The organism is Actinomycetospora sp. C-140 (assembly GCF_054796175.1).
The window spans coordinates 1-56,475 of record NZ_JBTWNF010000019.1 but is presented as its reverse complement, the minus strand read 5'-3'; the positions used below and the strand labels follow the sequence as shown (position 1 = coordinate 56,475).

Sequence of the window (56,475 nt, the reverse complement as noted above, 5' to 3'; positions counted from 1 at the left end):
ATCGTGCGCTCGAAGTCGTGGAAGCGCTCCAGCTCGAGGCGCACCCCGCGGCGGATCGAGCGCCCGGCGTTGTTCACGAGCATGTCGATGCCGGTGTCGGGGCCGGCGTGGTCGTTGATCATCGTCTTGACCAGCGCCTGCACCGACTCGCCGTCGGTGATGTCGCACGAGTAGACCCAGGCCTGGCCGCCGTCGCGCTCGATCTCGGCCTTGACCTCCTCGAGCTCCTCGGTGCGCCGCGCCACGAGCAGCGGCACACCGCCGGAGCGGGCGACCTTGAACGCGGTCTCCCGGCCGATGCCCGACGACGCGCCCGTGATCACGACCCGGCGGCCCTGCAGCGGGCCGCCGGGCCGTGGGCGCCGGTGACGATTGGGGTCGAGGTGCTCGCGCCACCACTCGACGAGGACGGGCGCGTAGTCGCCGAACTCGGGGCTCGCGATGCCGGACCCGGCGAGCGCCGCGGCCGTCTTCTCGGCGGTGAAGCGCGTCGGGAAGGTGAGGTGGGGGAGCACCTCGGGCGGGATGTCGAGCTCGGCGAGGACGATGTCGCGGGCCGCGGCCAGCGCGGGGACGGTCGACGCGGCGCCGGCGGCCTTCTGCAGGAGGTCCCCGACCGCGTCCGGGATCGTGGCCTGCACCTTCGGGGCGCCGAGCGGGCCCGCGAGGGCGTTGTAGACCTCGGAGACCGGCTGCGGGCGCGGGTGCACCAGGTGGAACGCGCGGCCGTCGAGACCGGGCTGGTGCGCGAGGTGGACCATCGCGTCGGCGACGAAGTCGACCGGGACGACGTTGGTGGCGCCGAGCTCGGGGATGGCGAAGCGCAGGGCGGCGGGCAGGCGCCCGAGCAGCGAGATGGCGGTGAGCAGGTAGTACGGCCCGTCGATCTTGTCCATCTCGCCGGTCTGCGAGTCGCCGACGACGACGGCGGGGCGGTAGACGCGCCAGGGGGTGGTCGACTCCTCGCGGACGATCCGCTCGGCCTCGTACTTGGTGCGGTGGTACGGGTTGCCGAAGCGCTGCCCGACGTCGAGGTCGTCCTCGGTGAACGTGCCCTCGTACTCGCCGGCGACGGCGACCGAGGAGACGTGGTGGACGCAGCCGGCGTCGATCTTCGCGGCCAGTTCGACCACGCCGCGCGTGCCGTCGACGTTCGCTGCGTGGTTGGTGTCGTCGTCGGCGGTGATGTCGTAGATGGCGCCGAGGTGCAGGACGTGGTCGACGCGCCCGGCGAGCCCGTCGATCTCCGCGTCGTGCAGGCCCAGCCGTGGCGCGGTCAGGTCGCCGACGACCGGCACGATCTTCTCGTGGCCCTCGACGTCGGCGAACCGGCGCAGCAGCCGGTCGCGTGAGCCCTCCCGGACCAACGCGTACACCGCATCGCAGTCGTCCCGTGCGAGCAGACGGGCGAGGACCATCCGCCCGAGAAACCCGGTACCGCCGGTCACCAGATACCGCATGGCGGAGGATCGTGGCACAGCCCACCGAGGACCGCCACGCATCGGGTTACCGGCGGGTCACCTTGTCCTCACCGCTCGGGGTCGGTCATCTCGTCGACGTGCTCCTCGACGTCGTCCCCGGCCGCCTTGACCTTGTCGGTGGTCTTCTGCTCGCTGGGCTTCTCCGGGTCGAGACCCTCGACGAGCGCCTCCTCGTCGTTCTGCTCGGCGACGTAGCGCTGCTCGATGTCCGCCGCCTCGTTGCGCTGCTCGCTCATGGCGCTCGACGGTAGGTCTCCGGCTCGCGGGGCGCAGAGGCGGGCGTGTGCTTTGTCAGCCTGGGGGCCACGCTGGCGTTGGACCTCAGGAAATCCACATCCTCGAGCGCGGGGTCGGGTAGGAGGACGGCATGGCCGACGACGTGTGGGACCTCCCGCCCGAGCAGCAGCGCGCGCTGCGCCGGGCGGACGGGTCGGGGTTCCGGGCGCCGATGCTGGCGACGCTGTCGAAGGAGCACCCGCCAGGCGCCGGGTGGGTGTTCGAGCGCAAGCTCGACGGCGTGCGGGTCATCGCCACCCGCGACAAGGGCGGGACCCCGCGGCTGTGGTCGCGCAACCAGAAGTCGATGGACGGCAGCTACCCCGAGATCGTGGAGGCGCTCGCCGAGCAGGGCCCGGACCGGTTCGTCCTCGACGGGGAGATCACCGCGACCGACGGGACCTTCTCCAGCCTCCAGGCGCGCATGCACCTCCAGGACCCCAACCGGGCCCGGCGGACCGGCGTCGAGGTCGAGGCGCACCTGTTCGACGTGCTGGTGCTCGACGACGTCGACGTGACCCGGCTGCCGCAGTCGACCCGGCACCGGATCCTCGACGCGGTCGTCGCGTTCCGGAAGCCGCTGTACCGCAGCCCGGCGCTGGAAGGGGACCCGAGCGAGCTGCTCGCCGAGGCCTGCGGCGACGGCTGGGAAGGGCTGATCGCCAAGCGCAGCGACGCCCCCTACGTCCTCGGCGGGCGCAGCCGCGACTGGCTCAAGCTCAAGTGCGTCCGCGACCAGGAGTTCGTCATCGGCGGCTGGACCGACCCGAGCGGGTCGCGGCGCGGGCTCGGGGCGCTCTTGGTGGGCTACTACGACACGGCCCGGCAGCTGCGCTACGCCGGCAAGGTCGGCACCGGCTACGACGCCGCGACGCTCGCGATGCTGCGGGACCGGCTCGACGACCTCGCGGCCGACGAGGCCCCGTTCGTCGACGCCGTGCGGGAGAAGGGCCAGCACTGGGTGCGCCCGGAGCTGGTGTGCGCGGTGGGGTTCAGCGAGTGGACCGGTGACGGCCGGCTGCGCCACCCCCGCTACCAGGGGCTGCGCATCGACAAGGACCCGGCCGACGTCGTGCGGGAGCAGTGAACGACTTCCTGGGTCGCTGGTCGGCGGCGCACGGGGGGATCGAGCCGCGGGGGCTGGTGCTGGGCTGGCTGCGCCTGGTGGCGGTGGTGGCGCGGCCGTTCGCCCGCCGTGGCGTGCCGCCGACGGCGCTGACCGTCGCGTCGCTGCTGTGCGGTGCCGCGGTGCCGGTGGCGGCGCTGTTCGGACGCTGGTGGTTCCTGCTCGGCGCCGCGCTCGCGGTGGTGTGCGCGCTGCTCGACGGTCTCGACGGCGCGGTCGCCCGGCTCACCGACACCGCCACGGCGTGGGGTCGCGTGCTCGACCCGCTGGTCGACCGGATCGGTGACGTGGCGTTCCTCGTGGCCCTGGTGCTGGCCGGGGCGCCGGGATGGCTCGCGGTCGGCGTCGGCGTGCTCACGCTGCTCCAGGAGTCGGTGCGCGCGTCGGCACGCCTGCCCGACGTCGGCGTGGTCAGCGTGTGGGAGCGGCCCTCGCGGGTGATCGCGACGTCGCTGGGCCTGCTCGGCGCCGCCGTGAGCCCGACGGTGCCGGCGGCGGCGATCGCGATGGTGCTCGCCGCGGTCCTCGCGGTCGTCGGCTTCACCCAGGTCCTGGTGACGGTCTACCGCCGCCTCCGTACGTGAGCGAACTTTGGTGCTATAGCCCCGAAGTTCGCTCACGTACGAGGCGCGCGGTGATCTCCGCGGACAGGGTGACGAGGGGGAGGCCGCCGCCGGGGTGGGCGGAGCCGCCGACGAGGTAGAGGCCGTCGACGGGGGAGCGGTTGGCGGGACGCAGGAACGCCGCGAGCGCGCCGTCGGACGACGTCCCGTAGATCGCGCCGCCGGAGGAGAGGGTCTCGCGCTCGAGGTCGGCGGGGGTGCGGACCGTGCAGCTGCGGATGCGGTGGCGCACGTCGAGCCCGCGCCGCGCCATCACCTCGAGGACCCGGTCGGCGTAGCGCGCCGCGAGCCCGGGCGCGTCCCAGTCGACGCCCCGGCCGGGTGCGTGGCGGGGCGCGGTGACCAGCACGAACCACGCCTCGGCGTCGTCGTCGGGGCGCAGCGCGGGGTCGTCGGGCGCGTGCACGTAGACCGCGGGCGCCGACGCCGGGGACGCACCCCGGTACGCGTCGAACTCGGCGTCGTACGCCGCCCGCGTCGGGGAGAACAAGACCCGGTGGTGCGGGCTCGACGGGTCGCGCCCGGCGAGCCCGAGCAGCAGCACGAACCCCGAGGACGACGGCGTCGTGCGCGCCAGGCGCCGGGCCGACGGGCGGTGCGGCAGCAGCCCGCCGGGGCCGTACACGGTGGCCGCGTCGGCGTTGGCGACGACGATGTCGGCGCCCAGCCGCTCCCCGGACGCGAGGCGCACCCCCGACGCCCGCCCGCCGTCGGTCTCGATCCCGACGACGCGCTCGCCGGTGCGCAGCGCCACCCCGAGCGCCCGACAGCGATCGGCCACGGCGTCGGCGAGCCGCCGCAGGCCCCCGCGGACGTACCAGGACCCGAACTGCTGCTCGACGTACGGCACGACCGCCAGCGCGGCCGGCGCCCGGCGCGGGTCGGAGCCCGAGTACGTCGCGTACCGGTCGAGCAGCATCCCGAGGCGCTCGTCGCGCAGGTGCCGCGCGCCGACGCCGCGCAGGCTGCGCCACGGGGCGACGGTCACGAGGTCGCGCACCCGCAACGACAGCCGCGCGAGCGCCGCGGGGGAGACCGGACGCTCGAGGAACGGCTCGTGCGTCACCTCCCAGAGCCGCTCGGCGTGGCGCAGGAACGACGACCACTGCGCGCCGGCCCCGTCGCCGAGCGCGGCGTCGAGGGCCGGACCGATCTCGTCCCGACGTCCGGGGAGATCCAGCTCGGTCCCGTCGCCGAAGCGGTAGCGGGCCGCGACGTCGAGGGGCTGCAGATCGAGGACGTCGTGCAGCGTCGCCCCGGTGTCGGCGAACAGGTGCTCGAACACCGCGGGCATCGTGACCAGCGAGGGCCCGGTGTCGAAGCGGAACCCGTCGACCTCGACCGTGCCGAGCTTGCCGCCGACCCGCGCGGACGCCTCGAGGACGGTCACCCGGTGCCCGCCCGCGGCGAGGCGGGCCGCGACGGCCAGCCCGCCGAGGCCGGCGCCCACGACGACGGTCCCGGTCACGCGGCGGCGTCGACGGGTTCGACGGGCCGGCCCCGCCACCGCAGCGTCCCGGCGCGGCGGCGACGGAAGGAGTCGACGGTCAGCGCGCCGACCGCGAGCACCGACACCGGCTGCGCGAGCGCGTCGCCGACCCGGGCGCCGGTGCGCCGCGCGGCCAGCGCCCGGCTCGCCACGCCCGCGAGGTAGCCGGCCAGCCCGACCCGCGAGCCGCGCAGGGCCGCGAGCGCGGGCACGACGTGGGCGAGCAGGAGCAGACCGAGGACCCCCGCCGCGTTCCCCGGCGACCCGAACGCCGCCCACAGCGACTTGGCGTACCCCTCGCGCACCTCCGCCGCGCCGCGGTACATCCGGCACGACGCGACCGCCGTGCCGTCGGCGACCACCCCGTGCCCGCCCGCGCGCTTCACCGCCCGCAGCAGGGCGATGTCGTCGAGCACGTCGCGCGGCGGGTGGCCGCCGGCGGTCCGGTAGGCGTGCGCGTCGACGGCGAGCAGCTGCCCGTTGGCCGCCGTCAGGGACGGCCGCGGCGAGCGTTCGGCGACCCCCAGCGGCAGCGTCGAGAGCCACGACCAGGCCAGCAGCGGCTGCACCAGCCTCTCGGCGACGCCCTCGGCGTGCTGGCGCGGGTGCGGGCAGACGAGGTCGAGCCCGGAGCGGCGCAGCAGGTCGACCGTCGCCGCGAGGCCGTGCGGGGCGACGACGACGTCGGCGTCGACGAAGACGAGCACGTCGGCGTCGGTGGCGCGGGCGAGCTGGCGGCAGGCCCAGGGCTTGGCCAGCCACCCGGGCGGCGGAAGGACGCCGTCGAGCACGCGCACGCCGGCCTCGCGGGCCCGGGCGGCCGTGGCGTCGCGAGACCCGTCGTCGAGCACGAGGATCTCGGCCGGCACCGGCCACCCGTCGACGGCGGCGCGCAGCGCGCCCACGCAGTCGGCGATCCGGGAGGCCTCGTCGCGGGCGGGCACCAGCACCGCCACCCGCTCCCGCGGCGGTGCCGCACGCGGGTCGGGGACGCGCAGGCGCCGCAGGTTGTCGACGGTGAGGCCGAGCGACGCGCAGGCCAACGCGGTGCCGGCGGCGACCAGGGCCCTCACGGCCGGCGCCGGACCCGCGGGCGCAGGTCCGGTCCGTGGCGGCGCAGCACGACGATCAGGGGGACGCCGACGAGGCCCATGAGCACGCCGCCGACCAGCGCCACCGAGGGCCGCCCGAAGAACACGGCGGCGGCCATCGTCGAGGACAGGAACGTCCAGAGCCACATCACGAGCGGCAGCGCGTCGTCGACGAGGGGGCGCTCGGGCAGGAGCCGGTCCAGGACGCCGATCATCACGACGGCGACGAGCAGCCAGCCGGCGAAGTTCGACACCGGGATGCCCGGCACCCCGGGGAGGGCGGGGGTGGGGTCGAGCCACGACCAGTGCCCCGCCTCGACCATCTGCGGGTCCAGGAAGACGTCCCACGTCGCGAGCGCCCAGGCGCCGAGAAGGGTCGCCGTGACGTGCCCCCAGCGCAGCGGGAGCGCGCGGCCGAGGCGACGCCCGACGAGCAGCGCCGGGTAGGCCATCATCGTCCAGGCCACGGGCACCACCAGCGGCACGCCGAGCACCGCGGCGCCGAGCGAGCCGGAGTAGCGGTACTCGCCGAACGGCAGGCCGGTCGCGAGCCCGACGGCCTCCACGAGCAGCCCCCCGCCCCCGGCGACGACGACCAGGCCGGCCGCGGCCGCCGGGCCCCGCGTGAGCAGCGCGTGGGTCACCGACGCCAGCGCGAACAGCACGACCGACGCGACCGTCATCGCCGGCGTCCCGCCCCCGGTCAGCGGGAAGGCGATCTGGACGCCGATCACCCCGGCGCCGAGCAGCCAGGGCACGATCTCCGCGGCCTGCCCCGTGTGGCGCTGGGGCGTGCGTGGGGCCGTGAGCGTCGCCTGGTTCACCGGGCCGCCCCGGCCAGCTCCCAGGCCTGCCGCGTCTCGTGCCGGAGGCGACGGTCCAGGGCGTCGGTCGCCGCCCAGCCCACGAGCAGCAGCACGTGCAGCACGAACAGCCACAGCGCGACGGCCACGGTCGCGCCCACGACGTCCAGGCCGCCGAACGGGATGCCGAGGTCGATGGGCAGCGCGAGGAACAGCAGGAACCCCTGCAGGAAGCCGGCGAGCACCGCCGACGTCCCGAACGCCCCGACCAGCGTCGCGACCCACCCCGGCCCGCCCGGCGCGACGACGCGGAACCCCCACGCCAGCACCGCGCCGATCGCGAACCACGACAGGTGGAAGGCGACGACGACCTGGCCGGCGGTGCCCGCGAGCCCGCCGGTCGCGGCGAGGTCGGCGAGCCACGGCGCGGCGGCGAACACGCCGAGCGCGAGGACCGGGACGGCGAGCACCAGCGGCAGCAGCGCCAGCCGGGCGCGCCAGCCGGTGAAGCGGTCGCGACGGGGCGACAGGCGCAGGCACGCGCGCCGCAGGCCCTCGCCGTAGAACGTGGCGGGGAAGATCGTGACGAGCGCGCCCCAGGGGCCGAGGTCGAGCCCGGCGCGCACGAGCGTGTCGTACACCGGCCGCGCTCCCATCTCGGGCGGCACGAGCAGGCGCAGGTCGGCGAGGTGGGCGGCGACGGTCTCCGGAGAGCCGATCAGCGCCGCGCCCCACACCGCCAGCAGCAGCCACGGCACGACGCCCAGGCCGGCGAAGTAGGTCAGCCCGGCCGCGACGGCGGCGAGGTCCCGGCCCCGCAGGGTCGACGCCACGTCCCGGGCGAGGGCCACGGGCACGCGGGTCAGGCAGGCTCCGGGCACCGGCCGGGCGTACCCGGGCCCGGGCGCCCACAACCGGTCCCGGCGGGCGTCACAGCGGGTGCCCCACGTGAGCGAACTTCGGGGCTATAGCACCAAAGTTCGCTCACATGCGTTCGAAGTATCGCCGGCGCACCGATGAGTCCTGCAGTCGTACCGAGTCACCACCGAGGACAGGGCGGGGAAGAGACCCCGCCCGCTCCCGGAGGAGGACGGGTCATGACCCCGCGACAGCGCACCACGGTGCTCCTGCTCGTGTCGGTGACCTCGCTGATGTGCGCGCTGGACACGCTCGTCGTGTCCACGGCGCTGACCACCATCCGCCACGACCTCGGTGCGGGGGTCGAGTCGCTCGAGTGGACGGTGAACGCCTACAACCTCACCCTCGCCGTGCTGCTCGTGCCCGCCGCCGCGCTCGGTTACCGCTTCGGGCGCCGGCGGGTCTTCACCGCGGGGCTCGTGCTGTTCGCCGCCGCGTCGGCGGGCTGCGCCCTCGCCCCCGACGTCGGCACGCTCGTCGTCGCGCGGGCCGTCCAGGGCGCCGGGGCCGCGGCGGCCACCGCGCTCGGGATGACGATCGTGGGCGCCGCCTACCCGCCCGAGCACCGCGGCCGCGCGCTCGGGGTGCTCCAGGGCGTGACGGGACTCGCGGTGCTGGCGGGCCCCGGGCTCGGCGGCGTGGTCACCGACCTCGTGGGCTGGGAGTTCGTGTTCTGGCTCAACGTGCCGATCGGGCTCGTCGTCGTGCCGCTCGTGCTCGCGGTCGTCCCGGAGTCGCGCGGCGGCGACGCGACCATGGACGCGCCCGGCGTGGTGCTGCTCGCGGGCGCCGCGCTCGGCGTCGTCTGGGCCCTGACCCGCGGCAACGCCGCGGGCTGGGCGTCCGGCGAGGTGCTGGCGGCGCTCGCCGGCGCGGTCGCGCTCGGGGCGGCCTTCGTCCTCCGTCAGCAGCGGGCCAGGACCCCGCTGCTGCCCGTCCGCCTCGTGCGTGCGCCCGGCTTCGTCGCCGGTAACCTCGCCACCGTCGGCCTGTTCGTGTCCGTGTTCGGCGGCCTGTTCTTCTTCAGTCAGCTGCTGTCGGTGGGCCTGGGCTTCTCGCCGTTGCAGACCGGTCTCGGGCTGATGGCGTGGACGTCGTCGCTGTTCGTGCTCGGGCCGGTCGGCGGGATGCTCGCCGACCGGATCGGCAACCGCCTGCCGCTCACCCTCGGCCTCGCCCTCACGGCGCTGGGGCTGGCGTGGGTGGCGGTCGCGGCGCCGGCCTTGTCCTACGGCGACCTCGTCCCCGGCTTCGTCGTGGCCAGCATCGGCGGTTCGCTCGCCATGCCGGCCGCCGCCAACGCGGTGCTCGGCGGGCTCGGGCCGGACGACGTCGGGAAGGCCGTGGGCGTCAACAGCACGCTGCGCGAGCTCGGCGGGGTCCTCGGGCTCGCCGTGCTCGTGGCGGTGTTCGCGCCGCGCGGCGGCTACGGGAGCCCCGCGGCGTTCCTCGCCGGGTTCGTGCCGGCGATGGGGGCCTGCGCGGCGATCGTCGCGACCGGCGCGGTGGCGGGTGCGTGCGTGCCCGCCCCGGCGGCGGTGGCTCAGGGGTGCCGGGCGTAGGCGTCGACGAGGCAGTACAGCCCGTAGGCGGCGAAGCCGACACCGGCGATGACCAGGACGCAGGTGCCGAGGGTGTGGTCGGCGAGGGCGCGCAGCGCCACGTCGAGGCCGCCCACCTCGTCCGGGTCGTCGTCGACGACCGCCTCGAGCGCGAGCACCCCGATCGCCCCAAAGACCACGGCGCGGGTCAGGTTGCCGATCCCGCCGAGGAAGCGGGCGACGTGGCGCAGGCGCGGGGTGAGCTTCTCGGGGACGAGGTCGCCGAGGAACGTCGCCGCGATGCCTGTGAACGCCGTCGACACCGCGGTGACGAGGACGACCACGGCGGCGAGCAGCACGAGCAGGCGCCCGCCGGGCAGCGCGAAGGTCTCGTGGGCGACGACCTGGAGCTCGGAGGCGTTCTCGCTGGGCGAGACGGTCACCCGCACGGCGAAGTAGGCGACCCCGCCGACGCCGAGGGCCTTGGCGAACGCCCCGATGCGCTTGCGCCACCGCAGGTTCGGCTCGTCGACCCAGCGGAAGCCGACCGCGCAGGCGCGCAGCTGCCACACCGCGAACGTCACCAGGCACACGGTCGCCAGCGCGAGCAGGAACCGTCCGACGAGACCGCCGTGCGCGACGATCGCGACCGCACCGCGCTGGTCGACCGGCGATCGCTCGCCCGACATCGCGATGGCGACCGCGAGCCAGCCCAGCAGCAGGTGGACGACGCCGTAGGCGCCGAGGCCGACGCGGCCGAGCACCTCCGACCAGTGGCCGGGGGCGTCGTGCTCGTCGCGGTGCCAGTCGGGGTCGGGAGCGCCGGGAAGGCCACGTGTCGCGTCGTCCCTGACCGGGGCGGTCCCCGGCAGCAGCCTCACGGGTCCTGCCTACCCCGTGCCGGAGGTGTCGGCAGCGTGATGTGACGTGATTTCAGCGCACCGTCAGGGTGATGTCGCCCGGCGTGGTCCGCTCGACCGCCGGCCACCCGGTGTCGTGCGCGCGCTCGGCGGCCTCCGCGCGCCCGCCGCCGCGCAGCCCGAACAGCCGCTTGGCGACCAGGAGGTAGGCGACGACCGCGAGGTTGATCACCAGCGCGATCACCTTCGTCACGGTCGGGCCGTGGCTGATCTCCCAGATCTCGGGCGCGAGCAGGACCGTGGTGGCGACGAACGTCAGGTACTCCGCCCAGCGCCGGGCGTACCAGAGACCGACGGCCTCGACGGCCTCGAGCACCGCGTAGGCGAGCAGGGCCGCCGCGAGCCAGTACAGGGTGGCGCTCGCGACGTCGAAGGCGCGCTCGACCTCGACCAGCAGCGTCGGCCCGCCGTGCCCGACCGGCCCGCCGAGCGTCGCCTGCAGGATGCCGATGATCTGGCCGACGGTCGGGCCCCACGCCTCGCGGTAGGTGGCGAACGCCAGCACGGCGACGCCCAGCAGCCCGAGCCCGACGACGTGCACCGCCCGGTCGAGCGCGATGAGGCGCAGCACGAAGCGGTCGCGCAGCGGGCGACCGCGCAGCGGGACCTCGACCTCGCTGGGGCCGGGCACGGTGTCCCGGGTGGGTTCGGCGGGCGCCGGCCGCGGTTCCCAGGCGTCGCAGCGCAGGCAGCGGTACCAGCGCAGGCCGGCCGGGTTGGCGGCGTCCTCGCGGACCAGCGGCGCGTCCTGGGCACGCACGGTGGCCGCGTCGGTGCCGACGAGCGCGTGCCCGTGCAGCGCACAGCCCAGCAGCTCGTAGCGCAGCTTCACGGAGGGTGATGCTAGGCGGGAACGGCGCGGGCCGGGGAGGGGATCGCGGCGAGCACCTGGTCGGGCGTGACGGCGAGCAGGGCGGGGTCGGGGTCGTCGGCGAAGCGCTCGCCGCGCCGGGCCGTGTCGTCACCCAGGACGACGTGCGGCCCCTCGGGCGGCGGGCCCCACTGCGTCGCGGGCACCGGGCCGAAGAGGGTCACCGAGGGCGTGCCGAAGGCCGTGGCGACGTGGCTGACGCCCGTGTCGCCGGCGAGGACGAGCGAGGCGGCGGCGACGAGGTCGAGCAGCCCGGCGAGGTCGGTGCGCCCGCCGAGGTCGGCGTCGGCGGGCAGGCCGGCGCGGGCCACGACCTCGGCGGTCAGCGCGCGCTCGTCCGTGCCGCCGGTGACGACGACCGCCCGCCCCTGCCGGTGCAGCGCCGCGGCGCAGGCGGCGAAGCGTTCGGGCGGCCAGCGCTTGGACCCGTACGCGGCGCCGGGGTGCACGACCACCGGCCCGCCGGGGACGAGGCGGCGGCCGGGCAGGGCGAGGTCGTCGGCGTCGACCTCGTCGGGACCGACCAGCCCGGTGTCCACCAGCAGGTCGCACCACCGGCGGCGTTCCGGGCGGGCCGGGTCGTCGACCCACACCGGCCCGTCCCAGCCCGGTGCGGCATGGCCGATCCGGACCTCGGGCTCCAGTGCGTCCAACCGCGCGTGGCTCTCCGGCCCCTTGCCGTGGAGGTTGACGGCCGTATGTGAGCGAACTTCGGTGCTATAGCCCGGAAGTTCGCTCACATGGGAGTCGACCGCGTCGATGCGCGCCACCACCGGGGCGAGGGCGGCCGGGGCGACGAGGGTGATGTCGTGGTCGGGGAGGGCGCGGCGGAGCAGGCGCAGCGCGGGGACGGCGACGAGCAGGTCACCGAGGCCGAGGTCGCGTAGGACGACGGCTCTCACCGGGCGTCGCCGAGTCCTTCGCGCAGCTGGGCGAGGGTCTTGGCGAGCAGCCGCGACACGTGCATCTGCGAGATCCCGACCTGCTCGGCGATCTGCGACTGCGTGAGGTTCCCGAAGAAGCGCAGCTTGATGATCGTGCGTTCGCGCTGGGGGAGCTTCTCGAGCAGCGGGGCCAGCGACTGCTGGTACTCGACCTGGTCGAGCGCCGCGTCGGCCTCGCCGAGCAGGTCGGACACGGTGCCCGAGTCCGGGTCGTCGACGAGCATCTCGTCGAGCGACCCGCTGCGGTAGGCGTTCGAGGCCTCCAGCGCCTCGAGCACCTCCTCCTTCGCGATCCCGAGGTGCTCGGCGAGCTCGGCGGCGTTCGGCGCGCGGCCCAGCGTCTGCGACATCTGCGACATCGCCGAGGACAGCGTGACGTTGAGGTCCTTGAGCCGGCGCGGCACGCGCATCGACCAGGCCTGGTCGCGGAAGTGGCGCCGGACCTCGCCGGTGATCGTCGGCACCGCGTAGGACAGGAAGTCGGTGCCGCGCTCCGGGTCGTAGCGGTCGACGGCGTTGATCAGCCCGAGGGTCGCGACCTGCTCGAGGTCCTCCTCCGGCTCGCCGCGCCGGGAGAACCGGCGCGCGATGTGCTGGGCGACCGGCAGGTGTCCGCGGACCAGCTCGTCGCGCAGCCGCCGGCGCTCCGCCGTGCCCTTCTCGAGCGCGGCGTGCTCGGCGAGCATCGGCATGAGGTGGTCGTACTCGCCGCGCGAGCCGCTGCGCCGCCCGGTGCGGCCCCCGGACGTCTCGGAGGTCCCGGTGTTCTCCGTGGACCCGGTGCCCTCCGTGGACCCGCTGGTCTCGCCGTTCGTCGGGGCAGCGCCGTCGGCGGTGGGCGTACCGGTCACGCCGGCGGTGTCGGTCATGGCGTCGATCGAGCTCACATCCGGGGGATCGGCGGGTCGCGCCGGGGCGCGCGGGTCGGTGGGGTCGGGCGAGCCGGCCGGTGTCACGGAGCCGGGGCTCCGGGGCGTTCCGGGAAGGACGCGACGACGGCGAGGTCCTCGGCGTCGTCGGCGACCCCGGTGTCCCCGCGCGGCACCAGTTCCGGCCGTTCGAGCGTCATCCGCAGCGCGAGCCGGTGGGCGCCGCCCGGCTCGGTGGGGGCCTCGGCGAGAACACGGACGTCGTCGGCGAGCACGGTGAGCACCCGCCACGCGAACGTGTCGGTGGGCAGCGAGATCGGCCCGAGCGTCGAGACCGACACGGTCATCGTGATGCCGTCCTCGTCGACGCTGAACGTGCCGGTGAGCCGGGTGTCCGGCCGGGCGATGTCGGCGAGGCAGATGCACGCCTCGTCCACGGCGAGCTTGAGGTCGTCGACCGTGTCGAGCGGGAACTCGGCGCGCGCCGCGAGATCGCCGGCGACGGTGCGCACGGTGACCAGCGCCTCGGGGACCGCCAGCACCCGCACCTCGACGTCTCGCAACACCACCGGTCCCCGGTTCTCGGGGGGCAGGGGGCTGATCACGAGGGCTTCCTCCAGGTCGGTCACGCCCGCTCGGGGCCGAGGACGGACCGGCGAGGCTCCGGTCTCCCGGCGTGTACCCGGGGCCCCTGACCACAAACCGAGCCCGGTCGGCACCACACGGCGGGCACACGGCGCTGCGGAGGACCGGGACCCGTGGTGAGCTGCGCGTCCGTGAGCGCCCGACCGCGTGCCGTGCTGTTCGACCGCGACGGCACCCTCGTCGTGGACGTCCCCTACAACGGCGACCCCGCCGCCGTCCGGCCCGTCGCCGCCGCCGTCCCGGCGCTGGCCCGGCTCCGCGCCGCCGGCGTGCCCATCGGGGTGGTGAGCAACCAGTCCGGCGTCGCGCGCGGGCTGCTCACCGCCGACCAGGTGACGGCGGTCAACGCGCGCCTCGACGAGCTGCTGGGCCCGTTCGCCGTGATCCGGTGGTGCCCGCACGGCGCCGCCGACGGCTGCGCCTGCCGCAAGCCCGCCCCCGGGATGGTGCTGGACGCGGCCGCCACGCTCGGGCTGGCGCCCGGCGAGGTCGCCGTCGTCGGGGACATCGCCGCCGACGTCGGGGCCGCCGACGCGGCCGGCGCCCGGGCCGTGCTCGTGCCCACCGCCGCGACCCGCGCCGAGGAGGTCGCCGACGCCGCGGCGCGCGGGATCGTCGCCGACGACCTCCTCGCGGCGGTCGAGCTGCTGGGGTTCCGGCCGTGACCACGGGTCGAGCTCCGCAGGCTCCGTCTCCCGGGACCCGCGTCCTCGTCGTCCGCCTCGACAGCGACGGCGACGTCCTCCTGTCCGGCCCCGCCGTGCGGGCCGTGGCGGCCGGCGCCGACGAGGTGGTCGCCGTCGTCGGGCCCCGCGGGCGGCAGGCCGCAGGGCTGCTGCCCGGGGTCGACGACGTCCTGGTCTGGCGGTGCGCGTGGGTGGACCCCGAGCCGCCGCCGGTGACCCGCGGGGACACGGACGCGCTCGTCGACGCGCTCGCCGCGCTGGAGGCCGACGAGGCGGTGATCCTGACCTCGTTCCACCAGTCACCGCTGCCGACCGCGCTGGTGCTGCGCCTCGCCGGGGTCCCGCGGATCACCGCCGCGTCGGTCGACTACCCCGGCAGCCTGCTCGACGTCCGGCTGCGCCCCGGTGAGGATCTCCCGGAGGAGCTCCCCGAGCCCGAGCGCGCCCTGGCGATCGCGGACCGCGCGGGCTACGCGCTGCCGCCGGGCGACGACGGCCGCCTCGCGGTCACCGTCGACGACGCCGCGCGCCGCGAGGCCGAGCTGCTCGCCGGCACCGGCGACTACGTCGTGCTGCACCCGGGGGCGTCGGTGCCGGCGCGCGCGTGGTCGCCGCACCGCGCCGCCGAGGGCGTCGCCGCGCTCACCGCGGCCGGCCACCGGGTCGTCGTCACGGGCGCGCCGGGCGAGGCGGCGCTCACCGCCCGGGTCGCCGGGGACCACGGTGTCGATCTCGGCGGGCGCACCGGGTTCGGGTCGCTCGCGGCGGTGCTGGCCGGGGCGCGTGCGGTCGTGGTCGGCAACACAGGACCCGCCCACCTCGCCGCCGCCGTGGGTGTGCCGGTCGTCTCGTTGTTCGCCCCCGTCGTTCCCCCACAACGGTGGGCTCCTTACGCAGTGCGACGAATTCTGCTCGGCGACCAGGGCGCGCCGTGCCGCGGCACACGGGCCCGGAACTGCCCCGTCCCTGGTCATCCCTGCCTCGACACCGTGCGCGGCGACGACGTCGTCGCGGCGGTCGGCGAGATCCTCCACGGAGAGTAGTAGTTCCGGAGCGGGAGTTTATGGGCTCCGCCCGGAACCAATACCTCGCCGGTGACCTTCCCGTCCTCCGCCTCGCGGACCGCGCAGACGGCGCGCACCGTCCTGCACTGGCACGTCCACGGCTCGTGGACGACCGCCTTCGTGCAGGGCCGGCACACGTGCCTGCTGCCGGTCCTGCCCGAGGGCGGGCCCTGGGGCGGCGGCCGGCCCGCGGCGTGGGACTGGCCCGCCCGCGCCGAGGAGGCGACCCCGGAGCAGCTGCGCGACCGCGCCGACGACATCGACGCCGTCGTGCTGCAGCGGCCCGAGGAGATCGAGCTCACCGAGCGCTGGACCGGCCGGCGCCCGGGACGCGACCTGCCCGCCGTCTTCGTCGAGCACAACACCCCCAAGGGCGACGTGCCGTCGTCCCGGCACCCGCTGGCCGACCGCGACGACATCCCCGTCGTCCACGTCACGCACTTCAACGCCCTCATGTGGGACACCGGCCGCGCACCGGTCCGCGTGATCGAGCACGGCGTGCTCGACCCCGGCGAGCGCTACACCGGCGAGCTCGACCGGGCGGCGGTCGTCGTCAACGAGCCGGTGCGCCGCGGGCGCGTCACCGGCACCGACCTGCTCGCGGGGTTCGCCGACACCATCGGTCTCGACGTCTACGGGATCGGCAGCGAGCGCCTGGGCGAGGCCGTGCGCCACCCCGGCGTCGCGATCGGCGGCGATCTCCCGCAGGACCGGCTGCACACCGAGATGGCCCGGCACCGCGCCTACCTGCACCCGGTGCGGTGGACGTCGCTGGGCCTGTCGCTGATCGAGGCGATGATGCTCGGGATGCCGGTGGTCGCGTTGGCCACCACCGAGGCGGCGGTCGACGTCCCGGCCGACGCCGGCGTCGTCGCCACCGACCTGCGGGCTCTGCACGAGGGCCTGCGCACCTTCCGCGACGACCCCGGGCTCGCCCGCGCGGCGGGCAGCGCCGCCCGCGCCGCGGCGCTCGCCCGGCACGGCGTCGGCCGCTTCCTCGACGACTGGGACCGGCTGCTCGACGAGGTGGTCGAGGACCGTGCCGCCTCCGACCGGGTCCCCGCTCGCCACACGCTGACCACGGTGTCCTGACCAGCACGTCCAGCCCTGCGGCGTCCTGACCTGCGGCGCCCCCGCCTCCGGCGTTCCCGTCTCCGGCGTCCTGCCGCCGGGGCCTGACCTTCGCGGGAGACGAGGACCGGTCCAGACCACGGGCCGGGCCCGGTCCCTCCTGTCCTCATCGGCGCCCACGCGCGCCTTCGGTGATCCACGTCCCGGCCCTGTGCGGGCCGAGGGAGGAGTGCGCATGCGGATCGCGATGGTGTCCGAGCACGCCAGTCCGCTCGCGGCCTCGGCCGGGCTCGGCGGGGTCGACGCCGGCGGCCAGAACGTCGCCGTGCGCGCGCTGGCGCTGGCGCTGGCCGACGCCGGCCACGAGGTCGTCGTCCACACCCGCCGGACCGACCGGACGTCACCGCGACGGGTGCCGATCGCGCCGCGCGTGGTCGTCGACCACGTCGACGCCGGCCCGCCGCGCGAGCTGCCCAAGGACGACCTCGTCGACCACATGGACGCCTTTTCGGCGGAGCTGGCCGCCTGCTGGCGCGACGCGGTCCCCGACGTCGTGCACGCGCACTTCTGGATGTCGGGTCTCGCGGCGCTGCCCGCGGCCCGCGCGCTCGGGGTGCCGGTCGTGCAGACGTTCCACGCCCTCGGGTCGGTCAAGCGCCGCCACCAGGGCGCCGACGACACGAGCCCGCCGCGCCGCGTCGCGGTCGAGAGCGACCTCGGCGCCTCGGTCGACCGGGTGCTCGCGACGTGCCGCGACGAGGTCGACGAGCTCGTCGCGCTCGGCGTGCCCGCCGACCGGGCGACGGTCGTGCCGTGCGGTGTGGACGTCGGCCACTTCACGCCGGGCGGCGCGGTCGCCGGCGACGACTTCCGGGTGCTGACCGTCAGCAGGCTCGTCCCGCGCAAAGGCGTCGACACCGTGATCGCCGCGCTGGCGCAGCTGCCCGACGACGTCTCGCTGGTCGTCGCCGGCGGGCCGCGGCTCCCGGAGCTCGACGACGACCCCGAGGTGGCGCGGCTGCGGGACCTCGCGCGTGCGGCCGGGGTCGCCGACCGTGTCCGGTTCGCCGGCGCGGTCGGCCACGACGCGCTGCCGGAGCTGTACCGCTCCGCCGACGCCGTGGCCTGCGTACCGGTCTACGAGCCGTTCGGCCTCGTGCCGCTCGAGGCGATGGCGTGCGGGCGGCCCGTCGTCGCGGCCCGGGTCGGCGGGCTCGCCGACACCGTCGTCGACGGCGTCACCGGCCACCACGTCCGTCCCGGCGACCCGGCCGCGGTGGCCGCGGCGCTCGCGGGGCTGCGCGCCGACCCGGCGCGGGCCCGCGCGCTCGGCCGCGCCGGGCGCCGCCGCACCGAGACCGAGTACGGCTGGGACCGCGTCGCCGCGGCCACCGCCCGGGTGTACCGCGAGGTCGCGGCCACCGTTCCCGCGCTGAGGACCGCGCTGACCACCGGGAGCCCCGCATGAGCGTCGAGATCGTCCACCAGCACCTCGGCGGTCTGCGCGCCACGCTCGACGGGCTCGCCGGCGAGTCCGGGCGCATCGAGCGGTGGGGCGGCGAGATCGCCGACCGCCTGCGCCGCGGCGCGCGCCTGCTCGCGGCGGGCAACGGCGGCAGCGCCGCCGAGGCCCAGCACCTCACCGCCGAGCTCGTCGGGCGCTACCGCGGCGAGCGCGAGCCGCTCTCGGCGATCGCGCTGCACGCCGACACGTCGACGGTCACCGCGCTGGGCAACGACTACGGCTACGAGGAGGTGTTCGCCCGCCAGGTCCGTGCGCACGGGCGGCCGGGCGATCTCCTCGTCCTGCTCTCGACCAGCGGGTCGAGCCCCAACCTCGTCGCGGCCGCCGAGGCCGCCCGCGCGCTCGGGCTGACCGTCTGGGCGCTGACCGGACCGGGCCCCAATCCGCTCGCCGCCGCCGCGACCGAGGCGCTCTGCCTGCCCGGCGCGACACCCTCGGTGCAGGAGGCGCACCTCGTCACGGTGCACCTGCTGTGCGAGATGGTCGACAAGGCGCTGACCCGCGCGCCGCGGGCCGCCGCCGAGGAGCTCGTCCCGTGAGCCCGCGGACCCGCGGCTCGATCGTGGTGGTCGGCGACTGCCTGCGCGACGTCGACGTGGTCGGCGCCGTGGAGAAGCTCTGCCCCGACGCGCCCGCCCCGGTGCTCGGCGCCGCGGAGCGTCGCGAACGGCCCGGCGGCGCCGGGCTCACGGCGCTGCTCGCGGCGCGCAGCACCGACCGGCCGGTGCGGCTGGTGACGGTGCTGGGGCCGGGGGATCCCGTCGGTGCCCTGCTGCCCGGCGTCGACGTCGTGGCGGCGGTCGCCGAGGGCACGGTCCCGACCAAGACCCGGATGATCGCCGACGACCGCGTGCTCCTCCGGGTCGACGACGGCGGGCTGGGATCGTTCGCGGTGTCGCCGGCGATGGTCGACGCCATCGCCGGCGCGGGCGTCGTGCTGGTGTCGGACTACGGGCGCGGGATGACCGCCGACCCGGCGGTCCGCGCGGCGCTGTCCGAGGCCGCGGCGCGCGTCCCCGTCGTCTGGGACCCGCACCCCCACGGCGCCCCGCCCGTCCCCGGCGCCACCCTCGTCTCCCCGAACCTGGCCGAGGCGCGTGGCTACGTGAGCGAACTTCCGGGCTATGGCACCAAAGTTCGCTCACATACCTTCCCGGCCGAACCCGCCGCGCTCGGCGAGGCGCTGCGCGAGCACTGGGGCGTCGACGCCGTCGCCGTGACCGCGGGCGCCGAGGGCGCGGTGCTGCGCGCGGCCACGGGGACGTCCGTCGTGCCCGCGGCGCCCGCCCGCGGCGGCGACCCGTGCGGGGCCGGCGACCGCTTCGCCGCGAGCGTCGCGGTCGCGCTGGTCGAGGGCGCGGCGGTCGACGACGCGGTGGGGGAGGCCGTCGCCGCCGCGGCGGCGTTCGTCGCCGCCGGGGGCGCCGGGGCGCTCGACGCGCCCGGCCCCGACGACACGCCCGATCCCGTCGCCGCCGCCCGCGCCCGCGGCGCCACGGTCGTCGCCACCGGCGGCTGCTTCGACCTGCTGCACGCCGGGCACGCCCGCACCCTCGCCGCGGCGCGCGCACTCGCCGGCGAGCACGGCGTGCTCGTCGTCTGCCTGAACTCCGACGCCTCGGTGCGCCGGCTCAAGGGCCCCGACCGGCCCGTGGTCAGCGAGGCCGACCGCGCCGAGATGCTCCGCGCGCTCGCCGCCGTCGACGCCGTCGAGGTGTTCGACGAGGACGACCCGCGGGCGGTGCTCGACCGCCTGCGCCCCGACGTGTGGGTCAAGGGCGGCGACTACGCGACCGACGAGCTCCTCGAGACCCCGCTGGTCCGCAGCTGGGGCGGGGAGGTCGTCGCCGTGCCGTACCACGCCGGTCGCTCGTCGACCCGGCTGCTGGCGCGCCTGGAGACCGACCCCGTCACTTCTGGAGGAACCCCATGACCAGCACTCCCGGCACCGTCCTCGTCACCGGCGGCTCGTCCGGCCTCGGCGCCGCCGTGGCCGACGCCGTCGCCGCGCAGGGCGGCACCCCCGTCGTGCTCGACCTCAAGGCCCCCGACGCGGGGCACGCCTTCGTCGAGGTCGACCTCGCCGACACCCGCGCCGCCGAGTCCGCCGTGGCCCGCGCGAGCGAGCAGGTCGGTGGGCTCGACGCCGTCGTCACCGCCGCGGGCATCGACCGCTGCGGGCGCCTCGTCGACGTCGACCCGGGCGAGTGGGACCGCGTCGTCGCGGTGAACCTGCTGGGCACCGCCGCCGTCGTCCGCGCCGCGCTGCCCGAGCTCGAGACCCGGCGCGGCAAGGTCGTCACGGTCTCCTCGACGCTGGGGGTCAAGGCCGTGTCGGACGCGACCGCCTACTGCGCGTCGAAGTTCGGCGTCGTCGGCTTCACGCGCGCGCTCGCCGCCGAGACCGCGGGGCGGGTCGGGGTGACGCTGCTGGTCCCCGGCGGCATGTGGACCCACTTCTTCGACGACCGCCCCGACCAGTACAAGCCCGGCGCCGACGCAAAGCTCAACGACCCCGCCCAGACCGCCGACGCCGTGCTCTACGCGCTGTCGCGGCCGGCGGGCAGCGAGGTCCGCGAGCTCGTCGTCACCTCGTCGGAGGAGGGCTCGTACCCGTGACGGGCCCGCGTTCAGCGCAGGTCGGCGGCGGCCGCCTCCGCGTCCGGGTAGGTGTCGAACAGCTCGGTGAGCCCGGTGAGGGTCAGGGCGCGGCCCGCCGTGCGCGGCACGCCCGCGAGGCGCAGCTGGCCGTCGCGGGCGATCGCGGCCTCGCGCTCGGCGATGAGCAGCGCCAGGCCGGCGGAGCCCATGAAGTCGACCCCGGCGAGGTCGAGCACGACGTGCGTCGCGCCGGCGTCGACCTGCTCGGCGATCGCAGAGCGCAGCGGGCTCGCGGAGGCGGTGTCGATGTCGCCCACGGGGCTGATCACGACCACGTCCGGGCCGAGGAAACGGGCGGTGATGGTGTCCGTCGGGTCGCCCGCGGTTTCGAGCGAAGTGTCGGGTCGAGGCGCGTCACTGGCCATCGGTACTCCCAGGACTGGCGGGTCACCCCGTCGGGGTCGAGGTGGAGGCCGACAGTACCGAGCCCCTCCCGGCGGCGCCGGACGGCGGGAACGACACCGGCCGACCGCACCCGTGCGGGTTCCCCCGGAAGGAGGCACGGCTGATGGCCGCGCCCGACGTCGCGCGCACCACCGGAACGGAGCTGCCGCTGGCGGCGGCGCCGCTGGCGGCCGACCTGCCCGCCCGTCTCGCCGCGGCGGCACCGCGGGTCGTGGTGCTCGGCGACACGGTGCTCGACCAGTGGCTCACCGGCCCGTCGCGGCGCCTGTCCCGCGAGGCCCCGGTGCCGGTCGTGGAGGTCGACCACACCCGCGGCTCGCCGGGCGCCGCCGCCAACACCGCCGCCAACCTCGCCGCGCTCGGCGCGCGGACCGCGCTGGTGACGGTCCTCGGCGACGACGCGGACGCGGCGACCCTGCGGGAGCTGCTGGCGGGCCACGGCGTGGACCTGGCCGGCGTCGTCACGGACCCGTCGCGACCGACCGCGGCCAAGCGCCGGGTGCTGGCCGACGACGCGCTGGTAGCGCGGTTCGACACGACCCCGGGAGCGTCGCCGGACGCGGCGGTGCGCGCCGCGGTGCACGACGCGCTGCGCGCCGCGGTCGACGGCGCCGACGCGGTGGTCGTCTGCGACTACGAGGGCGGGCTGCTCGGCGAGGACGCCGTCGCCCTGGTGGGCTCGCTGGTGGGCCCGCCCGACAGCCGGGCGTGCCGTCTGGTCGTCGACGCCCACGACCCGGCGCGCTGGGCGCCGGCGGACCCCGACGTCGTCACCCCGAACGCGGGCGAGGCGGCACTGCTGCTCGGCCGCTCGCTGGGCGCGAACGGCGACCGCGTGGCGGCCGCCGAGGCCGCGGGCCCCGAGCTGCGCGCACGGTCGGGGGCGGGCGCCGTCGTCGTCACCCTCGACCGCGACGGGGCGCTGCTGCTGCCCGACACGGCCGCGCCGTCGCACCGCACGTTCTCCCGGCCCGCGCCGGACGCCAACACCTGCGGGGCGGGGGACACGTTCACCGCGGCGCTGTCGCTCGCGCTCGCGGCCGGCACCCCGGCCCCGACGGCCGTCGAGCTGGCGCAGGCCGCCGCCGACGTCGTCGTCGGCCGGCCCGGGACGTCGGTGTGCGGCACCGGCGAGCTCGCCGAGCGCGTCGCCGCCGCCGAGGGCCCGCTGCTGGACGCGGCGTCGCTGGCGGCGGTCGTCGACGAGCAGCGGGTCGCGGGCCGGCGGGTGGTGTTCACCAACGGGTGCTTCGACGTCGTGCACCGCGGGCACGTGGCGTCGCTGAACCAGGCCAAGCGCCTCGGCGACGTGCTCGTGGTGGCGCTGAACTCCGACGACTCGGTGGCGCGCCTCAAGGGCCCGTCGCGGCCCGTGAACCCGCTGGCCGACCGCGCGGCGGTGATCGGGGCGCTGAGCTGCGTCGACCACGTCACGGTGTTCGACGACGACACCCCCGCCGAGCTGCTCGAGCTGCTGCGCCCCGACGTCTACGCCAAGGGCGGCGACTACACCCCCGAGATGCTGCGCGAGACAGCGACGGTGACCTCCTACGGCGGGCGCGTCGTCATCCTCGACTACCTGCCCGACCGCTCGACGAGCGCGATCGTGGAGCGGATCCGGGGGACGCCGTGATCGACGTCCTGATCCCGACGCGCGGGCGTCCCGTCGAGCTCGCCACCACCCTCGCCGGGCTCGCCGCGCAGACCGGCGTGCCGTACTCGCTGACGATCGCCGACCAGTCCGACGGCGACCCGTCGTGGGACACCCCGCCGGCGTGGACGCTGATCCGCTGGCTGCGCCGGCGCGGGGTGTCGGTCGCGTTGCACCGTCGGGGGTCGCGGCGCGGGATGGCCGAGCAGCGGGCGTTCCTGCTGTCGTGCGCCTCGGCTCCGGCGGTGCTCTACCTCGACGACGACGTGTGGCTCGAGCCCGGCGCCCTGGACCGGCTGCACCGGGCGCTGTCCGAGCTGCGCTGCGGGGTGGTCGGCGCGGCGATGCAGGCGCTGAGCCACGCCGACGACCGGCGGCCCGACGAGGTCACGTCCTTCGCGCGCTGGTCCGGGCCGGTGGAGCCGGAGACCCTCGTGAAGGACGGCCCGGGCTGGGACCGCTGGCGCCTGCACAACGCGGCGAACGGGCTGCACCTGGCGGAGTCGCTGGATCTCGACGGGCCGGGCGAGCCCGTGCCGTCGCCCGAGCGCTACGTGCCCTACCGGATCGCGTGGGTGGCGGGGTGCGTGCTGTTCGACCGCGCGGCGCTGGTGGAGGCCGGCGGGTTCGAGTTCTGGCGCGACGTGCCGCCCGACGCGCACGGCGAGGACGTGTACGCGCAGCAGCGGGTGATGGCGAGGTCCGGCGCCGCCGGCGTCCTGCCCCCCGGCGCCTACCACCAGGAATCGCCGACCGCCCTCCCCGACCGCGGCGTCTCCGCGGTCGACGCCCTCCCTACGTGACCGAACTTCGGGGCTATAGGCCCAAAGTTCGCTCACGTATGCGGATGGAGCCGTTCGACCCCCCGCTGCGTCGAACCTCGTGTGGACGAGTTCGACGACTGGGCGCGGATCCTCGCGACCCAGCACAGAGTGGTGACCCGCCGGCAACTCCTGTCGAGGGGCTTCACGGACGACGGCATCCAGGCCCAGCTCGACGCCGGGCGGTGGCAGCGTGTCCACGAGAGCGTCTACGCGCTGTTCTCGGGTCCGCTGCCGATCGAGGCGCTCAGGACCGCCGCGCTGATGGCGTGCCCCAGCGGCGCCGTGCTCAGTCACGAGAGCGCCGCCGAGGTGCACGGCTTCTTGAAGCCCGATCCGGAGCGGCCGGTCCACGTCACCGTTCGGTACGGAGGCTCGGCCGCGCGATCGGACGGGGTGAAGGTCCACCGGTCCCGGGCGTTCGCGCACATCGTCGTCGCGGGCAGCGATCCGCCGCGGACGAGCCGGGTCCACACCGTGCTGGACCTCGCCATGGCGGCGCCGGACGCCGAGGAGGCGAAGCGGCGCGCCCACCAGTACGCGCTCGACGCCCGCGTCCACCCGCTCGCCCTCGCGCGTGCCGTGGAGCTCCGCCGCCCGCGGAAGTTCAGGACCGCCATCGACGCCGCGGTGGGCTTGTTGCGCGAAGGGGTGCTGTCCGCGCTGGAGCAGCGCTACCTCGTGGACGTCGAGCAGGCGCACGGCTTGCCCGTCGGGATCCGCCAGGCACCTGTCCTCGTCGACGGGGTGCAGCGCTACGAGGACGTCGTCTACGACCTGCCGCAGGGACGCGCGATCGTGCGGCTCGACGGCTTCGGCTACCACGGCGATGAGCGGACGGCGCTCCTCGACCGCCGCCGCTCTGCGGCTGCGGTGCTCGACGGCACGCCCTCCATCCCGTTCGGGTGGGACGAGGTCACGAAGGACACCTGTCGAACCACCCGCGAGGTCGAGGCACTCCTGCGGCCACTCGGGTGGGAGGGCGTGCTCCTGGCGTGCCCCGTATGTGAGCGAACTTTGGGGCTATAGCCCCAAAGTTCGCTCACGTAGGGCCGCGGCGACCGCGTGGACGCGGGGGTCGGCGAGGAGGTCGGGGAGGGGTGTGGAGAGGGGGATGCGCCAGTTCGGGTAGGCGTCGATCGTGCCCGGCAGGTTCGGTTGCCGGACGTCGCCGAGGACGTCGGTGAACGCCGCGAGGACGATCCGCGAGCGCGCGGTCGCCAGCAGGCGGTGCATCGCCAGGACGACGGCGTCGGGATCGGACGGGTCCACCGCGAACCCCTCGGCGCGCAGCAGCGACAGCAGCTCGTCCCGGTCCCGCGCCGCGTCGGCGTAGGCGGCGTCGACGTCGGTCAGCACGCCGGCCTCGGCGCGGGCGCGCACGTGCTCGTCGCGCAGGAATCCCGCCGCCGTGGGCAGGTCGTGCGTGGACACCGACGCCAGCGTCTCGGGGTGCCAGCGCCGCGGCGGCAGCAGCGCGCCGTCGTCGGAGCGCTGGAACCACATCACCGCGCACCCGAGCATGCCGTGGTCCGCCAGCCCGGACGTGACCTCCCGCTCCACGGTCCCCAGGTCCTCGCCCACCACCACGGCCCCGGCCCGCGACGCCTCGATCGCCACCACCGCGAGCATCGCCCGCGCGTCGTAGTGCACGTAGGCGCCCTCGCGCGCCCCCCGGCCCGGCGGGATCCACCACAGCCGCCACAGCCCCGCGACGTGATCGACGCGCAGGCCGTCGGCGTGGCGCAGCACGCCGCGGATCATGGCGCGCAGCGGGGCGTACCCCGACGAGGCGAGCGCGTCCGGGCGCCACGGCGGGAGCGCCCAGTCCTGGCCCTGCTGGTTGAAGTCGTCGGGCGGGGCGCCGACCGTCACCCCGCGGGCCAGCGCCCCGGCCAGCGTCCACGCGTCGGCGCCGCCCGCCGAGCACCCGACCGCCAGGTCGGCGATCAGCCCGACGGCCATCCCGCCGGCGGCCTCGTGCGCCGTGGCGAGCTGGGCGTCGGCGAGGTCGAGGCACCACGCGTGGAACAGGATCCGGTCGGCCAGCTCGGTCCGGGCCGCGGCCACGCCGGTGTCGTCGACGTGCTGCAGGTCGGCGGGCCACTCGTGCAGGTCGCTGCCGTGGCGCTCGGCCAGCGCGTACCAGGTGGCGACGTCGCGCTGGTCGGCGTCGAGCCCGTCGAGGTCGCGCGGGAAGGACGCCGCGGACGGCGCGAGCAGCTCCAGCGCCGCCCGCTTGGCCGCCCACACCGCGTCGTGGTCCACCAGGTCGCCCGACGCGGGCCGCAGCTCCGCGACCGCGGCACGCACCGACGCCGGCGCGTCCGCGTACGCTGCCGTGTCCTCCACGCGCACGTAGAGCGGGTGCAGGAACCGCCGGCTCGACGGCGAGTAGGGCGACGGTTCCACCCGCGGCGCCAGGGCGAGGGCGTGCAGCGGGTTGACCAGCAGCGCCCCCGCGCCCTGCTCGGCCGCGGTCCTGGCGAGCAGCGAGGCGAGGTCGGCGTAGTCCCCGCACCCCCACGACCCGGGCGAGCGCAGCGCGTAGAGCTGCACCATCCACCCCCACGTCGGCGGGGGCGGCTCCAGGCGCGGCGGGGGCACGATCACCGTGACGTCCCGGTCGCCGCCGGTCAGACGGTGGTAGCCGACGGGCAGGTCCGCGGGCAACGTCGTGCCCACCGCGCGCTCCCCGCCGTCCTCGAGCACGACGGTCCCCGCGAAGGGCAACGGCCTCGCGGCGTCGACCACCAGCGTCGGCGGGAGGCGCTCGGGGTCCGCGGAGCGCACCGCCTCCAGCGACGCGGCGAGCGCCGCCGGGGTGGTGGCGTCGACGTCGAGCGCGGTCAGGACGTCGACGACGACGCCGCGGTCGACCTCGACCTCCTGCTCACCGCTGTCGCGGTAGCGCACGGCGATGCCGTGGGCGGTGGCGAGCTCGGCGAGCTCCGGCTCGACGGGCTCGGGCACCGGATTCCCCCAGGAACGGGTCGACGGGATGAGGTGCGGAGGATGTCAGGCCGAGGGCCGGCGCCGCGGGGCGGGCGGCAGTTCCTCGGCCCCGGCGGAGCGACGCCGGGCGCGCGCGGCGACGTCGTCGGCGACGGCGCCCGCGGCGGTCCCGGGGCGGCGGACGTGTGCGAGCGCGGCGACCGCGCTCTCGGCGAGCCCGGCGAGGGCGGCGGCGCGGCGGACGCTCCACCCCCGGGCCAGCAGGGCGGCCGCGAGCTCGCGCGCGGCGACGGTGTCACGGCGGGCCCGGCGCGCGAGGGAGCTCAGGTCCGACGGCGGGGTCGGACGCGCGGGGTCGGTCACGACCGTGACGGCCCGGGGCTGGGGGAGCGGCTCGGGGACCGGCTCGGTGCTGCGGGGCGTGGGCAGGGTCTCGGGAGCGGCGGCCGGCGGGGCCATGGTGGGCGTGGTGGGCTCGTGGAGCACGGTCACCTTCTGTCGTCGTCTCGGTCACCCCGGGGATGGGCCGCGAGGGCCCGGCGCGAAACGTGACGATCACGCCGGGGCGAGCAACTGCTTCTCCCGCACCAGCGGCAGCGACAGCGTGCGGTACCCGCCCTCGTCGAAGAGGACCACGACCGACTCCTCGGCGACCGTCGTCACGGTCCCGCGGCCCCACTCGCCGTGGCGGACGGCCTCGCCCGGCGCCGGGTCGCCGTCGCGGGATCCCGCCCGGCGGCCCGGGTCGCCCGGGAGCCCCGCGTCGCAGTGGTCGCAGTGGCCGCACGCCGCCTCACGGACGTCGCCGAGCACCTCCAGCAGCGTCCGCCGTCGGCATCCGGTGCCCTCCGCGAAGCGGCGCACCAGCTCGACCTTGCTCTGCTCGCGTTCCCGGCGGCGGAGGACGAGCGCGGCGGCGCCCGCGGCCAGCTCTCCGAGGTCGCCGTCGGCCAGCGCGTCCCCGGCCGCGAGGCGGCGACCGGGCAGGGAGCGCACCGCCCCCAGCGCCACCAGCGCGGGCACCGCCCGGGCCAGCGCGGCCTTCGACAGGCCCGCCGGGCGCGCCAGGTCCTCCTGGGCGACGCCGTCGGGGTTCTGCGCGATCGCCGCGAGCACCGTCCGCAGGGCGCCGGGCCGGGCGTCGCGCCCGGAGGCGAAGAGCTTCGGGCGACCGAGGTCCTGGGGCCGGTGGAACAGCACGGCGCGCGCGGGCCCGCCGTCGCGCCCGGCCCGGCCGCTCTCCTGGTGGTAGGCGTCGATCGACGTCGGCGTGTCGCCGTGGACGACCCAGCGCACGTCGGGCTTGTCGATGCCCATGCCGAACGCGCTGGTCGCGACGACGACGGGGACCTCGCCCGCCATGAACGCGTCCTGCACCCGGGCGCGCTCGGCGGCCTTCATGCCACCGTCGTAGGCCTCGGCCGGGATCCCCTGAGCGCGCAGGCGGTCCCGCACGAGCGTCGTGTGCGCCCGGGTGGTGACGTAGACGATGCCGCTGTCGCCGAGGTCGACCACCTCGCGCACGACGCGCTCCCACTTCGCGTCCTCGTCGTGGACGAGGTGGCCGGCGAGGTGGATGTTGGGCCGGTCGGTGTCACGGACGACGACGCACGCGTCCGGCACCCCGAGCAGCTCGAGGATCTCCTGGCGGGCCGGCACCGACGCGGTCGCGGTGAGCGCCAGCACGCGCGGACGCCCGAGACGCCGCCGGGCCACCGCGAGACCGAGGTAGTCGGGGCGGAAGTCCGGGCCCCAGTCGCAGACGCAGTGCGCCTCGTCGACGGCGAGCAGCGTCGGGGCGCCCGCCGCGAGCGCGTCCAGGACGTCGGGACGGGCGAGCTGCTCGGGCGAGGTCACGAGCACGTCGAGCCCGCCGTCGCCGAAACGGGCCAGCACCGCGTCGCGGTCGGCGACCGTCGAGTTCAGCGCCTCCGCCCGCAGGCCGGCGTCGGCGAGGTGGGCGACCTGGTCGTGGTGCAGCGACAGCGTCGGCGACACCACGACCGTCGGCCCGCCCAGGACGAGCCCGGTCACCGCGTACACCGCGGTCTTGCCGGCGGCCGGGGGCAGGACGGCCAGGCAGTCGTCGCCGAGCGCGCCGAGCACGGCCTCGCGCTGGCCGTCGCCCAGCGCGGCCCCGTCGCCGAGGACGCGGGCGACGGCCGCGTCGACGGCGTCTCCGGTGGCGCGGTCGACGGGTCCGCAGGGGCCGAGGAGGTCCTCGGGGGCGTTGGTCACCGGCCGGTGGTAGCCGACGGCGTCGCGCCGGAAACGGCGTTCGTGAGGGCCGGGACCCGGGTACGCCCGCCCGGTGGAACTGGTGCACGTCGAGCCCTACGGTCCCGGCCTCGGACGCCGGCGTCGCGGCAAGGGCTGGAGCTACTTCGACCGCGAGACCTCCGAGACCGTGACGGACCCGGTGCACCTCGACCGGATCCGGAAGATCGTGATCCCGCCCGCGTGGCAGGACGTGTGGATCTGCGCCGACCCGGCCGGCCACATCCAGGCCGTGGGCACCGACGCCGCGGGACGCCGCCAGTACCGCTACCACGAGGAGTGGACGCGCCGGCGCGACACCGAGAAGTTCGACCGCGTCCTGCGTCTCGGCCACGTCATCGGCGACGCCCGCACCGAGATCGGCGCCCGCCTGGGCCGCGGCCGGGGCCTCGGTCGTGACCGCGTGCTCGCGGGCGCGGTGTGGATGCTCGACCTCGGCGTCTTCCGCGTCGGCGGTGAGGAGTACGCGAGCGACGACTCGCCCGGCGACGCCTCCTTCGGGCTCGCCACGCTGCGCCGGGAGCACGCGATCGCCCGCCGCGACGGCGGCGTCGTGTTCAGCTACACGGCCAAGTCGGGCGTGCCCCGGCGTGTGACGTTGCACGACGAGCACGTCCACGGGCTGGTCAGCTCGCTCAAGCGCCGTCGCGGCGGCGGGGAGGACCTGCTCGCCTACCGGCGCGGCGGGCGTGGCGGCGACCGCGGGCCGTGGCACGACGTCACCGCCCAGGACGTCAACGACGCCGTGCGCGAGCTGATCGGCGACGAGTTCACCGCGAAGGACCTGCGGACGTGGAACGCCGGCGTCCAGGCCGCGGTGGCACTGGCGGGGGAGTGCGACGAGGGCGGCGCGCCCCCGCGCGCCCAGCGCCGCCAGCAGAACGCGGTGACCCGCACGATGAAGGCCGTCGCCGAGACGCTCGGCAACACCCCGGCGGTGTGCAAGCGGTCCTACGTCGACCCGGTGCTCGTCACCCACTTCGAGTCCGGTCGCACGATCGCCGAGGCGGTGCGCGACGGCGCGGGGCTCGACGACCAGGCGATGCGCGCCCACGTCGAGCGCGCCGTCCTGCTGCTGCTCGACCAGCGGGGGACGCCGGCTCCGGCACTGGCGGCCTAGGACCGGCGTCTCGGTACTGGCTGTCCAGTACCGGCTGCCTACTCCGTCCGCATCTCCGCCCAGACGGTCTTGCCGTCGCGGTGCGCCTCGACGCCCCAGGCGCTGGCGACCGCGGCGACCATCGCCAGCCCCCGCCCGCGCGGCGAGCTCGGGTCGGGCAGGTGCACCGCGGGCAACGGGGCGAGGTCGAAGTCGCGCACCGTGAGCAGGAACGTGTGCTCGCGGCGCTCGACCTCCACCACGGAGGTGCTCGCCGCGTGCTCGACCGCGTTCGTCACCAGCTCGGTCACCACGATCTCCGCGGCCTCGCGGGCCTCCTCGTCCACCGTCCAGCGCGCGCAGACCCGACGCACGTGGCCGCGGGCCTCACCCGGGGCCCGTGGATCGACCTGGAAGTGCCAGAACGAGCGCACCAGCTCCGGGCGCTCGTCGAGGTGGGCCGCGGCGGAGGCGACGTCGGGGTGGACCGGGACGCGCTGGGCGACGCGCGAGCTGACGAGCAGCGCGGCCATCGTCGGGTCCGGGGCGGCCAGGGCCAGCCGGACCTCGGGCCACTCGCCGGCGCGGGACGCGGCCTCGGCGAAGGCGTAGACGGCACCGGAGTGCGTCAACCGGACCCCGGAGAGGTCGACGACGACCGCTCCGTGGTCCCGCAGGGCCTCGCTCAGCCGTGTCACCAGGAGGTGCGCGGTGATCTCGGACAGGGGACCCGACAGCGCCACGACGACCGGGGCGCGGGATCCGTCGGCGACGGCCGCGGCGGGTGCGTCGGCGACGGCGGTGCGCCCGATCCCCAGGCCGTCGTGGCCCGGTGTGTCGGCCGCCCCCGCGGTCGTCTCGCCGTCCCCCGTCTGCTCGAGGGCCAGCTCGATCCTTGTGCTCACGACTCACCTCGGGGCCCTGGTACCCCGCCCTCCGGGCGCCCATGCGCGTCCTGTCGTCGCGCTGCGCCGGGCGGGCGGGCGGGCGGTACCGACGCGCCGAGCGGCGTCCGGGGCGCCATGATGGAGGTCATGAGCGAACAGGACGAAGCACCCTCGTCCGCGTTGGCGGCGGCGGCCGCGTCGGGCGCGGGAGACGGGGCGGGGACCGGCGACCTGGTGTCCTCACCGGGCGCGGTCATGCGCGTGGCCGGGATGGTCGGCAAGCTCGTGGAGGAGGTCCGGGCCGCGCCGCTCGACGAGGCGGGGCGCTCGCGGCTGGCCGACATCCACGAGCGCTCGATCCGGGAGCTCGAGCAGGGGCTCGCGCCGGAGCTGCGCGACGAGCTCCACCGGATCACCCTGCCGTTCACCGGCGACGCCACGCCGTCTCAGGCCGAGCTGCGCATCGCGCAGGCCCAGCTCCTGGGGTGGCTGGAAGGGCTGTTCCACGGCATCCAGAGCGCCGTGCTCGCCCAGCAGATGGCCGCGCGCGGCCAGCTGGAGCAGATGCGTCAGGGACGCGGCCGCGTCGTCACCGGTGGGGACGGCGGAGGAATGGGCGGTGGGCAGTACCTCTGACGTGTGGTGCGGTCAGCGGGCTTCGTAGACGACGGCGCCCTCGGGCGGGGTGAAGCTGCGGGCGCCGCGCAGGGCCGACCGGCGCTCGTCCTCGGTCAGGCCGCCCCACACGCCGTACGGCTCGCGGGTGGCGAGGGCGTGCCGGCGGCACGGCTCGATGACGGGGCAGGACGCGCAGACCTTCTTGGCCTCGGCGGCCCGGTGCTCACGGCGGGGGCCGCGCTCGCCGTCCGGGTGGAAGAAGAAGCTCGAGTCCATCCCACGGCACGCTCCGTGGAGCTGCCAGTCCCACTCGTCGATGATGGGACCCGGCAGAAGTCGGATGTCGGCCATCGCGGTCCTCCCAGTCGGGGGCGGCCGGTCGAAGGCGGTGTCCCCCGGCACGGCAGGTGCAGCGGCGGTATCCCCCTCCCTCCGCGGCCGCAAACACCCCTGAACGGCCCAGTGACCACCCCGATCGTGGGTTCCGGATCCGCAGGAGAGGGCGGGGTTGTGGTGTGACGTCACCGGCCGCGTCGTGAAGGGGTGCCCACGGGGGGTGACGAGTACGCTGCCGAGCACGGCAAGTACGTTGCCGCTCACCGGGCCGCGTGCCCGGCGCACATCCGACAGGACCGGAGGGGGACCAGACGCCGTGGCCACCGATGACGACCTCACTGCTGAGGACCCGCTCGGCGTCGACGTCCAGCGGTCGAACGGCGCGTCGGTGATCCGGCTGGCCGGAGAGATCGACATGCTGACGACGCCGGCGTTGCGGGCGAAGGTGAACGAAGAGCTCCAGGGCAAGCCCACGGTGCTCGTGCTGGACATGCTCTCGGTCGAGTTCCTCGGCTCGAGCGGGCTGGCGCTGCTCGTCGAGGCCCTCGACGAGTCCCGCAACCGCGACGTCGCGCTGCGCCTCGTCGCGAACTCGCGCCCGGTGAGCCGGCCGCTGCAGGCGACGGGTCTCACCGACCTGTTCGCGCTCTACCCGTCGGTCGAGGCCGCCCTCGCCGGATGATCGGTGCCGGGCGCCTGCCGTCCACGACGGACGCGCCGCTACGGTGACCCCGCCATCGACCTCCTCACCTGCCGCGAAACGGAGATCAGCAGCCGTGCAGACGCCGGAACCGCAGCAGCGTGATCGCTCGTCCACCGTCACGACGGGCGTGGACGCCACGGGCGGGCTGGCCGAGACCCCGACCCCGGTCGAGGTCCGCGTGCACGCCGACCCCGCCCTCATCCCGTCGGTGCGCGCCGTCGCCGCCGACCTCGCCGCCCGGGCCGACTTCGACCTCGACGCCGTCTCCGACCTGCGGATGGCGGTCGACGAGGCGTGCTCGGCGCTGGTGCCGCTGGCCCGCGAGGGCGGGCAGCTGCGCTGCGGGTTCGCCATGGCCGAGGGGCGCATCGACGTGATCTGCCGCGTGCCGGTCACCGGCCAGGCCTCGCTGCGCCAGGACACCTTCGGCTGGCGGGTGCTCACGACGCTGACCGACGACGCCCAGGTCCTCGACGCCGACCCCGAGTGGCTCGGCATCCACCTGCGCAAGCAACGGCTCACCCCGTGAGCGAGCCGGCGCGCGCCCTCGCGGGTGACGCGGGAGGCTCGTCGCAGGCCGGGAGCAGGTCCCGCACCGAGGACTCGTACGAGCACCTCGTCCCCATGCTCGTGGAGCACGCGGGCCTCGACGCCGGCGATCCCCGCCGCGAGGTCCTGCGCGACCGCCTCGTCGAGGGCTACCTGCCGCTCGCGCGGCACATTGCCCGGCGCTTCGCGCAGCGCGGCGAGCCGCAGGAGGACCTCGAGCAGGTCGCGACCGTCGGGCTGATCCACGCGGTCGACCGTTTCTCGCCGGAGCGGGGCTCGGACTTCCTGTCCTACGCGGTCCCCACCATCACCGGCGAGGTGCGCCGCTACTTCCGCGACAAGGCGTGGTCGACGCGCGTGCCGCGCCGTCTCAAGGACCTGCGCCTGGCGATCGGGTCGGCGATGCCGCACCTGTCCCAGGAGCTCAACCGCGCGCCCACCGCCGGCGAGCTGGCCGAGCACCTGCAGCGCACCCGCGAGGAGGTGCTCGAGGCCCTCGAGGCCGCGAACGCCTACCGGTCCAGCTCGCTCGACGACATGCTCGTCGACGACCCGTCGTCCGGGCGGCTCGCCGACGTGCTGGGCTCCGCGGACGCCGAGCTCGAGCAGGTCGAGCACCGCGAGACGGTGCAGCCGGCCCTGCGCAAGCTCCCCGAGCGTGAGCGCACGATCGTCATGCTCCGGTTCTTCGGCGGCATGACCCAGACGCAGATCGCCGAACGCGTCGGCGTCTCGCAGATGCACGTCTCCCGCCTGCTCACGCGCACCCTCGCCGCCCTGCGCGCCGACCTCTCGGACCCGCCGACGCCCTGAGGCGCGTTTTGGTTCGCGCCCTGTTCGAGCAATGCGGCTTTGCTGGCGTCTTTGACGCCAGATCCAGGTGAGCACGCCGGTAGGGCCACATCCTCGGTCGCGCGACACGCCGATGGGGGCGAGGTGCGGGGTGTGTCAGCCTGGCGTCCATGCTCACATTCAACGTCAGGAAAGCCGCCACGATCACGCGCTGACGGGCAGGCTCTGGTAGCTCCGCAGCAGCAGCGACCGCCGCCGCACCGCTCCGTCCTCGCGCCGCAGCCCCGGCATCCGCGCCGCCAGCGCCGTCAGCGCGACGCGTCCCTCGAGGCGGGCCAGCGGCGCGCCGAGGCAGTAGTGGATGCCGCCGGAGAACGCGAGGTGCTCGCCGCGCGTCGGGCGGTCGAGGTCGAACACGTCGGGGTCGGTGTGCACCGCCGGGTCGCGTCCGGCGGCGCCGAGCATCGCCATCACGACGGTGTCCGGGGCGACGTCGCGGTCGCCGATGCGGGTGGTCTCGTGCGGGGTCCGGGCCGTGAACTGGATGGGCGCGTCGAAGCGAAGGCTCTCCTCGACGGCGTCGGCGCTGCGAGCGGGATCGGCGGCCAGCTGCGCCCAGGGCTCGCGGGCGTCGGTCATCGCCGCGACCGCGTTCGACAGCAGCGTGCTCGTCGTCTCGAACCCGGCGAGCAGCAGCAGCGCGGCGAGGCTGACGACCTCGTCGGTGTCGGCGTCCTGGGCGGCGAGGTGGCTGATGAGGTCGTCGGCGGGATCGTGGCGGCGCTTCGCGAGCAGGGCGCCGATCAGCCCGCGCAGCTCGACGACCGCCGCTTCGAGCCGGTGGAGCGCGCGCAGCGACCGCACACCGCCCAGCCCTGCGGCGACCGCGCGTCCCCACCGCGCGAACGCGGCCGCGTCGTCGTCCGGGACCCCCAGGATCTCCGCGATCACCGCGACCGGCAGGGGCGTCGCGACGTCGGCGACGAGGTCGAAGCGCCCGCGCCGCGCCGCCTCGTCCGCCAGTCGCGCGGCGAGCGCGGTCACCAGCGGCTCGTAGGCGTTGACGCGGGCGGGCGTGAACCACGTGCCGACCAGCCGCCGCAGCCGCGTGTGCTCCGGCGGGTCCATGCCGAGGAACGACAGGTCGACGGGCTCGAGCAGCGGGTCGCGCCCGCCCTCGACGGATCCTCCCAGCGAGCCGCCGGACCGCGTCCGTACCAGGAAGCGCCGGTCGCGGACGAGGTCGCGGCACATCGCGTGGGTGGCGACGACGAGGACGCCGCTGCGGCTCGCGTACGGCTGGGCGGCGTCCCGGAGACGGCGCTGGACGGGTGTCGGGTCGTCGATCCAGGGGCGGTACAGCAGGCGCAGCACCGGGTCGCCGGCCAGCGCCATCGCCAGCCCGCCGGTGCGCATCACCGCCAGCCGCGCGCCGAGCGTGACGTCGCGGCGCAGGTCCATGACCTCGATCCTGGCGCGCGTCGGGTCCCCGAGGAAGCCCGCGTGATCGTGGTGGATTTCCTGACGTTCAGTGTGAGCGTGGACGCCAGGCTGACAACAGCCGCCCGGACCTCGCGCGCCCCCCGACCGGCGTGTCGCGACACCGAGGATGTGGCCCTATCGGCGTGCTCACCTGGATCTGGCGTCAAAGACGCCAGGAAAGCCGCATCGCTCGAACACCGGGATGCGTTCACCGCAGCGCATGGCGGCCCTCGTCGTCGCGGCGGGTGCGGCCGTGCTTCGCCAGGTACTCCAGGAGCGGGACGGCGACGCGGCGGGTGGTGCCCAGGGCCTGGCGCGCTTCGGAGAGCGTGAACGGCGAGGGCAGGTCGGCCAGCCGGGTGACGGCGACGTCCGCGGCGTCGGGTGCGAGGAAGATCCCGTCGCCGACCTTCAGCAGCGCCCCGGCCTTCACCGCCGCGCCGAGCTCGCGGGTCCGCAGCCCCAGCTCGGCGAGCCGCCCGGCCTCGGGGGCGGCGAACGGTGCCTCGGCGAGGTCCGAGCGCACGGTCGCGACAGCCGCGCGCACGGCGTCGGGCAGGCCGCCGGCGTCGCGCGGACGCACGCGCCCTCCGGCCGCCACCAGCGACGACGCGCCGGGCTCGGCGAGCACGAGGTCGAGCAGCCGCGGGTCGGGCAGGCCGAGCGCCTGCGCCGCGGCCTTCGCGGGCAGGCCGGCGTCCAGGGGCTGCTCCGCAGCGTGCCGGTCCACCGCCGCGACGAGCTGCGGCGCGAGCGTCGCCACCCACGCCGGGTCCGCCAACCACCCCGCTGCCGACGGCACGTCCGAGGGCACGGATGCCCCCAGCGCCACGAGGTCGTCGCGGCGCATCAGCTGTCGGCGCGCCAGCTCGTCGCGCGCGTCCGGGACGCCCGTGGTCGCCGCCAGCTCCCCGGCCCGCGCGCGGGCGGCCCCGCGCCGCCGCAGCGCGGGCGGTCGCACGTCGAGGACGGTCACCCCGCCGAGCACCCGGTGCGCGCCGGGATCGCGCAGCAGCGCGTGGTCACCGGGTCGCAGCGGCAGCGGCTCCCGCAACGTCAAGCGGACGGTTCGCGTGGCCCCCGGCTCGAGGGACAACGGCCGCACCCGCGCGGCGACGGCCGCCGAGCCGACGTGGAGCATCACCTGCCGCGGGAGATCGACGGCCGCCGAGGAACCCCGCGGCGGACCGACCCGCACGTCGACGACGTCGCCGCGCAGCCATCGCCCGGGCGTGGTCAGGGCGTCGCCGCGGCCGACCTCGTCGAGGCCCACGCCCCGCAGGTTCAGCGCCACACGCGCCACCGCCCGGACCGGGTCGACGGTCTCGCCGAGGGCCTGGATCCCGCGGACGGTGACGGCGCGCGAGCCCAGCGCCAGCTCGTCGCCCACCCGGACGGTGCCGGCCCCGAGCGTGCCCGTGACGACCGTGCCGGCGCCGCGCACGGTGAACGCGCGGTCGACCCACAGCCGCACGTCGGCGTCGAGGTCCGGCGCGGGCAGGCCACCCACCAGCGTCGAGAGCGCCGACCGCAACGCGTCGAGACCGAGCCCGGACGTCCCCGACACGCACACCGCCGGCAGCCGCCCCAGCGACGACTCCGCGAGGTGCTCCAGCGCCTCGTCCCGCGCCAGCTCCGGGTCGGCGAGGTCGCTGCGGGTCACGACCAGCAGCCCGTCGCGCACCCCGAGCGCGTCCAGGGCGTCGAGGTGCTCGGTCGACTGCGGCATCCATCCCGAGTCCGCCGCGACCACGAACATCGTGGCCGGCACCGGCCCGACGCCGGCGAGCATCTGCGTCACGAACCGCTCGTGGCCGGGGACGTCGACGAAGGCGACGGGCTCGTCGTGCCCGGGCAGCGTCGTCCACGCGAACCCGAGGTCGATCGTCATGCCCCGCCGCCGCTCCTCGGCCCAGCGGTCGGGCTCCATCCCGGTGAGCGCGCGGACCAGCGTCGACTTCCCGTGGTCGACGTGCCCGGCGGTCGCGACGACCCTCACCCGAGGGCCGCCCGGACCGCCCCCGCCAGCCGCGCGTCCTCCGACGGCGGCACCGAGCGCAGGTCGAGCACGCACCGGCCCTGCTCGACACGGGCGACGACGGGATCGGTGCCACCCCGCAGACGGACGGCGAGATCGACCGGCAGCGCGACGCCGGCGCTCGCCAGTTCGACGCCCGGCGCGCCGCCCCCGCCGACCTGGGCCGCGCACTCGACGACGGTGGCCGGCGCGCCGATCCGATCCGCCAGCTCGGCCGCCCGGGTCCGCAGGGACTCCACCGAGGTCTCGAGCAGGGAGCGCACCGGCGGTGTCGGCCCGCGCAGCGTCGCCTCGAGCGCTGCCAGGGTGAGCTTGTCGACGCGCAGCGCCCGGGCCAGCGGGTGGCGGCGCAGCCGGTGCACGAGGTCGGCGTCACCGAGCAGCAGGCCGGCCTGTGGGCCCCCGAGCAGCTTGTCGCCCGACGCCGTCACGAGCGACGCCCCTGCGCGTAGCTCGGTCGCCGCGTCCGGCTCGTCGGGCAGGAGCGGGTGCGGCGCGAGCAGGCCGGACCCGATGTCGGACACGACGGGCACACCGAGATCGTTCAGCGAGGACACCGGCACCGACGACGTGAACCCCGTGACCACGAAGTTCGAGGGGTGGACCTTGAGGATCATCCCGGTCTCCGGGCCGACCACGGACGCGTAGTCCGACCGGTGCGCCCGGTTCGTCGTCCCGACCTCGCGCAGCCGCGCGCCGGTCGACTCCAGCAGGTCGGGCAGCCGGAACCCGTCCCCGATCTCGACCATCTCGCCGCGCGCGATCACGATCTCGCGGCCCGCCGCCAGCGCCGTCGCCGCCAGGATCAGCGCCGCGGCGCCGTTGTTCGTGACGTGCACGCCGCCCGCGTCGGGGACGGCCGCCGCCAGCGCCGCCAGGGTCCCCGCCCCGCGGCGGCCCCGCCCGCCGGTGGCCAGGTCCAGCTCGACGTCCGTGGTCCCCGCCGCGAGGTCCAGCGCGTCCCGCGCGGCCGCCGACAGCGGCGCCCGGCCCAGGTTCGTGTGCAGCAGCACGCCGGTGGCGTTGACGACGGGCCGCAGCGACGCGGCGGTCGACGGCAGGGCCGCGACGGCCTCGTCGGCGACCGCCTCGGGCAGGATCTCCCCGGCCCGCGCGCGGTCCTGCGCCGCGACGACGACCTCCTTGACCCGTGCGCGCCCCAGCGTCGCCAGCGCCGGGCCCAGCCGCGCGTCGGCCAGCACGGTGTCGGTCCGCGGGACGCGCCGGCGGTGATCGTCGTCCACCGGCCCATTGTGCGCGCTACAGGCCGAGGGTCACCGCCGCCACCGATGTCAGCACGCCGATCCCGACGACGGTTCCCGTCACCGCCACGAGCAGCCGGTGGGGGAACGCGGTGCGCACCATCAGCAGCGACGGCAGGCTCACCGCCGGGAGCGTGATCAGCAGGGCGGCCGCGAGCGGGCCGGACACCCCGACCGCCAGCAGTGCCGCGACGACCGCGACCTCGGCACCGGTCGGGATCGGCAGGAGCGTCCCGGCGACCGCGAGGAGGACGACACCCACGACGGCCGCGGTGCCCGCGAGCCACGACGCCCCGACCGGGAAGAGCACACCCCGGAACGCTCCGAGCGCCACGACGAGCAGCAGGTACTCGGGCAGCAGCCGGATCGACAGCCCGCCCAGCGCGGCCAGGAAGCGCACGGCCAGGGGTCGCTTGTCGGGAACGGCGTCCTCGACGACGGGCACCTCGACGACGGGGTCCGTGGGCGACCGACGCGTCCACCAGCGGGCCAGCGCCACGGCCGCCGCGACGACCGCGACACCGGCCGCCGCCCGCAGCACCGTCCACTCCCACGGCAGCACGAACGCGCAGAACACGAGCACGACCGGGTTCAGCGCCGGGTTCCCGAGCCAGTAGGCGAGCGTCGCGGTCAGGTCCGCGGCCCGCCGACGCAGGCCGACCGCCATCGGCGCCGCGCAGCAGGAGCACATCAGCGACGGCAGGGCCAGCGCGCTGCCGCGCACCCCGCCGCCGACGCCGCGCCCGAGCACCCGCGTGATCCACGCGGCCGGCAGCACCGTCTGCACCGCGGCGGCCAGCACGAGCCCCACGACGAGCGCCGGCCAGATCGCGAGGAAGTAGGTGCCCGCGAAGCGCAGGCCGGCCGCCAGCGACACCCCGGGCGGTGCGGGCGCGCCGCCGGTGAGGATCGACGAGCCGAGCGAGTGCGACCCAGCCACCGACGGCACCTTCACCCAGTACGGCGCCCACTTCGCCCACAGCAGGCCGGCGACGACGAGCGCCCCGAACCCGACCGCCACCGCCCACGCCGGCGGTCCGTTCCGCCGTGTCCCGACCGAAGCGTCCGTCACGGTCGCCGATCGTCACACGGCCGGCGACACCTCCGCCCGTCGGTACGTGAGCAGTTGGCGCCCCTCCCGGGGCGCCAACTGCTCACGTACGGAGGTCAGGCGAAGGTGCGGTCCGGCGGGGCGATGTCGGTCTGGGTGCTGGCCTGCCGCTGCCGGAGGCGCTCCCGCTGGGGCACGACGATGTGCGCCGGGTCGTTCGCCGAGGCGATGCCGGCGTCGAACACCCCGAACCGCGTCAGGGCCGAGCCGGCCATGAGCGCCAGTCCCGACAGGGCCGCCGACCAGCGTCGACGCCGCCCCACGAGCGCCCCGAGCGCGCCGGCCACGAGGCATGTCTTCGACGCCCGCATCAGCGTCTTCGCCCGGCCCTTCTCGTAGACGTCCGCGAGCATCCCCAGGTCGCGCTGCATCTTCTCGTCGATCGCGAGCTCCGTCGCGGCGCCCGCGATCGCGAGCCGCGCGGCCGGCGCGTTGTCGCGCACCGACGAGAACACCAGCCCGAACCCGCCGCCGGCCGCGGCCGCGCTCGATCCGAACAGGATCGGCAGGTGCCGGTGCGCCTCGTGCCAGGTCGGCACGGCGGTGTTGGAGAACAGCACCGCCGTGTAGGTGGCGAGCGCGGGACCGACGACGGCGGCGGCGACGCCGGTGACATCGCCGGTGCGGCGGAACCACCCCGTCACCTCGGTCGCGGCGGTCGCGGCCGCGAACGTCGCGAACGGCGAGAGGATCCACGTCCCCACCGAGAGCGGCGACGTCGGCTTGAACACCCGCAGCATGTGCAGGAAGCGCCGCGGTCGGTGGAGGTCGTGGACGAGGAACACCGTCCCGCCCACCGCCCCGGCCGCCGCGCCGAGACGCCCCGCGCGCCGCAGCGTGGGGCGACCCGTCGCCCGCGCCATGGCCGCGAGCACCGACGACGACCCCGCGAGCCCGCCCAGGAACAGATAGAGCGGCACGTCCGGGTTCTTCCACACCGGCGCCTTGATGATCGGTCGCCCGTAGTACGAGCGGAACTCGGCCTCGGGGACCTGCAGCTCCTCGCGGTTCCCCCCGCGACCCCGGCCGCGGAACCGCTCCGGCATCTCCGCCGGGTTCGCGTCCGTCACCGCCGACCCCCCGTCCAGAACGCCGCTACCGCCGCGGCACCGAGCCCCAGCGCGGTCAGCGCCGCGTTGCGCCACATCTCCGGCAGGTCGCGGGTGGTGACGATCGGGTCCGGCGGCAGACCGTAGACCTCGGGCTCGTCGAGCAGCAGGAAGAACGCCCCGTCGCCGCCGACGCCGTCGTCGGGGTCGCGTCCGTAGAGCCGCGCCTCGGAGACCCCACGCCCGTGCAGCTCCGCGAGCCGGGCGTCCGCGGCGGCCTGGAGCTCGTCGAGGTCGCCGAACTGGATGGAGTTCGTCGGGCACGCCTTCGCGCACGCCGGCTCGAGGCCCTCGCCGAGCCGGTCGTAGCACAGCGTGCACTTGTGGGCGCCGCCGTCGGACTCCCGGACGTCGATCACGCCGTACGGGCAGGACGGCACGCAGTAGCCGCACCCGTTGCAGATGTCGTCCTGCACGACGACCGTGCCGAACTCGGTCCGGAAGAGCGCCCCGGTCGGGCAGACGTCCAGGCACCCGGCGTGCGTGCAGTGCTTGCAGACGTCCGACGACATCAACCAGCGGACGTCGCGCTCGTCGTCCGGGGTCTGCTGGCCGTGCGCGCCGGTGTCCGGGAGCAGCGCGAGCAGGTCGACGGTGCCACCGTCGGGAGGGGCCGTCGCGGCGTCCCGGGGCGGGGCACCGCCCAGCGCGGGGAGGCCGCTCGGCAGGTGCCCCGTCGTCGCCGTCCCGTGCGGCCGGACGTCCTCGATGAACGCGACGTGCCGCCACGTCGAGGCGCCCAGGTCGCCGGTGTTGTCGTAGGACATCCCGGTCAGGCGGTAGAGGTCGGAGGCGTCGGTGCCGTCGTCGGGCACCAGGTTCCACTCCTTGCAGGCCACCTCGCAGGCCTTGCAGCCGATGCACACCGACGTGTCGGTGAAGAAGCCGACCCGCTTCGGGTGCTCTGCCGACCACCCGGCGTCGACCGACGGATCCGGCAGCGGCCCCGACAACGACGGGGTGGCGCCGGAGAACGCGTCGAACAGGTTGGTCACGTGATTCCTCCCGGCTCGACGCCGGCCTTCCGTCGGTAGGACTCGACGAACTCGAGCAGCGCCGGACCGCGTGGCCGCCGCCCGGGCTGGATGTCGCAGGTCGCCACCTTCGACTCCTGGATGTGCACGTTGGGGTCCATGACGACGCCGAGCAGGTCGTTCGCCGGGTCGCCGACCGACAGCCCGTTCGAGCCCCAGTGGTACGGCAGCCCGATCTGGTGGACGCGCTGGTCGCCGATCCGCAGCGGCTTCATCCGCTCGGTGACGAGCACGCGGGCCTCGATCGCCGTGCGGGCCGAGATCAGCGTGGCCCACCCCAGGTGCTCGAGGTTCCGCTCGGCGGCGAGGGCGGGGGAGACCTCGCAGAAGAACTCCGGCTGCAGCTCCGAGAGGTAGCCGAGGAAGCGGCTCATGCCGCCCGCGGTGTGGTGCTCGGTGAGCCGGTAGGTGAGGAAGACGTAGGGGTAGGTCTCCGACATCGCCGGGTTGAGCCGGTTCCACGTCCGGTCGATGTCCTCGCGGGCCGGGTTGTCCTGCTGGTCGTGCAGCAGGTTCGCCACCGGCGACTCGACCGGCTCGTAGTGGGTCGGCAGCGGCCCGTCCGCGAGCCCGGTCGGCGCGTAGAGCCACGCCTTGCCGTTCGCCTGCATGATGAACGCGTCGGTGCCCGAGAGCGCGTCCTCGACCGTCGCGCCCTCCGGCGGCCGGTACGACGGCGCCTTCGTGGCCTCGAAGTCGGGGATGTCGTGCCCGGTCCACGAGCCCGACTCCTCGTCCCACCACACGTACGCCTTGCGCTCGCTCCACGGCTTCCCGTCGGCGTCGGCCGAGGCGCGGTTGTAGAGCGTGCGGCGGTTCGCCGGCCACGCCCAGCCCCACTCCGGGGCGACCCACGTCTGCTCGGCGCCGGGGGTGCGGCGGTCGGCCTGGTTGACGCCGTCCTTGTACACGCCGGTGTAGATCCAGCAGCCGCCCGACGTCGTGCCGTCGGCCTTCATCTGCGTGTAGCTCGCCAGGTGGTTCCCGTCGGCGTCGAAGCCGTTGATCTCGGCCAGCACCGACTGCGGGTCCGGCTCCTCGTGCACCCCGAACGTCGGGTAGTCCCACGTCAGGTCGAGGATCGGGCGGTCGCGCTCGTCGGTCGAGGCCGCCAGCTTCTCCCGGATCCTCTTCCCGAGGTGGAAGTAGAAGTGCAGCTCCGAGCGCGCGTCACCCGGCGGGTGCACCGCCTCGCGACGCCACTGCAGCAGCCGCTGGGTGTTGGTGAACGTGCCGGACTTCTCGGTGTGGTTCGCGCAGGGCAGGAAGAAGACCTCGGTGCCGATGTCCTCGGTGCGCAGCTCCCCGGTCTCGATCTCGGGGCCGTCCTTCCAGAACGACGCCGACTCGATCATCTGCATGTCCCGGATGACGAGCCAGTCGAGGTTCGCCATCCCGAGCCGCTGCATCTTGCCGTTGGCGTGCCCGACCGCGGGGTTCTCCCCGACGAGGAAGTAGCCGAAGGTCTTCTTGTCGATCTGGTCGCGGACGATCCCGTACGTGCCGTGGTTGCCGGTCAGGCGCGGCAGGTAGTCGAACGCGAAGTCGTTCTCCGGGGTGGCCGCGTCGCCCCACCACGCCTTGAGCAGGCTGACCAGGTAGGCGTCCATGTGACCCCAGAAACCGGTCTTGGCCGCGTCCGCGTCGAGGAAGCTCTGCAGGTCGGAGTGCAGGTGCGCGTTCGGCATGGGGATGTAGCCCGGCAGCAGGTCGTACAGCGTCGGGATGTCCGTCGAGCCCTGGATCGAGGCGTGCCCGCGCAGCGCCAGGATGCCCCCGCCGGGACGGCCCATGTTGCCCAGCAGCGTCTGCAGGATCGACGCCGCGCGGATGTACTGCGCACCGACGGTGTGGTGGGTCCAGCCCACCGAGTACACCCACGCCGTCGTCCGCTCGCGCCCGGAGTTCTCGGTGATCGCGCGCGCCACCGCCAGGAACTGCTCGACACCCATGCCGCACACCCGCGAGACGGCCTCGGGCGTGTAGCGGGCGTAGTGCCGCTTGAGCACCTGGTAGACGCAGCGCGGGTGCTGCAGCGTGTCGTCGCGCTTGGGGTCCGACGGCGCGTGGGCACCCTCGCCGACACCGCCCGCGGAGTCCGACGCGAACGCCGCGTGCTCCTCGCGCAGCTCGGGCTCCCAGTGGTCGCGCTGGCCCGCCGCCGGCGCCTCGTAGGCGCCCTCCATCTGCCACGAGATCGGGTCGTAGCGCCCGGTCTCCGCGTCGTACCCGGAGAAGATGCCCTCGACGTCGGCGTCGGCGAAGTCCTCACCGACGAGCTCGGCGGCGTTCGTGAACGCCGTGACGTAGTCGCGGAAGTCGAGCTCGTTGTCCAGCACGTAGTTGATGAGCCCGCCCAGGAACGCGATGTCCGCGCCCGCCCGGAACGGCACGTGCAGGTCGGCCACCGCGCTGGTGCGGGTGAACCGCGGGTCGACGTGGATGACCGTCGCCCCGCGGGCCTTGGCCTCCATGACCCACTGGAAGCCCACGGGGTGGGCCTCCGCCATGTTCGAGCCCTCGATGACGATGCAGTCCGCGTGCTGCAGGTCCTGCTGGAAGTTCGAGGCCCCTCCGCGGCCGAAGCTGGTCCCCAGACCGGGGACGGTGGCGCTGTGTCAAATGCGCGCCTGGTTCTCCACCTGGATCGCGCCGAGCGCCATGAACAGCTTCTTGATGAGGTAGTTCTCCTCGTTGTCCAGCGTCGCCCCGCCCAGGCTCGAGAAGCCCAGCGTGCGCCGCAGGACGCGGCCCTCGTCGTCGGTGTCCTGCCATCCGCGGCGGCGGGCGTCGAGGACGCGGTCGGCGATCATGTCGAGCGCCGTGTCGAGGTCGAGGTCCTCCCAGTCGGTGCCGTACGGGCGCCGGTACTTCACGGTCGTCACGCGGGTCGGCGAGGTGACCAGCGACGTCGAGGCGGATCCTTTCGGGCACAGCCGGCCGCGCGAGATCGGCGAATCGGGGTCGCCCTCGATCTGGGTGACGCGCCCGTCGCGCACGTAGATGTTCTGCCCGCAGCCCACCGCGCAGTAGGGGCACACCGACTTGACGACCTCGTCGGCGTCCCGTGTGCGCGGCGTCAGCGCCTGCGTCCGCGGCGACTCCACGGCCGTGCCGCGGCCGAGCGGGTCGGAGCCGGTTGCCTGCCGGAGCATCGGCCACTCGCCCAGCCAGGTGCGCACACCCATGCAGGAATCTCCTCGCTGTGGTGGTCACCTCGGGCACCGCGGCTGGACCCGGAAGCTGGCGGAGGCGGACGGGAATCGAACCCGCCTGGCCGAGATACCCGGCCACTACGGTGTTGAAGACCGCGGGGGCCACCAGGCACCCTGACGCCTCCGCGGGCGAGCCTAGGCGGGGCGTTCCGGGCACGCAGGGCGGGGCCGCGGCACGGGGTCGGCGTGGGGCGGCGCCGGTCGGGGAACGGAGTCCCTCGTGGGTGATCTCGTCCTCGGCGTCGACATCGGCACCACCGCCACCAAGGCCGTCGCCTACTCCGCCGACGGGGCCGACCACGGGCGCGGCGAGGCGCTCCACCGCCTGGAGGAACCGGAGCCCGGCGCGGCCGTGCAGGACCCCGAGGCGCTCTACGAGGCGGTGGGGGACGCGGTCCGCGACGCCGTCGCCGAGCTCGACCCGGCGCGCGTCGCCGCGATCTCCTTCAGCGCGGCGATGCACGGGCTCCTCGCCACCGACGCGGGTGGCGACCCTCTCGGACCGCTGATCACCTGGGCCGACAGCCGGGCGGGCGACGTCGCCCGCGAGCTCCGGGCACGCGACGGGGCGCTCGCCCTGCACCGGCGCACCGGGACGCCCGTCCACCCGATGAGCCCGCTCGTGAAGCTCGCCCGGCTGCGCCGCGAGCGCCCGAGCCTGCTCGCGGCCGCGCACACCTGGGGCGGGATCAAGGAGTTCGTGCTCGCGCGGGCGACCGGGGCCCGCGTCACCGACACCTCGTGCGCCTCCGCGACCGGGCTGCTCGACGTCACGACCGGCACCTGGGACCCGGAGGCGCTCGGGATCGCCGGGATCACCGCCGACCGGCTCGGCGCGCTCGTGGCCCCGACCGCCGTGGTCGGGCGGCTGGCCACCCGTGACTGGGGCCTGCCCGCCGGCGTCCCCGTCGTCGCCGGCGGCGCCGACGGGCCGCTCGCCAACCTCGGCGTCGGCGCCGTCCGCCCCGGTGTCGCCGCGTGCTCGATCGGCACCAGCGGGGCCCTGCGCGTCACCGTCGAGCGCCCCGCCGTCGACCCCCGCGGGCGCGTGTTCTGCTACGACCTCGCCGACGGGCGCTGGGTCGTCGGCGGGGCGATCACGAACGGCGGTCTGGTGCTCGACTGGGCGCAGGAGACGCTCGGGCGCGACGTCGACGAGCTGCTCGCCGCCGCGGGCTCGGTGCCGGCCGGCGCCGACGGGCTCCTCGCGCTGCCCCACCTGCTGCCCGAACGCGCGCCGTACTGGGACGTCGGCGGCGCCGGGGCGCTCGTCGGCCTCCAGCGACGGCACGGACCGGGACACGTCACGCGGGCCCTCCTCGAGGGCGTGTGCCTGCAGCTGCGCCTGGTCCTCGACGCGCTGCGCGAGGCGGGGCTCGCCGTGCACGAGGTCCGGGCCACCGGCGGCTTCGCCCGCAGCGCGCTCTGGCGTCGGCTGCTCACCGACGCCCTCGACCTGCCGGTCGCCTTCCCGGCCGTCGACCAGGGTTCCGCCTTCGGCGCGGCGCTGCTCGGGATGCAGGGCGTCGGCCTGCTCCCGCCGGGGCCGGACGCGCTCGTCGACGCGGCCGAGCGGATCCCGATCGCCGAGACCCTGCGACCGGGCGACGACGCTGCCGTCCACGCCGCCCGGCTCCCGGCGTTCGAGCAGCTCCACGACCTGCTCGCGGGGATGGACCTCTAGTCGTCGGCGGCGTCCGCGACCGCCTCCAGCTCCACCAGCGCGTCCTCGAGGTAGCCCAGCAGGTGCTGCAGGTGCGGCACGGCCCGGCGGTCGCCGGTCACGCCGATCTCCATGTCGTCCGCGTAGGACAGCACGGTGATGTTCAGCGCCTGGCCGTCGAGCGGCACCGAGATCGGGTAGATGCCCTCGAGCTTCGCGCCCTCCCAGTACAGCGGGTCCTTCGGCCCGGGCACGTTGGAGATGATCAGGTTGAAGCCCTGGTTGACCGCCGACGACCCCGGGACGAGGCCCAGCCCGATGGGCGCGGCGACAGCCGCCGAGAGCGCGGCGATCGTCATCGGGTCGCGGCCCTGCAGGTTCTCCTTGGCCGCGAGGCCCGACTGCCGGATCTTCTTGAGCCGCTCGGCGGGGTCGGGCTCGTTCGTCGCCAGGTTGACGAGGATGGCGCCGAGCGCGTTGCCCGATCCCGCGTCCTCGAGCGCGACCGGCAGCGCGGCCACCAGCGGCTTCTCGGGCAGCCCCTCGTGCGCCTCGAGGTAGCGGCGCAGGGCGCCGGCGCTCATCGCGAGCATCACGTCGTTGACCGTGGTGCCGGTCCGCTCGCGGACCCGCTGGATGCGCTTGAGCGGCCACGACTCCGCGGCGAACCGCCGGGCCCCCGTGATCGGGACGTTGAGCATCGTGGGCGGCGCCTCGAACGGCAGGGCCAGGTCGTGCTCGACGACGCCGCGGTAGAGCGACGACGCGAGCGCAGGACCGACGTTGAGGGTCTGCCCAACGGTCTCGGCGAGCGTGCCCGCGGTCCGCAGGGCGCCGCCGAGGTACTCCCGCGCCCCGCCGAGGACGCCCGAGGGCGCCGGCGCCTTCTCGCCCGCCGGCCGGCTCTCGCGGCCCGGGCGTGGGTCGACGGCCCAGAACGGCGCCATCTCGCGGCGGTCGGGGTCGGTGCTCAGCGCCTTCTCGAGGTGCCGGATGGAGCGCACCCCGTCCATCATCGCGTGGTGGATCTTGCCGTAGACGGCGAAGCGGTCGCCCTCCACGCCCTCGATGAGGTGGAACTCCCAGAGCGGCCGGTGCCGGTCGAGCAGGCTGCCGTGCAGCCGCGACACGAGCTCGAGGAGCTCGCGGATGCGTCCCGGACGGGGGAGCGCGGAGAGCCGCACGTGGTACTCGATGTCGACGTCGTCGTCGGTCGCCCACGCCCACTGGCCCAGCGTCGACAGCCCGCGCGTCGCGCGCCTGCGGAACAGCGGGGCCACCTCGACGTCGCCGGAGACGAGCTGCCGGTGCAGGTCGGCGAGGTAGTCGGGCCCCGCGCCCTCGGGTCGCTCGAAGAGCATCAGCGAGCCGACGTGGGTGGGTCGCTCCCGCGACTCCGCCAGCAGGAACATCGCGTCCCGGAACGACATCGTCGCCAACTTCGGTCCCCTCCCGACCCCTGGCACGCCCCGCCGGACGTGTCCGCCGACAGTGTGACCTACTCGTCGGTCACTGTCGCGCGGCCGGTGTACCGGCGGAGGGCCGTCGTCAGCGCCTCGAGGTCGGCGACCTCCACGCCCCCGCTGCGCCGGACCGCCGCGCCGATCATGAGGTTGTAGCGCAGGCCCTCCTCGCCGCCCCGGCGCAGGTCGCCGCGGTAGGCCAGGACCGGCTTGCCGTGCGCCGCGGCCCACGCGACCTCGACGACGGTGCCATTGTCCGGGGGCTCCTGGTCGAGACAGGCGACGAGCAGGTCCGCGTCGTGCTCGATGGTGCGCAGGTGGCGCTCGCCGAGCGCGAGCCACGTCTCCGACGGGTCGTCGCCGGTGACCTCCGGTTGCACGGACCAGGGGTCGAGGACGTCGACGTGCTCGCGCAGGCGCGGCAGCAGCGTCGTCTCGTACCAGGTCCTGGTCGACTCGGCGAAGCCGTACGGGCTCGCGACGTAGGCCCTCACGCGTCTCCTCCCCGGCGGGCGCGCTGCCCGCGGGCGATCTCGGTGCCCAGCGCGTCGAGCCGCTGCTCCCAGAACCGCCGGAACGGCCCCAGCCACGCGTCGACCTCGCGCAGCCCGTCCGCGTCGATGGCGTAGAGACGTCGGGTGCCCTCGGCGCGGACCGTCGCCAGACCGTTCTCCCGCAGCACCCGCAGGTGCTGCGAGACGCCCGGCTGGGAGATGCCGAACTCCTCGCGGATCCGCTCGACCACCGCCCCCGACGTCCGCTCCCCGTCGGCGAGCAGCTCGAGGATCCGCCGTCGGACGGGGTCGCCGAGCACGTCCATGGCGTGCACCGACCGACGGTATCAGCGGCGGCTGATACAGGAGCCCTACGCGAAGCGCCGCGCGACGCCGGGGTAGTCGACGACGAGCCCGGCGTCGTCGTAGGTGATCACGCACGAGAAGTCGCCCTCGGACGTGTACGCGAACCGGTGGTCGTCGAGCCGTCGGTAGGTCTGGTCGAGCCGGACGACGGCGAGGTCGAGGGCGCGCACGTAGACCGCCGACGCCGTCGTCACCTCCCCGGTCGGCAGGGGCAGGCGGTGCACGGGCAGCGTGTTGGTGCAGGCGGACGCCTCGACGTCCACGTCGACGAGCCCGTCGAGGTGTGGTGCCGGGGCGCCGTCGACGGTCCAGGTCCCGGCGCCGTCGGAGGCGAGGACGACCTCGCGCGGACCGTCGAGCGTGTCGCTCCAGACGCGGGCGCCGACGGTCCGCCAGTGCTCGTCGAGCTCGAGGTCGTAGCGCACGGCGTACGGGAGCCCGTCCTCGACGGCGGACGAGTGCCCGCGCAGCCGGCCCGTCGTGGGATAGACGACCTCGAAGCCGTCGACACCGTCGACGAACCGCCAGGCCGCGAAGGCGGGGAGCTCGGCGAACACCCGGCGAGCCAACCGCGTTCGGGACGATCCGGACAAGGGCGCTGTCGGGGGGCGGTGCGACCGTGTCCGCATGACCGCTCTCACCGGCACCGTCGCGCTCGTCGCCGGGGCCACGCGCGGCGCCGGTCGCGGCATCGCCGTCGAGCTCGGTGCCGCCGGCGCGACCGTCTACGTCACCGGTCGCAGCACGCGCGCCCGGCGCTCGGAGTACGACCGACCCGAGACGATCGAGGACACCGCGGAGCTCGTCGACGCCGCCGGCGGACGCGGCGTCGCGGTGCCGACCGACCATCTCGACCCGGACGCCGTGCGTGCGCTCGTCGCGCGGATCGAGCGGGTGCACGGCCGGCTCGACGTCCTCGTCAACGACATCTGGGGCGGGGAGCTCATGGTGGAGTGGGGCGTCCCTGTGTGGGAGCACGACCTCGCGAACGGCCTGCGCACGCTCCGGCTGGCGATCGAGACCCACCTCGTGACCGCCCACCACGCGCTGGGCCTGCTCGCGCGGCATCCCGGAGGGCTGGTCGTCGAGATCACCGACGGCACGGCCGAGTACAACGACGCGACCTACCGGCTGAACGCCTTCTACGACCTCGCCAAGGTCGCGCCCATCCGTCTCGCGCGCTCGTGGGCGCACGAGCTGCGCGACCACGGCGGCACGGCCGTCGCGGTGACGCCCGGGTGGATGCGCTCGGAGATCATGCTCGAGCACTTCGGCGTCACGGAGGACACCTGGATCGACGCCCTCGCCACCGAGCCGCACTTCGCGATCTCGGAGACGCCGCGGTTCGTGGGCCGGGCGGTCGCCGCCCTGGCCGCGGACCCGGACCGCGCCCGGTGGAACGCCGCCTCGACGTCGTCGGGAGAGCTCGCCGCGCACTACGGCGTCACCGACCTCGACGGCTCGCGGCCGGACTGCTGGCGCTACATCGTCGAGGTCCAGGACCGCGGGGAGCCCGCGGACGTGACGGGCTACCGGTGACGGCGCCGGTTTGCTGTTCCGGCAAGAATTCTGGCGGCTCGGGGCGTCGCGGGACCACCGTGAGGTCGGAGGTGATCGAGGATGATCGACACGGAGGACGCGGACCCTCTCGGTCCGTTCGCCCACGACGTCGAGGCGGACGTCTGCCGGCGGGTGCTGGGCGACCGCGCCCACGGGCTCGACGGGCTCCTGGCGGAGTCGGCGTGACCGACACGTTCGACCAGGACTCGTGGGAACGGCGCTGGGCCCGGGTGCTCGAGCACGATGCGGCCGGCGTCGACCGGCGCCCGCCGAACCCCCGGCTGACGGTGGTGGCGGCCGAGCTCGCTCCAGGCCTCGCCCTGGACGCCGGTGCGGGCCACGGCGCCGAGACGCTCTGGCTCGCCGCGCGGGGCTGGCGCGTCACGGCCGTCGACTTCGCGGCCACCGCGCTGGCCCACGCCCGGTCCCGTGCGGAGGGACTCGGGCTGGTCGGACACATCACGTGGGTCCAGGGCGACCTCGGGGTGTGGACGCCGCCGGCGGGCCGGTTCGACCTCGTGACCAGCCTCCACGTCCACGTGGCGGGGTCGGTGCCGGACATGGTGGCGCGGCTCGCCGCCGGCGTCGCGCCCGGCGGGACGCTGCTGCTCGCCGGCCACCGTCCCGTGGACCCGGCCACCGGCGCCCCGACCCGGGCCGCAGGGCAGACGCAGGTGTCGGTCGACGAGGCGCTGTCGGTGCTCGACCCCGCGCGCTGGGACGTGCTCGTCGCCGAGGAGCGACCGCGCGACGCCGCCGGCGATGGCGTCGACGCCGTGGTGCAGGCGCGCCGGCGGGCGTGAGGTCAGGCGATGGCGCCGGGATCGTCGGCGGCCTCGGGGAGGACGGCGCCGTCCTCCAGGACGTTCGCGCCGGGGACCTCGGTGAGGAAGATCGCCACGTCCTCCTTGCGGTCGCCGGTGATCTCGCACCAGGCGTCGGCGAGACCGTGCAGCAGCCGTCCGCGCACCTCGGGGGACCGGCCCTCGCGGATCAGCCCGACCATCCGCGGGCCGCTGACGGGCTCGCCGGCCACGAAGATGCTCTCCGCCGGGACCTCGACGAAGGAGCAGTGGACGTAGGCGCTCGGCGCACCCGTGACCTCGGCGTGCACCTTCGTCATCGCGGCGGCCACCTCGGCCTTGTGCCGCAGCGTCGCGCCGCCGGTGGGGACGGTGAACTGGTAGAAGGGCATGCTCGCCTCCGTGACGGGTCGGACTCGAATCGAGTGCGACGGTAGCCCGGCCTCGACACGGCAGCAACCTTCACGGACTCGAAACGAGTCCTATCCTGTGACGGTGAAGCACGACGAGTTGGGCGACGTCTACTGCTCGGTGGCGCGCACGTGGTCGGTCATCGGCGAGCGGTGGACGATGATGATCCTGCGCGAGTGCTTCCGCGGGGAGCGGCGTTACGAGCACTTCCGCACGAAGCTGGGCCTGGGCGCCAACGTCCTCAACGACCGGCTCCGCGTGCTCACCGCCGAGGGCGTCCTGGAGCGCGTGCTCTACCAGGACACCCCGCCGCGTCACGAGTACCGGCTCACGACCAAGGGCGCCGACCTCTATCCCGTCCTCGTCGCCCTGATGACCTGGGGCGACACGTACGAGAACGACGTCCCGCCGGTCCGCCTCGTCCACCGCGATTGCGGTCACGCGGCCGCGCCGCAGCTGACGTGCGGGCACTGCGCCGAGCCGGTGACGTGGCGGGAGATGAGAGCGGAGCTCGAGCCGCAGGCATGGTAGGCCGGCCACGTGGCGGTCGACGGCGGGCCATCGCCGACGCCTCCGGGTACCTCGCGTCGTTCCGGGTAGGTAAGAAGTGGCGACGATCAACGCTTTCGCCAATCCACATCAGCGGAGACGAAAGCCGGGCGCAGGCCGTGATTGCGCAGAGTCCGCGCGACCTACCACCGCCTCGATTACCCGATGTTGATCATCCACGAGATGCCGAACCTGTCGACACAGGCACCGAACTCGTCGCCCCATACCTGCTTCTCCATCGGCACGGTCACGGTGCCGCCCTCGGACAGCTTCTCCCAGTAGCCGCGCAGGTCGGCGGAGTCGTCACCGGACACGCTGACCGACATGGTGGTGCCCGGCTCGATCTCCATGCCCTCCGGGGTGTCTGACGCCATCATCGTGAAGCCCTTCGACGTCTCCAGCTGGGCATGCATGACCTTGTTCGCGTCCGGCGAGTCGGCTCGGCCGAACTCGGCGAACGTGCTGATCGCGAGATTTCCGCCGAACACGTCGCGGTAGAACTCCATGGCCTGGCGGGCGGTGTCGCCGAAGTAGATGAACGGGTTCAGGCGGGAAGTCATGATCGATCCCTTCGCTTGTGTGGGAAGGCATCGTCGCAAAGGGGTCCGACAGTCAGGGCGAGTCGCGAGTACGGACGCGACGTCGACGTCCCGCCCCGTCCTAGGAGGCAATCGAGTCCGTTCTCGTGAGATGGCGACACACGACCGGCCCTGTGCGCCTCGCCGGTCAGCGCGTGCGCCCCGAAAGCCTTACCGGCCCCCAAGGTCCGCGGCACCGGCGCCGGCTCCGCCCTCGACGGATTCAGGCCGTCGCACTGAGGAGCGTTCTCGGGCAGTCGATCCATGTCCACGGCGTCCGCGATGGCATCTCCGCTGGTCCAGCGCCCCCGGCAGGACTCGAACCTGCAACCGTCGGATTAGAAGGCCGATGCGCTATCCGTTGCGCCACGGGGGCTGTCATGCAGGTGACCTGCACGTTCGTCGTCACTGTCCGTCCTCCCCGGCGTCCGAGGTGGGCTCCGGGGCACTTCCGGAAACACCGCGTCGTCGAGACGGTCGGCCAGCTCATCCAGTCTGTCAGGGAAGAGGTGCCCGTCGAGGTCCAGGGTCGTCGCGGTCGTCTGCTGGTCCTCCGGCACCGACGGGGGAGGCTACGTGTCGTTCACTGACCAAGAGATCGCGTTCATGGCGTCGCAGGGCCTCGGTCGCCTCGCGACGGTCGATCCGGACGGGCAGCCGGACGTCGTCCCGGTCGCGGTCGAGTACGACGAGGAGCGCTTCTGGGTCGGCGGGCCCGGCGGAGTGGTCCGCACCCGCAAGTTCCGCAACGTCGCTGCCGGGTCCGCTCTGGTCAGCATCGTCTTCGACGATCTGCCGTCCATGGAGCCGTTCGTCGCGCGGGGCATGAGGGTCTACGGCGTGGCAGAGCAGCCCTTCGAGCGCGTCGGGATGGTCGGCCCGGGCATCTACATGCGGATCACGCCCACGGTCTCGTGGAGCTGGAACCTGGCCGGGGAACCTGTCGGGGACGAGTGGTACCCGGCTGTTCGTCGGGAGCACCGCATCACTTGATCGCCGATGGCGGTGGGGCACATCGGGGCACGAACCAGCGAGGGACCAGGCGCCAGAGGCACCTACGGGCCGGTACGGGAAGACACGACGGGCCTGCGGAGCGCCCGATCGGGTGCCTGGTCCAGCTCAGGCCGAGTTGAGTGGGAAGGCCGATGCGCTGTCCGTTGCGCCGCGGGGGCTCCGCCCGGAGCGTGGCCCGAGCCGACGGGGACGAGACGCGGGCGACCTACCCTGGTGGCGTGGCCACGACGACCCCGCCGCCGGCCGACGTGCCGGAGCCCGCCGCGCCGTCGGCGCGACCCGCCACGACCGGGGCGCTGTTCGCCTCGCAGGTGGCGCCGGTGCTGGCGGTGGCGGCGGTCGTGGCGCTGGCGCTGAGCACGCTGTCGGGTGCCGCGTCGTTCGCCCGCCTCGGTCTGCCCGACCCCGGGGCCCTGACCGTCTACGCCCTGCCCGTCGTCCGGGCCACGAGCCAGGCGGCGGCCGCCGTGACCATCGGGTTCCTGCTGTTCGCGGGGTTCTTCACTCCGCCGTCCTCGTCGGGGTCGCTGACGGCCGACGGCTACCGCGCGGTGCGGATCGCGACGTGGGCCGCGGGGGCGTGGTCGGTCGCCGCGCTGCTGATGATCCCGCTCAGCACCGCCGACGCGTACGGACGGCCGGTCGGCGAGATGCTCGACCTGCGCGTGCTCGCCGCCGCGGTGCCGGGCATCGAGGCCACGACGGCCTGGGCGCTCACCGCGCTCGTCGCCCTGGTCGTCCTGGGCATCACCCGCGCCGTGCTCGGGTGGGGCGGCACGGTCGTGGGCTGCGGGTTGGCGCTCGCGGGCCTGCTGCCGCTCGCCCTCACCGGTCACTCGGCCGGCGGCAGCGACCACGACGTCGCCACGAACAGCCTGCTGCTGCACGTGCTGGCCGCCGCGGTCTGGGTGGGCGGGCTCGTCGCGGTGGTCACCCACCTCGTCGCCGGGGGCCGGCACCCGGGGCTCGCCGCCCGCCGCTTCTCCGCGGTGGCGCTGGTCTGCTGGATCGTGCTCGCGGTCTCGGGCGTGCTGAACACCCTCGTGCGGGTCACCCCGGGCGACCTCGTCACCAGCACGTACGGGGTCCTCATCCTGGTGAAGATCGCGGCCCTGCTCGTCCTGGGGGCGTTCGGGCTGTGGCACCGCCGGCGCGCCCTGCCCGCCCTCGACGCGGGGGACTCACGGGCTCTCGTGCGGTTCGGCGGGCTCGAGGTCCTGCTCATGGCCGCGACGGTCGGCGTCGCCGTCGCCCTCGGTCGCACCCCGCCGCCGGTGGTGCCCCAGCCCGAACCCACCCGCATCGAGGCCCTGCTCGGCTACGCGATCGACCAGCCGTTCACGGCGGGCTCCGTGCTCGGCGCGGCGCGCTTCGACCTCGTCTTCGGCACCCTCGCCCTGGTCCTCGCGGGGTTCTACCTCGCGGGGGTGCGACGGTTGCGGGCCCGCGGCGACGCCTGGCCGCCGGGGCGGACGACGGCGTGGCTCCTCGGCTGCCTCGCGCTGCTGGTGGCGACGTCGTCCGGGATCGGGCGCTACGCGCCGGCGATGTTCAGCGTCCACATGGCCCAGCACATGACGCTGAACATGCTCGTGCCGATCCTGCTCGTGCTGGGCGCACCGATCACGCTCGTCCTGCGGGCCCTGCCCGCGGCCGGGGCGGGGGCGCCGCCGGGGCCGCGGGAGTGGGTGCTGGCCGCTGTGCACTCGCCGGTCGCCCGGGTCCTCACGCACCCGCTCGTCGCGCTGGCGCTGTTCGTCGGGAGCTTCTACGTCCTGTACTTCTCCGGGCTGTTCGACGTGGCGCTCGAGTCGCACTGGGCGCATCTCGCGATGAACATCCACTTCCTGCTCGTCGGCCTGCTCTTCTTCTGGCCGATCGTGGGGGTCGACCCGAGTCCGCGGCAGCTCCCGTACATCGGGCGGCTCGGCCTGCTCTTCGTGGCCGTGCCGCTGCACGCCTTCTTCGGCATCGCCGTCATGAGCTCCGACACGGTCATCGGCTCCGGCTTCTACCAACAGCTCGAGATGCCGTGGGTCGACCGCCTCGCCGACCAGACCGCGGGCGGCGGCCTCGCGTGGGCGACCGGTGAGGTGCCGATGCTGCTCGTGCTGATCGCGCTGCTCGTGCAGTGGTCACGCGCCGACGAACGTGCGGCGCGCCAGAGCGACCGTCGCGCCGACCGCGATGGTGACCGCGAGCTCGCCGAGTACAACGCGATGCTGCGCTCGCTCGCCGCGGACCGACGTCCGGCACCGGTCGCCGAGAAGGCGCCGGGGGAGCGCGGCGGGTTCCCGGACCCCGACGGACGCGCTGACCTGGAGCAACGCCCCGGCTGACCCCGGGTGGCGGACGCACCCCCCGCAGGCGCGTACAGTGGAACGGCACCCGGGGAACGGACGCCGACGCGGCCGGCCGGGGGCCGACCGGGGGCCGACCGGGGTCGCGAGCCCCGGGTACAGTCGAAGAACAGCGATCCACCGCACCGTCGCCGGAGCGGACGAGATCGCACCCGCCCGATGACGGGCCGGGCCGACCGGGACCCCCCGGTCACGGGCCGGAAAACGATCGGGTACAGTGGTCATCACCGCGAGGAACTGGGCCGGAAACGGCCGGGTAGATGCGC

Annotated in this window: 55 protein-coding genes and 2 tRNA genes (1 of these 57 only partly in view); 25 read left to right on the top strand and 32 right to left on the bottom strand. The window is 75.3% G+C overall.

The window, feature by feature from the left end; all coding sequences use genetic code 11:
• Nucleotides 1-1,460 carry the 5' portion of an SDR family oxidoreductase gene (locus ACR9E3_RS26180; RefSeq protein ID WP_460383670.1) on the bottom strand. 562 nt of this gene lie to the left of the window's left edge, so 1,460 of the gene's 2,022 nt are visible here — the first part of the coding sequence; the start codon lies at nt 1,458-1,460; the stop codon falls past the left edge of the window.
• A gap of 68 nt (nt 1,461-1,528) precedes the next feature.
• On the bottom strand, nt 1,529-1,717 hold the full coding sequence (locus ACR9E3_RS26175; protein WP_460383669.1) for a hypothetical protein: 189 nt from the start codon (nt 1,715-1,717) through the stop codon (nt 1,529-1,531).
• Between the two features lie 131 nt (nt 1,718-1,848).
• Here ACR9E3_RS26175 and ligD point away from each other — a divergent pair, with 131 nt between their 5' ends.
• Complete coding sequence (gene ligD / locus ACR9E3_RS26170; protein ID WP_460383667.1) at nt 1,849-2,844, top strand: non-homologous end-joining DNA ligase; 996 nt, start codon at nt 1,849-1,851, stop codon at nt 2,842-2,844.
• Nucleotides 2,841-3,467 (top strand): CDP-alcohol phosphatidyltransferase family protein, encoded by a 627-nt coding sequence (locus ACR9E3_RS26165; RefSeq protein ID WP_460383666.1) that lies wholly within the window; start codon nt 2,841-2,843, stop codon nt 3,465-3,467. Before ligD ends, ACR9E3_RS26165 begins: the two co-directional genes overlap by 4 nt.
• Before the next feature lie 13 nt (nt 3,468-3,480).
• Here ACR9E3_RS26165 and ACR9E3_RS26160 read toward each other — a convergent pair whose 3' ends face one another.
• From ACR9E3_RS26160 to ACR9E3_RS26145, 4 genes are read right to left on the bottom strand one after another with little or no spacing between them, the layout of a single operon-like run.
• Nucleotides 3,481-4,974, bottom strand: coding sequence for a phytoene desaturase family protein (locus ACR9E3_RS26160; protein ID WP_460383665.1), 1,494 nt, complete (start codon nt 4,972-4,974; stop codon nt 3,481-3,483).
• Nucleotides 4,971-6,068 (bottom strand): glycosyltransferase family 2 protein, encoded by a 1,098-nt coding sequence (locus ACR9E3_RS26155; RefSeq protein ID WP_460383664.1) that lies wholly within the window; start codon nt 6,066-6,068, stop codon nt 4,971-4,973. The genes ACR9E3_RS26160 and ACR9E3_RS26155 overlap by 4 nt, the downstream gene beginning before the upstream one ends.
• A complete protein-coding gene (locus ACR9E3_RS26150) occupies nt 6,065-6,910 on the bottom strand; it encodes a carotenoid biosynthesis protein (RefSeq protein ID WP_460383663.1) in 846 nt (281 codons plus the stop codon). The genes ACR9E3_RS26155 and ACR9E3_RS26150 overlap by 4 nt, the downstream gene beginning before the upstream one ends.
• Nucleotides 6,907-7,770: a YhjD/YihY/BrkB family envelope integrity protein gene (locus ACR9E3_RS26145; RefSeq protein WP_460383662.1), complete on the bottom strand. Its 864-nt coding sequence runs from the start codon at nt 7,768-7,770 to the stop codon at nt 6,907-6,909. Before ACR9E3_RS26145 ends, ACR9E3_RS26150 begins: the two co-directional genes overlap by 4 nt.
• A gap of 216 nt (nt 7,771-7,986) precedes the next feature.
• On the opposite strand from ACR9E3_RS26145, the gene ACR9E3_RS26140 reads away from it, so the two are divergent.
• Complete coding sequence (locus tag ACR9E3_RS26140; protein ID WP_460383660.1) at nt 7,987-9,369, top strand: MFS transporter; 1,383 nt, start codon at nt 7,987-7,989, stop codon at nt 9,367-9,369.
• Here the strand turns inward: ACR9E3_RS26140 and ACR9E3_RS26135 are convergent.
• The 5 genes from ACR9E3_RS26135 to ACR9E3_RS26115 form a co-directional block, all read right to left on the bottom strand.
• Complete coding sequence (locus ACR9E3_RS26135; protein WP_460383659.1) at nt 9,351-10,229, bottom strand: DUF1206 domain-containing protein; 879 nt, start codon at nt 10,227-10,229, stop codon at nt 9,351-9,353. The two genes, ACR9E3_RS26140 and ACR9E3_RS26135, sit on opposite strands and share 19 nt — an antisense overlap.
• Nucleotides 10,230-10,281: 52 nt before the next feature.
• Nucleotides 10,282-11,100: a DUF2127 domain-containing protein gene (locus ACR9E3_RS26130; protein WP_460383658.1), complete on the bottom strand. Its 819-nt coding sequence runs from the start codon at nt 11,098-11,100 to the stop codon at nt 10,282-10,284.
• An 11-nt stretch (nt 11,101-11,111) separates the two neighbouring features.
• Complete coding sequence (locus tag ACR9E3_RS26125) at nt 11,112-12,041, bottom strand: glycosyltransferase family 9 protein (protein ID WP_460383657.1); 930 nt, start codon at nt 12,039-12,041, stop codon at nt 11,112-11,114.
• Nucleotides 12,038-12,952 (bottom strand): SigB/SigF/SigG family RNA polymerase sigma factor, encoded by a 915-nt coding sequence (locus ACR9E3_RS26120; protein WP_460383656.1) that lies wholly within the window; start codon nt 12,950-12,952, stop codon nt 12,038-12,040. The genes ACR9E3_RS26125 and ACR9E3_RS26120 overlap by 4 nt, the downstream gene beginning before the upstream one ends.
• Before the next feature lie 83 nt (nt 12,953-13,035).
• On the bottom strand, nt 13,036-13,581 hold the full coding sequence (locus ACR9E3_RS26115) for an ATP-binding protein (protein WP_460383654.1): 546 nt from the start codon (nt 13,579-13,581) through the stop codon (nt 13,036-13,038).
• Nucleotides 13,582-13,728: 147 nt separating this feature from the next.
• Between ACR9E3_RS26115 and ACR9E3_RS26110 the strand changes: the two genes are divergently transcribed.
• From ACR9E3_RS26110 to ACR9E3_RS26080, 7 genes are all read left to right on the top strand, one after another.
• A complete protein-coding gene (locus ACR9E3_RS26110; RefSeq protein WP_460383653.1) occupies nt 13,729-14,262 on the top strand; it encodes an HAD-IIIA family hydrolase in 534 nt (177 codons plus the stop codon).
• Nucleotides 14,259-15,326, top strand: a complete 1,068-nt coding sequence (locus ACR9E3_RS26105) for a glycosyltransferase family 9 protein (RefSeq protein WP_460383652.1) — start codon at nt 14,259-14,261, stop codon at nt 15,324-15,326. Before ACR9E3_RS26110 ends, ACR9E3_RS26105 begins: the two co-directional genes overlap by 4 nt.
• Before the next feature lie 51 nt (nt 15,327-15,377).
• Nucleotides 15,378-16,439 carry a glycosyltransferase gene (locus tag ACR9E3_RS26100; protein ID WP_460383650.1) on the top strand — a complete coding sequence of 354 codons (1,062 nt, stop codon included), beginning with the start codon at nt 15,378-15,380 and terminating at the stop codon, nt 16,437-16,439.
• Between the two features lie 214 nt (nt 16,440-16,653).
• Entirely contained in the window at nt 16,654-17,886 is a 1,233-nt protein-coding gene (locus tag ACR9E3_RS26095) for a glycosyltransferase (protein ID WP_460383649.1), read from the top strand.
• On the top strand, nt 17,883-18,482 hold the full coding sequence (locus tag ACR9E3_RS26090; RefSeq protein ID WP_460383648.1) for a D-sedoheptulose-7-phosphate isomerase: 600 nt from the start codon (nt 17,883-17,885) through the stop codon (nt 18,480-18,482). Before ACR9E3_RS26095 ends, ACR9E3_RS26090 begins: the two co-directional genes overlap by 4 nt.
• The gene (locus tag ACR9E3_RS26085; protein WP_460383647.1) at nt 18,479-19,876 is read left to right on the top strand and encodes a PfkB family carbohydrate kinase; all 1,398 of its coding nucleotides are present in this window, start codon (nt 18,479-18,481) and stop codon (nt 19,874-19,876) included. The genes ACR9E3_RS26090 and ACR9E3_RS26085 overlap by 4 nt, the downstream gene beginning before the upstream one ends.
• Complete coding sequence (locus ACR9E3_RS26080; protein WP_460383646.1) at nt 19,873-20,562, top strand: SDR family oxidoreductase; 690 nt, start codon at nt 19,873-19,875, stop codon at nt 20,560-20,562. The genes ACR9E3_RS26085 and ACR9E3_RS26080 overlap by 4 nt, the downstream gene beginning before the upstream one ends.
• An 11-nt stretch (nt 20,563-20,573) precedes the next feature.
• Here ACR9E3_RS26080 and ACR9E3_RS26075 read toward each other — a convergent pair whose 3' ends face one another.
• A complete protein-coding gene (locus ACR9E3_RS26075) occupies nt 20,574-20,969 on the bottom strand; it encodes an STAS domain-containing protein (protein WP_460383645.1) in 396 nt (131 codons plus the stop codon).
• Between the two features lie 143 nt (nt 20,970-21,112).
• Here ACR9E3_RS26075 and rfaE2 point away from each other — a divergent pair, with 143 nt between their 5' ends.
• From rfaE2 to ACR9E3_RS26060, 3 genes are all read left to right on the top strand, one after another.
• Complete coding sequence (gene rfaE2 / locus ACR9E3_RS26070; RefSeq protein WP_460383644.1) at nt 21,113-22,642, top strand: D-glycero-beta-D-manno-heptose 1-phosphate adenylyltransferase; 1,530 nt, start codon at nt 21,113-21,115, stop codon at nt 22,640-22,642.
• Complete coding sequence (locus ACR9E3_RS26065; RefSeq protein WP_460383643.1) at nt 22,639-23,463, top strand: glycosyltransferase family 2 protein; 825 nt, start codon at nt 22,639-22,641, stop codon at nt 23,461-23,463. Before rfaE2 ends, ACR9E3_RS26065 begins: the two co-directional genes overlap by 4 nt.
• An 81-nt stretch (nt 23,464-23,544) precedes the next feature.
• Nucleotides 23,545-24,510, top strand: a complete 966-nt coding sequence (locus ACR9E3_RS26060) for a hypothetical protein (protein ID WP_460383642.1) — start codon at nt 23,545-23,547, stop codon at nt 24,508-24,510.
• On the opposite strand, the gene malQ is transcribed toward ACR9E3_RS26060, so the two are convergent.
• From malQ to ACR9E3_RS26045, 3 genes are all read right to left on the bottom strand, one after another.
• Nucleotides 24,505-26,454: a 4-alpha-glucanotransferase gene (gene malQ / locus ACR9E3_RS26055; protein WP_460383641.1), complete on the bottom strand. Its 1,950-nt coding sequence runs from the start codon at nt 26,452-26,454 to the stop codon at nt 24,505-24,507. The two genes, ACR9E3_RS26060 and malQ, sit on opposite strands and share 6 nt — an antisense overlap.
• A 45-nt stretch (nt 26,455-26,499) precedes the next feature.
• Nucleotides 26,500-26,928, bottom strand: a complete 429-nt coding sequence (locus ACR9E3_RS26050; protein WP_460383640.1) for a hypothetical protein — start codon at nt 26,926-26,928, stop codon at nt 26,500-26,502.
• A gap of 63 nt (nt 26,929-26,991) precedes the next feature.
• Nucleotides 26,992-28,674, bottom strand: a complete 1,683-nt coding sequence (locus tag ACR9E3_RS26045) for a RecQ family ATP-dependent DNA helicase (protein ID WP_460383639.1) — start codon at nt 28,672-28,674, stop codon at nt 26,992-26,994.
• Between the two features lie 73 nt (nt 28,675-28,747).
• Here ACR9E3_RS26045 and ACR9E3_RS26040 point away from each other — a divergent pair, with 73 nt between their 5' ends.
• Nucleotides 28,748-29,833: a DNA topoisomerase IB gene (locus tag ACR9E3_RS26040; RefSeq protein WP_460383638.1), complete on the top strand. Its 1,086-nt coding sequence runs from the start codon at nt 28,748-28,750 to the stop codon at nt 29,831-29,833.
• A gap of 38 nt (nt 29,834-29,871) precedes the next feature.
• Here ACR9E3_RS26040 and ACR9E3_RS26035 read toward each other — a convergent pair whose 3' ends face one another.
• Nucleotides 29,872-30,717 (bottom strand): ATP-binding protein, encoded by an 846-nt coding sequence (locus ACR9E3_RS26035; RefSeq protein WP_460383637.1) that lies wholly within the window; start codon nt 30,715-30,717, stop codon nt 29,872-29,874.
• Between the two features lie 120 nt (nt 30,718-30,837).
• Here ACR9E3_RS26035 and ACR9E3_RS26030 point away from each other — a divergent pair, with 120 nt between their 5' ends.
• The gene (locus ACR9E3_RS26030; protein ID WP_460383636.1) at nt 30,838-31,335 is read left to right on the top strand and encodes a bacterial proteasome activator family protein; all 498 of its coding nucleotides are present in this window, start codon (nt 30,838-30,840) and stop codon (nt 31,333-31,335) included.
• Between the two features lie 12 nt (nt 31,336-31,347).
• On the opposite strand, the gene ACR9E3_RS26025 is transcribed toward ACR9E3_RS26030, so the two are convergent.
• Entirely contained in the window at nt 31,348-31,668 is a 321-nt protein-coding gene (locus ACR9E3_RS26025; RefSeq protein WP_285658880.1) for a WhiB family transcriptional regulator, read from the bottom strand.
• A gap of 301 nt (nt 31,669-31,969) precedes the next feature.
• Between ACR9E3_RS26025 and ACR9E3_RS26020 the strand changes: the two genes are divergently transcribed.
• From ACR9E3_RS26020 to ACR9E3_RS26010, 3 genes are all read left to right on the top strand, one after another.
• Complete coding sequence (locus ACR9E3_RS26020; protein ID WP_274192486.1) at nt 31,970-32,335, top strand: anti-sigma factor antagonist; 366 nt, start codon at nt 31,970-31,972, stop codon at nt 32,333-32,335.
• 148 nt (nt 32,336-32,483) lie between these two features.
• The gene (locus tag ACR9E3_RS26015; protein WP_460383634.1) at nt 32,484-32,885 is read left to right on the top strand and encodes an ATP-binding protein; all 402 of its coding nucleotides are present in this window, start codon (nt 32,484-32,486) and stop codon (nt 32,883-32,885) included.
• Between the two features lie 95 nt (nt 32,886-32,980).
• Nucleotides 32,981-33,718, top strand: a complete 738-nt coding sequence (locus ACR9E3_RS26010; RefSeq protein WP_460383760.1) for an RNA polymerase sigma factor SigF — start codon at nt 32,981-32,983, stop codon at nt 33,716-33,718.
• A 183-nt stretch (nt 33,719-33,901) separates the two neighbouring features.
• On the opposite strand, the gene ACR9E3_RS26005 is transcribed toward ACR9E3_RS26010, so the two are convergent.
• The 8 genes from ACR9E3_RS26005 to ACR9E3_RS25970 all read right to left on the bottom strand — a co-directional run bounded on the left by ACR9E3_RS26005 (nt 33,902) and on the right by ACR9E3_RS25970 (nt 45,073).
• Nucleotides 33,902-35,158, bottom strand: coding sequence for a cytochrome P450 (locus tag ACR9E3_RS26005; RefSeq protein ID WP_460383632.1), 1,257 nt, complete (start codon nt 35,156-35,158; stop codon nt 33,902-33,904).
• A gap of 229 nt (nt 35,159-35,387) precedes the next feature.
• Nucleotides 35,388-37,178: a selenocysteine-specific translation elongation factor gene (gene selB / locus ACR9E3_RS26000; protein ID WP_460383630.1), complete on the bottom strand. Its 1,791-nt coding sequence runs from the start codon at nt 37,176-37,178 to the stop codon at nt 35,388-35,390.
• Nucleotides 37,175-38,461: an L-seryl-tRNA(Sec) selenium transferase gene (gene selA, locus ACR9E3_RS25995; protein ID WP_460383628.1), complete on the bottom strand. Its 1,287-nt coding sequence runs from the start codon at nt 38,459-38,461 to the stop codon at nt 37,175-37,177. Before selA ends, selB begins: the two co-directional genes overlap by 4 nt.
• A 16-nt stretch (nt 38,462-38,477) precedes the next feature.
• Nucleotides 38,478-39,551: a permease gene (locus tag ACR9E3_RS25990; protein WP_460383626.1), complete on the bottom strand. Its 1,074-nt coding sequence runs from the start codon at nt 39,549-39,551 to the stop codon at nt 38,478-38,480.
• Nucleotides 39,552-39,646: 95 nt separating this feature from the next.
• A complete protein-coding gene (nrfD, locus tag ACR9E3_RS25985) occupies nt 39,647-40,660 on the bottom strand; it encodes an NrfD/PsrC family molybdoenzyme membrane anchor subunit (RefSeq protein WP_460383624.1) in 1,014 nt (337 codons plus the stop codon).
• Nucleotides 40,657-41,694: a 4Fe-4S dicluster domain-containing protein gene (locus tag ACR9E3_RS25980; protein WP_460383622.1), complete on the bottom strand. Its 1,038-nt coding sequence runs from the start codon at nt 41,692-41,694 to the stop codon at nt 40,657-40,659. Before ACR9E3_RS25980 ends, nrfD begins: the two co-directional genes overlap by 4 nt.
• Complete coding sequence (gene fdh / locus ACR9E3_RS25975) at nt 41,691-44,921, bottom strand: formate dehydrogenase (protein ID WP_460383620.1); 3,231 nt, start codon at nt 44,919-44,921, stop codon at nt 41,691-41,693. The genes ACR9E3_RS25980 and fdh overlap by 4 nt, the downstream gene beginning before the upstream one ends.
• Before the next feature lie 56 nt (nt 44,922-44,977).
• A tRNA-Sec gene (locus ACR9E3_RS25970) sits at nt 44,978-45,073 on the bottom strand.
• A gap of 95 nt (nt 45,074-45,168) precedes the next feature.
• On the opposite strand from ACR9E3_RS25970, the gene ACR9E3_RS25965 reads away from it, so the two are divergent.
• Nucleotides 45,169-46,632, top strand: coding sequence for a gluconokinase (locus ACR9E3_RS25965; RefSeq protein WP_460383618.1), 1,464 nt, complete (start codon nt 45,169-45,171; stop codon nt 46,630-46,632).
• Here ACR9E3_RS25965 and ACR9E3_RS25960 read toward each other — a convergent pair.
• The 4 genes from ACR9E3_RS25960 to ACR9E3_RS25945 are packed head-to-tail and all read right to left on the bottom strand — an operon-like array spanning nt 46,629 to nt 49,491.
• Nucleotides 46,629-48,050 (bottom strand): WS/DGAT/MGAT family O-acyltransferase, encoded by a 1,422-nt coding sequence (locus tag ACR9E3_RS25960; protein ID WP_460383616.1) that lies wholly within the window; start codon nt 48,048-48,050, stop codon nt 46,629-46,631. The two genes, ACR9E3_RS25965 and ACR9E3_RS25960, sit on opposite strands and share 4 nt — an antisense overlap.
• Before the next feature lie 59 nt (nt 48,051-48,109).
• Nucleotides 48,110-48,568, bottom strand: coding sequence for a nucleoside 2-deoxyribosyltransferase (locus ACR9E3_RS25955; RefSeq protein WP_460383614.1), 459 nt, complete (start codon nt 48,566-48,568; stop codon nt 48,110-48,112).
• A complete protein-coding gene (locus ACR9E3_RS25950; protein WP_460383612.1) occupies nt 48,565-48,903 on the bottom strand; it encodes an ArsR/SmtB family transcription factor in 339 nt (112 codons plus the stop codon). The genes ACR9E3_RS25955 and ACR9E3_RS25950 overlap by 4 nt, the downstream gene beginning before the upstream one ends.
• A 36-nt stretch (nt 48,904-48,939) precedes the next feature.
• Complete coding sequence (locus ACR9E3_RS25945; protein ID WP_460383611.1) at nt 48,940-49,491, bottom strand: putative glycolipid-binding domain-containing protein; 552 nt, start codon at nt 49,489-49,491, stop codon at nt 48,940-48,942.
• A 70-nt stretch (nt 49,492-49,561) separates the two neighbouring features.
• On the opposite strand from ACR9E3_RS25945, the gene ACR9E3_RS25940 reads away from it, so the two are divergent.
• From ACR9E3_RS25940 to ACR9E3_RS25930, 3 genes are all read left to right on the top strand, one after another.
• The gene (locus tag ACR9E3_RS25940) at nt 49,562-50,473 is read left to right on the top strand and encodes an SDR family oxidoreductase (protein WP_460383609.1); all 912 of its coding nucleotides are present in this window, start codon (nt 49,562-49,564) and stop codon (nt 50,471-50,473) included.
• A gap of 81 nt (nt 50,474-50,554) precedes the next feature.
• Nucleotides 50,555-50,680 (top strand): hypothetical protein, encoded by a 126-nt coding sequence (locus tag ACR9E3_RS25935; RefSeq protein WP_460383608.1) that lies wholly within the window; start codon nt 50,555-50,557, stop codon nt 50,678-50,680.
• A complete protein-coding gene (locus ACR9E3_RS25930) occupies nt 50,677-51,297 on the top strand; it encodes a class I SAM-dependent methyltransferase (RefSeq protein ID WP_460383606.1) in 621 nt (206 codons plus the stop codon). Before ACR9E3_RS25935 ends, ACR9E3_RS25930 begins: the two co-directional genes overlap by 4 nt.
• 2 nt (nt 51,298-51,299) lie before the next feature.
• Here ACR9E3_RS25930 and ACR9E3_RS25925 read toward each other — a convergent pair whose 3' ends face one another.
• Nucleotides 51,300-51,689 (bottom strand): tautomerase family protein, encoded by a 390-nt coding sequence (locus tag ACR9E3_RS25925; protein WP_460383604.1) that lies wholly within the window; start codon nt 51,687-51,689, stop codon nt 51,300-51,302.
• A 103-nt stretch (nt 51,690-51,792) separates the two neighbouring features.
• Here ACR9E3_RS25925 and ACR9E3_RS25920 point away from each other — a divergent pair, with 103 nt between their 5' ends.
• Nucleotides 51,793-52,239 (top strand): winged helix-turn-helix transcriptional regulator, encoded by a 447-nt coding sequence (locus ACR9E3_RS25920; protein ID WP_460383603.1) that lies wholly within the window; start codon nt 51,793-51,795, stop codon nt 52,237-52,239.
• A 176-nt stretch (nt 52,240-52,415) separates the two neighbouring features.
• Here the strand turns inward: ACR9E3_RS25920 and ACR9E3_RS25915 are convergent, their stop codons facing one another.
• On the bottom strand, nt 52,416-52,817 hold the full coding sequence (locus tag ACR9E3_RS25915; protein ID WP_460383601.1) for a VOC family protein: 402 nt from the start codon (nt 52,815-52,817) through the stop codon (nt 52,416-52,418).
• Nucleotides 52,818-53,138: 321 nt separating this feature from the next.
• Nucleotides 53,139-53,211: transfer RNA gene (locus ACR9E3_RS25910), tRNA-Arg, on the bottom strand.
• 200 nt (nt 53,212-53,411) lie between these two features.
• Here ACR9E3_RS25910 and ACR9E3_RS25905 point away from each other — a divergent pair.
• The gene (locus ACR9E3_RS25905; RefSeq protein ID WP_460383600.1) at nt 53,412-53,828 is read left to right on the top strand and encodes a PPOX class F420-dependent oxidoreductase; all 417 of its coding nucleotides are present in this window, start codon (nt 53,412-53,414) and stop codon (nt 53,826-53,828) included.
• 152 nt (nt 53,829-53,980) lie between these two features.
• A complete protein-coding gene (locus ACR9E3_RS25900) occupies nt 53,981-56,188 on the top strand; it encodes a cytochrome c oxidase assembly protein (protein ID WP_460383599.1) in 2,208 nt (735 codons plus the stop codon).
• Nucleotides 56,189-56,475: the final 287 nt, after the last annotated feature.

Bases quoted from the DNA above. Each gene is read 5' to 3' on its own strand.
- ACR9E3_RS26175 (WP_460383669.1), bottom strand. From the start codon at position 1,717: ATGAGCGAGCAGCGCAACGAGGCGGCGGACATCGAGCAGCGCTACGTC.
- ligD (WP_460383667.1), top strand. From the start codon at position 1,849: ATGGCCGACGACGTGTGGGACCTCCCGCCCGAGCAGCAGCGCGCGCTG.
- ACR9E3_RS26140 (WP_460383660.1), top strand. From the start codon at position 7,987: ATGACCCCGCGACAGCGCACCACGGTGCTCCTGCTCGTGTCGGTGACC.
- ACR9E3_RS26120 (WP_460383656.1), bottom strand. From the start codon at position 12,952: ATGACCGACACCGCCGGCGTGACCGGTACGCCCACCGCCGACGGCGCT.
- ACR9E3_RS26095 (WP_460383649.1), top strand. From the start codon at position 16,654: ATGCGGATCGCGATGGTGTCCGAGCACGCCAGTCCGCTCGCGGCCTCG.
- ACR9E3_RS26090 (WP_460383648.1), top strand. From the start codon at position 17,883: ATGAGCGTCGAGATCGTCCACCAGCACCTCGGCGGTCTGCGCGCCACG.
- ACR9E3_RS26080 (WP_460383646.1), top strand. From the start codon at position 19,873: ATGACCAGCACTCCCGGCACCGTCCTCGTCACCGGCGGCTCGTCCGGC.
- ACR9E3_RS26075 (WP_460383645.1), bottom strand. From the start codon at position 20,969: ATGGCCAGTGACGCGCCTCGACCCGACACTTCGCTCGAAACCGCGGGC.
- rfaE2 (WP_460383644.1), top strand. From the start codon at position 21,113: ATGGCCGCGCCCGACGTCGCGCGCACCACCGGAACGGAGCTGCCGCTG.
- ACR9E3_RS26030 (WP_460383636.1), top strand. From the start codon at position 30,838: ATGGAGGTCATGAGCGAACAGGACGAAGCACCCTCGTCCGCGTTGGCG.
- ACR9E3_RS26025 (WP_285658880.1), bottom strand. From the start codon at position 31,668: ATGGCCGACATCCGACTTCTGCCGGGTCCCATCATCGACGAGTGGGAC.
- ACR9E3_RS26010 (WP_460383760.1), top strand. From the start codon at position 32,981: ATGCTCGTGGAGCACGCGGGCCTCGACGCCGGCGATCCCCGCCGCGAG.
- ACR9E3_RS26005 (WP_460383632.1), bottom strand. From the start codon at position 35,158: ATGGACCTGCGCCGCGACGTCACGCTCGGCGCGCGGCTGGCGGTGATG.
- ACR9E3_RS25940 (WP_460383609.1), top strand. From the start codon at position 49,562: ATGACCGCTCTCACCGGCACCGTCGCGCTCGTCGCCGGGGCCACGCGC.
- ACR9E3_RS25935 (WP_460383608.1), top strand. From the start codon at position 50,555: ATGATCGACACGGAGGACGCGGACCCTCTCGGTCCGTTCGCCCACGAC.
- ACR9E3_RS25925 (WP_460383604.1), bottom strand. From the start codon at position 51,689: ATGCCCTTCTACCAGTTCACCGTCCCCACCGGCGGCGCGACGCTGCGG.
- ACR9E3_RS25915 (WP_460383601.1), bottom strand. From the start codon at position 52,817: ATGACTTCCCGCCTGAACCCGTTCATCTACTTCGGCGACACCGCCCGC.
- ACR9E3_RS25900 (WP_460383599.1), top strand. From the start codon at position 53,981: ATGCGCTGTCCGTTGCGCCGCGGGGGCTCCGCCCGGAGCGTGGCCCGA.